General features: G+C 65.0%; 55 protein-coding genes. 44 read left to right on the top strand and 11 right to left on the bottom strand.

The genetic code is table 11. From position 1 onward, the window contains the following. Positions 1-42 precede the first annotated feature (42 nt). Together DTW89_RS19240 and DTW89_RS02585 are read right to left on the bottom strand one after the other, a co-directional pair. Positions 43-300 (bottom strand): hypothetical protein, encoded by a 258-nt coding sequence (locus DTW89_RS19240; protein WP_147277618.1) that lies wholly within the window; start codon positions 298-300, stop codon positions 43-45. Between the two features lie 129 nt (positions 301-429). After that, complete coding sequence (locus tag DTW89_RS02585; protein ID WP_147277617.1) at positions 430-1,674, bottom strand: amidohydrolase family protein; 1,245 nt, start codon at positions 1,672-1,674, stop codon at positions 430-432. 265 nt (positions 1,675-1,939) lie between these two features. Here DTW89_RS02585 and DTW89_RS02580 point away from each other — a divergent pair, with 265 nt between their 5' ends. From DTW89_RS02580 to DTW89_RS02520, 13 genes are all read left to right on the top strand, one after another. Continuing rightward, positions 1,940-3,109, top strand: a complete 1,170-nt coding sequence (locus DTW89_RS02580) for an FAS1-like dehydratase domain-containing protein (RefSeq protein ID WP_114654785.1) — start codon at positions 1,940-1,942, stop codon at positions 3,107-3,109. 52 nt (positions 3,110-3,161) lie between these two features. Next, positions 3,162-4,412, top strand: coding sequence for a CaiB/BaiF CoA transferase family protein (locus tag DTW89_RS02575; RefSeq protein ID WP_114654784.1), 1,251 nt, complete (start codon positions 3,162-3,164; stop codon positions 4,410-4,412). Positions 4,413-4,501: 89 nt separating this feature from the next. Next, on the top strand, positions 4,502-6,085 hold the full coding sequence (locus tag DTW89_RS02570; protein ID WP_114654783.1) for a class I adenylate-forming enzyme family protein: 1,584 nt from the start codon (positions 4,502-4,504) through the stop codon (positions 6,083-6,085). A gap of 1 nt (position 6,086) precedes the next feature. Further along, positions 6,087-7,259 (top strand): iron-containing alcohol dehydrogenase family protein, encoded by a 1,173-nt coding sequence (locus DTW89_RS02565; protein ID WP_114654782.1) that lies wholly within the window; start codon positions 6,087-6,089, stop codon positions 7,257-7,259. Positions 7,260-7,264: 5 nt separating this feature from the next. After that, entirely contained in the window at positions 7,265-8,680 is a 1,416-nt protein-coding gene (locus DTW89_RS02560) for an aldehyde dehydrogenase family protein (protein WP_114654821.1), read from the top strand. 38 nt (positions 8,681-8,718) lie between these two features. Next, a complete protein-coding gene (locus DTW89_RS02555) occupies positions 8,719-9,681 on the top strand; it encodes a Bug family tripartite tricarboxylate transporter substrate binding protein (protein WP_114654781.1) in 963 nt (320 codons plus the stop codon). 43 nt (positions 9,682-9,724) lie between these two features. Further along, entirely contained in the window at positions 9,725-10,768 is a 1,044-nt protein-coding gene (locus tag DTW89_RS02550) for an NAD(P)-dependent alcohol dehydrogenase (protein ID WP_114654780.1), read from the top strand. An 8-nt stretch (positions 10,769-10,776) separates the two neighbouring features. Continuing rightward, the gene (locus tag DTW89_RS02545; RefSeq protein ID WP_114654779.1) at positions 10,777-11,568 is read left to right on the top strand and encodes a crotonase/enoyl-CoA hydratase family protein; all 792 of its coding nucleotides are present in this window, start codon (positions 10,777-10,779) and stop codon (positions 11,566-11,568) included. 17 nt (positions 11,569-11,585) lie between these two features. Further along, positions 11,586-12,152, top strand: a complete 567-nt coding sequence (locus DTW89_RS02540; RefSeq protein WP_114654778.1) for a DUF2889 domain-containing protein — start codon at positions 11,586-11,588, stop codon at positions 12,150-12,152. A 36-nt stretch (positions 12,153-12,188) separates the two neighbouring features. Further along, positions 12,189-13,106 carry a LysR family transcriptional regulator gene (locus DTW89_RS02535; protein ID WP_114654777.1) on the top strand — a complete coding sequence of 306 codons (918 nt, stop codon included), beginning with the start codon at positions 12,189-12,191 and terminating at the stop codon, positions 13,104-13,106. A 58-nt stretch (positions 13,107-13,164) separates the two neighbouring features. Next, the gene (locus DTW89_RS02530; protein WP_161555619.1) at positions 13,165-14,124 is read left to right on the top strand and encodes a Bug family tripartite tricarboxylate transporter substrate binding protein; all 960 of its coding nucleotides are present in this window, start codon (positions 13,165-13,167) and stop codon (positions 14,122-14,124) included. Positions 14,125-14,134: 10 nt separating this feature from the next. Continuing rightward, on the top strand, positions 14,135-14,860 hold the full coding sequence (locus DTW89_RS02525) for an SDR family NAD(P)-dependent oxidoreductase (RefSeq protein ID WP_114654820.1): 726 nt from the start codon (positions 14,135-14,137) through the stop codon (positions 14,858-14,860). A gap of 16 nt (positions 14,861-14,876) precedes the next feature. Continuing rightward, complete coding sequence (locus DTW89_RS02520) at positions 14,877-15,497, top strand: glutathione S-transferase N-terminal domain-containing protein (protein WP_114654775.1); 621 nt, start codon at positions 14,877-14,879, stop codon at positions 15,495-15,497. A 38-nt stretch (positions 15,498-15,535) separates the two neighbouring features. Here the strand turns inward: DTW89_RS02520 and DTW89_RS02515 are convergent, their stop codons facing one another. Next, positions 15,536-17,308, bottom strand: coding sequence for an acyl-CoA dehydrogenase (locus DTW89_RS02515; RefSeq protein ID WP_114654774.1), 1,773 nt, complete (start codon positions 17,306-17,308; stop codon positions 15,536-15,538). A gap of 593 nt (positions 17,309-17,901) precedes the next feature. Between DTW89_RS02515 and DTW89_RS02510 the strand changes: the two genes are divergently transcribed. The 10 genes from DTW89_RS02510 (at position 17,902) to DTW89_RS02465 (ending at position 27,885) form a co-directional block, all read left to right on the top strand. Further along, positions 17,902-18,678 (top strand): 2,3-bisphosphoglycerate-dependent phosphoglycerate mutase, encoded by a 777-nt coding sequence (locus DTW89_RS02510; protein WP_161555618.1) that lies wholly within the window; start codon positions 17,902-17,904, stop codon positions 18,676-18,678. A gap of 2 nt (positions 18,679-18,680) precedes the next feature. After that, positions 18,681-19,607 (top strand): NAD(P)-dependent oxidoreductase, encoded by a 927-nt coding sequence (locus DTW89_RS02505; protein ID WP_114654772.1) that lies wholly within the window; start codon positions 18,681-18,683, stop codon positions 19,605-19,607. Between the two features lie 42 nt (positions 19,608-19,649). Continuing rightward, positions 19,650-20,030: a carboxymuconolactone decarboxylase family protein gene (locus DTW89_RS02500; protein ID WP_330862045.1), complete on the top strand. Its 381-nt coding sequence runs from the start codon at positions 19,650-19,652 to the stop codon at positions 20,028-20,030. A gap of 88 nt (positions 20,031-20,118) precedes the next feature. Next, positions 20,119-21,558: an NAD-dependent succinate-semialdehyde dehydrogenase gene (locus tag DTW89_RS02495; protein ID WP_114654771.1), complete on the top strand. Its 1,440-nt coding sequence runs from the start codon at positions 20,119-20,121 to the stop codon at positions 21,556-21,558. Positions 21,559-21,621: 63 nt separating this feature from the next. Beyond that, complete coding sequence (locus DTW89_RS02490; RefSeq protein ID WP_114654770.1) at positions 21,622-22,008, top strand: (R)-mandelonitrile lyase; 387 nt, start codon at positions 21,622-21,624, stop codon at positions 22,006-22,008. 98 nt (positions 22,009-22,106) lie between these two features. Further along, entirely contained in the window at positions 22,107-22,937 is an 831-nt protein-coding gene (locus tag DTW89_RS02485) for an IclR family transcriptional regulator (RefSeq protein WP_201740928.1), read from the top strand. 488 nt (positions 22,938-23,425) lie between these two features. Next, positions 23,426-24,415 carry a Bug family tripartite tricarboxylate transporter substrate binding protein gene (locus DTW89_RS02480; RefSeq protein WP_114654769.1) on the top strand — a complete coding sequence of 330 codons (990 nt, stop codon included), beginning with the start codon at positions 23,426-23,428 and terminating at the stop codon, positions 24,413-24,415. A 16-nt stretch (positions 24,416-24,431) separates the two neighbouring features. Then, on the top strand, positions 24,432-25,643 hold the full coding sequence (locus DTW89_RS02475; protein WP_114654768.1) for a CaiB/BaiF CoA transferase family protein: 1,212 nt from the start codon (positions 24,432-24,434) through the stop codon (positions 25,641-25,643). 55 nt (positions 25,644-25,698) lie between these two features. Further along, positions 25,699-26,805 carry a hypothetical protein gene (locus DTW89_RS02470; RefSeq protein WP_114654767.1) on the top strand — a complete coding sequence of 369 codons (1,107 nt, stop codon included), beginning with the start codon at positions 25,699-25,701 and terminating at the stop codon, positions 26,803-26,805. A 207-nt stretch (positions 26,806-27,012) separates the two neighbouring features. Further along, a complete protein-coding gene (locus DTW89_RS02465) occupies positions 27,013-27,885 on the top strand; it encodes an SMP-30/gluconolactonase/LRE family protein (protein WP_236637006.1) in 873 nt (290 codons plus the stop codon). A gap of 266 nt (positions 27,886-28,151) precedes the next feature. On the opposite strand, the gene DTW89_RS02460 is transcribed toward DTW89_RS02465, so the two are convergent. The 8 genes from DTW89_RS02460 to DTW89_RS02425 form a co-directional block, all read right to left on the bottom strand. Further along, entirely contained in the window at positions 28,152-28,604 is a 453-nt protein-coding gene (locus DTW89_RS02460) for a MaoC family dehydratase (RefSeq protein ID WP_236637005.1), read from the bottom strand. A gap of 131 nt (positions 28,605-28,735) precedes the next feature. After that, on the bottom strand, positions 28,736-29,776 hold the full coding sequence (locus DTW89_RS02455) for a porin (protein WP_114654765.1): 1,041 nt from the start codon (positions 29,774-29,776) through the stop codon (positions 28,736-28,738). A 424-nt stretch (positions 29,777-30,200) separates the two neighbouring features. Then, the gene (locus DTW89_RS02450) at positions 30,201-31,334 is read right to left on the bottom strand and encodes an MBL fold metallo-hydrolase (RefSeq protein ID WP_114654764.1); all 1,134 of its coding nucleotides are present in this window, start codon (positions 31,332-31,334) and stop codon (positions 30,201-30,203) included. A gap of 58 nt (positions 31,335-31,392) precedes the next feature. Next, positions 31,393-32,418, bottom strand: a complete 1,026-nt coding sequence (locus DTW89_RS02445) for an alpha/beta hydrolase (protein WP_442858087.1) — start codon at positions 32,416-32,418, stop codon at positions 31,393-31,395. 148 nt (positions 32,419-32,566) lie between these two features. Continuing rightward, complete coding sequence (locus tag DTW89_RS02440; protein WP_201740927.1) at positions 32,567-33,646, bottom strand: alpha/beta hydrolase; 1,080 nt, start codon at positions 33,644-33,646, stop codon at positions 32,567-32,569. Between the two features lie 2 nt (positions 33,647-33,648). Continuing rightward, a complete protein-coding gene (locus tag DTW89_RS02435; RefSeq protein ID WP_114654762.1) occupies positions 33,649-34,437 on the bottom strand; it encodes a carboxymuconolactone decarboxylase family protein in 789 nt (262 codons plus the stop codon). A gap of 332 nt (positions 34,438-34,769) precedes the next feature. Beyond that, entirely contained in the window at positions 34,770-35,663 is an 894-nt protein-coding gene (locus tag DTW89_RS02430) for a LysR family transcriptional regulator (RefSeq protein ID WP_114654761.1), read from the bottom strand. A 16-nt stretch (positions 35,664-35,679) separates the two neighbouring features. Beyond that, a complete protein-coding gene (locus tag DTW89_RS02425) occupies positions 35,680-36,582 on the bottom strand; it encodes a LysR family transcriptional regulator (RefSeq protein ID WP_114654760.1) in 903 nt (300 codons plus the stop codon). Between the two features lie 251 nt (positions 36,583-36,833). Between DTW89_RS02425 and DTW89_RS02420 the strand changes: the two genes are divergently transcribed. The 21 genes from DTW89_RS02420 to trbL form a co-directional block, all read left to right on the top strand. Then, complete coding sequence (locus tag DTW89_RS02420; RefSeq protein WP_114654759.1) at positions 36,834-37,823, top strand: aldo/keto reductase; 990 nt, start codon at positions 36,834-36,836, stop codon at positions 37,821-37,823. A gap of 13 nt (positions 37,824-37,836) precedes the next feature. Then, positions 37,837-38,433: a flavodoxin gene (locus DTW89_RS02415; protein ID WP_236637004.1), complete on the top strand. Its 597-nt coding sequence runs from the start codon at positions 37,837-37,839 to the stop codon at positions 38,431-38,433. 21 nt (positions 38,434-38,454) lie between these two features. After that, positions 38,455-39,447: an aldo/keto reductase gene (locus tag DTW89_RS02410; RefSeq protein ID WP_114654758.1), complete on the top strand. Its 993-nt coding sequence runs from the start codon at positions 38,455-38,457 to the stop codon at positions 39,445-39,447. 81 nt (positions 39,448-39,528) lie between these two features. Next, positions 39,529-40,584: an alpha/beta hydrolase gene (locus DTW89_RS02405; RefSeq protein WP_114654757.1), complete on the top strand. Its 1,056-nt coding sequence runs from the start codon at positions 39,529-39,531 to the stop codon at positions 40,582-40,584. Next, positions 40,581-41,075: a cytochrome P460 family protein gene (locus DTW89_RS02400; protein WP_114654756.1), complete on the top strand. Its 495-nt coding sequence runs from the start codon at positions 40,581-40,583 to the stop codon at positions 41,073-41,075. The genes DTW89_RS02405 and DTW89_RS02400 overlap by 4 nt, the downstream gene beginning before the upstream one ends. Positions 41,076-41,099: 24 nt before the next feature. Then, positions 41,100-41,816 carry a DUF4405 domain-containing protein gene (locus DTW89_RS02395; protein WP_114654755.1) on the top strand — a complete coding sequence of 239 codons (717 nt, stop codon included), beginning with the start codon at positions 41,100-41,102 and terminating at the stop codon, positions 41,814-41,816. A gap of 140 nt (positions 41,817-41,956) precedes the next feature. After that, entirely contained in the window at positions 41,957-42,427 is a 471-nt protein-coding gene (locus tag DTW89_RS02390; RefSeq protein ID WP_114654814.1) for a (R)-mandelonitrile lyase, read from the top strand. Between the two features lie 380 nt (positions 42,428-42,807). Beyond that, positions 42,808-43,173 (top strand): carboxylesterase family protein, encoded by a 366-nt coding sequence (locus DTW89_RS02385; protein ID WP_114654754.1) that lies wholly within the window; start codon positions 42,808-42,810, stop codon positions 43,171-43,173. After that, positions 43,170-43,646: a (2Fe-2S)-binding protein gene (locus DTW89_RS02380; RefSeq protein ID WP_114654753.1), complete on the top strand. Its 477-nt coding sequence runs from the start codon at positions 43,170-43,172 to the stop codon at positions 43,644-43,646. Before DTW89_RS02385 ends, DTW89_RS02380 begins: the two co-directional genes overlap by 4 nt. Position 43,647: 1 nt before the next feature. Continuing rightward, on the top strand, positions 43,648-45,837 hold the full coding sequence (locus tag DTW89_RS02375) for a xanthine dehydrogenase family protein molybdopterin-binding subunit (RefSeq protein WP_114654752.1): 2,190 nt from the start codon (positions 43,648-43,650) through the stop codon (positions 45,835-45,837). Positions 45,838-45,923: 86 nt separating this feature from the next. Continuing rightward, positions 45,924-47,111 (top strand): beta-ketothiolase BktB, encoded by a 1,188-nt coding sequence (bktB, locus tag DTW89_RS02370; protein ID WP_114654751.1) that lies wholly within the window; start codon positions 45,924-45,926, stop codon positions 47,109-47,111. Positions 47,112-47,138: 27 nt separating this feature from the next. Then, entirely contained in the window at positions 47,139-48,023 is an 885-nt protein-coding gene (locus DTW89_RS02365) for a LysR family transcriptional regulator (protein ID WP_442858086.1), read from the top strand. Between the two features lie 268 nt (positions 48,024-48,291). Beyond that, positions 48,292-50,292, top strand: a complete 2,001-nt coding sequence (locus DTW89_RS02360; protein WP_114654813.1) for a conjugal transfer protein TraG — start codon at positions 48,292-48,294, stop codon at positions 50,290-50,292. Then, positions 50,289-50,771 (top strand): CopG family transcriptional regulator, encoded by a 483-nt coding sequence (locus DTW89_RS02355; RefSeq protein WP_236637003.1) that lies wholly within the window; start codon positions 50,289-50,291, stop codon positions 50,769-50,771. Before DTW89_RS02360 ends, DTW89_RS02355 begins: the two co-directional genes overlap by 4 nt. Next, complete coding sequence (gene trbB / locus DTW89_RS02350; protein ID WP_442858085.1) at positions 50,755-51,777, top strand: P-type conjugative transfer ATPase TrbB; 1,023 nt, start codon at positions 50,755-50,757, stop codon at positions 51,775-51,777. Before DTW89_RS02355 ends, trbB begins: the two co-directional genes overlap by 17 nt. After that, a complete protein-coding gene (locus DTW89_RS02345) occupies positions 51,774-52,106 on the top strand; it encodes a TrbC/VirB2 family protein (protein ID WP_114654748.1) in 333 nt (110 codons plus the stop codon). The genes trbB and DTW89_RS02345 overlap by 4 nt, the downstream gene beginning before the upstream one ends. Next, entirely contained in the window at positions 52,103-52,384 is a 282-nt protein-coding gene (locus tag DTW89_RS02340; RefSeq protein ID WP_114654747.1) for a VirB3 family type IV secretion system protein, read from the top strand. Before DTW89_RS02345 ends, DTW89_RS02340 begins: the two co-directional genes overlap by 4 nt. 10 nt (positions 52,385-52,394) lie before the next feature. Next, positions 52,395-54,830, top strand: a complete 2,436-nt coding sequence (trbE, locus tag DTW89_RS02335; RefSeq protein ID WP_114654746.1) for a conjugal transfer protein TrbE — start codon at positions 52,395-52,397, stop codon at positions 54,828-54,830. A 12-nt stretch (positions 54,831-54,842) separates the two neighbouring features. Continuing rightward, positions 54,843-55,613, top strand: a complete 771-nt coding sequence (trbJ, locus tag DTW89_RS02330) for a P-type conjugative transfer protein TrbJ (protein ID WP_114654745.1) — start codon at positions 54,843-54,845, stop codon at positions 55,611-55,613. A 7-nt stretch (positions 55,614-55,620) separates the two neighbouring features. Continuing rightward, complete coding sequence (locus DTW89_RS19235; protein WP_147277616.1) at positions 55,621-55,917, top strand: EexN family lipoprotein; 297 nt, start codon at positions 55,621-55,623, stop codon at positions 55,915-55,917. Beyond that, the coding region (trbL, locus tag DTW89_RS02325) for a P-type conjugative transfer protein TrbL (RefSeq protein WP_114654812.1) at positions 55,914-56,762 on the top strand (849 nt) is incomplete at its 3' end. The genes DTW89_RS19235 and trbL, both read left to right, overlap by 4 nt.

The raw sequence follows: 56,762 nt of genomic DNA, 5'->3' as shown, positions 1-56,762 counted from the left end.
GCTGACCTGTGGGTCGGGCTGGCAAAAGACATAACCCTCCGTTCAGCGCCGACCACAATGCCCAACCGGTGGTTGCGCACGACTTGGCTGCGTAGACCGAAGGCCAAGCAGATCGACGCCGCGTTTACGCAGCAACTCGGAGTCACTCTTCAGCGCGCGCTGCAGGCACTCGTCGATGTAAACCCTGTCGCTCTGCAGGCGCGACAGATCGACCCACCATCCCACACCGGCCATGAGCCATTTGAAATACACCAGATTGAGGAAGGGGTCGTCCAGGTCGTTGGTGTGTATCGCATTCACGATGCAGTCCCCTTCGAGCTCAACCTTGCCGAACTGCCGCTGGTCCGGTGTGCCCGAGCACCCGCCGCCACGAGAACAGACGCGCTTGCCTCGAGAAGAACAAGTTCATCAACTTTGAGTGCCCCACCATCAGGAGGCCCTGGGCCTTTGCGTGGTCTGGGGGTCGCCTGAGTCATTCCGTACCCACGCCTCGTCGCAAGCCCGCTCCAGTTCTGGCAGGCGGTACGTCTGGCAAGCGGTACGGTAGAACAGGGCCTGGCGTTCGGACGGCGACAGTGCGCTGGTGGCAAGCTTGAAGGCGTTCCATAGCTGCCCGTAGCCGCAAGATTGCTTGTCCACTGGGAAGTTGCTTTCCAGCATGCACCGACCCGGCCCGAATGCGTCGATACACACGTCCATCAGGGGCTTCCACGCCTGCACCAGAGCCTGGGTTTCGGCGGGTCTATCGCCCGATTCGAACTCGAACCCGAAGATCGGCATGCCCATGCCGCCCACCTTGACGCGCACGTTGGGCCTGGCAGCCAGCGCACGCAGATCGCGCTCCCACTCCTGTCGAACAGCCGCCTTTTGTGATTGGAACCCCAGCACACCGACGGGCATACCTACATGGTTCAAGACGATGGGTGTGCGAGGAAACGCATCTGCCAGTGAAGCCAGTTCCCGCAGCTGCGTGTGGTAGATCAACGCGTCGAAACTGAGGCCATACCGATCAAGCAAGGCAAAACCGCGGCGGAAGCTCGCGTCTCCCATGGCGTTCGGCTGGGCGTTGGGAATGAACTTCTTGAGGTCGCTGTCGTGGTAAGTCGCGTAGTAGCGCACACCGTGCAATCTGCCTTTGCCTGCCTCCACATGCGCCCGCAGCACTGCGTCCACCGAGTCGCCGAGCGCCAGGTCCACGTCCGAGACGATCCCCGCGGCAAGGCGGCAAGGGCCCTGCGGCGTGCTGAGCGGAGCGGCGCTCAGGGCAACGATGCGCTCGACTTCCCCGACTGATCGCATTTCCGGGGGACCGTCGGTGCGCCAGCCGGCTCCATAGGCCGCGATGTACATGGTGCCCACGATCTTGTGACCCGATGCCAGGTCGCTCTCCATGTCCTCGCGGCGGTAGTAGAGCTTGTCGGAACTGGTGCCGAACAGGTGGTGGTGGGCATCCACGATAGGCAAACCCGGTTCGCGCGCGGGTTCGCCTGAGCCTCGGCCATGCCATTCCAGCAGATCCCGGGTGGGGCGGTGCTGGTTGCCGCGATAGGTCGGTGGATTGGGCCCAGGCTTGCTCTCGGCCAGCGATGGATTGCAAAGGGCGGCATCGCTCAAGGCGAGTGCCGCTGCGGAGAGAAACATTCGCCGGCTAGGGTGGCTGAAGGAATTGCGCACGGAAAGTCTCCTTTCGTTGTAGGGGCGACATGGCCAGTGAAGGTGAGCGGCACTGGCGCCCGTCTACGGAGCAGTCTGGAGGGGGCTTTGCCGCCCGTCCATGGCGATATTCGGGAGCCGACGTTCATGTTTTCCGAATGAGGCGGGCTTGCCGGCTATCTGTGACCGGCTTTCGCGCACGCGGGCTGCACAAATCCCGCATTGACACCCTGGCACCCAGAAATCTACATTTCACTATCGCAAATACGACCAAGAGTTCGCATATATGAACACTCAAGAGACAACAGACGCCGGCATCACCAAGGAACTGGCCCTGGGCAAGTTCACCGACAAGATGCTCGCCGACATGCGCGCGTTGATCGGCACCGAACTGCGTACCGAGTCGTGCCTGAACAATGAATACGCCACGCGCCTGGCGGTCATGCGCTTCTGCGAGGGCATCGGCGACGACAACCCGCTGTGGACGAATGCCGACTATGCAAAGGACGGCCCGCATGGCACGCTGGTCGCGCCGCCCAGCTTCATCTTTGCCTGCCTGGGCTCGGTGCAGGTCGGCTGGCCCGGCTTGGGCGGCTTCCACGCCGAAACCAAGATGACCTTCGGCGAGCCGATCCGCGTGGGTGAGAAGATCACGGCCAAGGTCACCTTCGACGGCTTCGATGGCCCGATCGCCGACAGCAACTTCGGCGGGCGCCGCATCAAGGACTATCTGCGCCAGGAATACCGCAACGAAGAGGGCGACCTGAAAGCCACCTTCATCTGCTCGCGCATGCGCTTCGAGCGCGGCGAGATGCAGGCGCGCCGCGAGAGCCGCGCGATCGAGGTGCCCCATCCGTGGAAGGAAGACGAGATCGCGGCCATCGAGGAGCAGATCCTGGCCGAGCGCCCGCGCGGCGCCACGCCCCGCTATTGGGACGACGTGCAGGTCGGCGACGAGATGGACGTCATCACCAAGGGCCCGCTGGGCCTGACGGACTTCATCGCCTTCATCGCTGCCGGCGCCGCGCCGATCCCGCGTGTGGCCGCGCATTCCGTGGCGCTCAAGCGCTACCACAAGCACCCCAAGTGGGCTTTCCGCGATCCGCGCACGCATGCGCTGGAGCCGGTCTACTCGGTGCACTACAACGACTACGCGGCCCAGCTGCAGGGCGCGCAGATCGCCTACGACGTCGGCATCCAGCGCACCTGCTGGCAGATCCATTCGCTGACCAACTGGATGGGCGACGCCGGCCGGCTGCTCGCGCTGACCGGCCAGTACCGTTCGCACGTGTACCTGGGCGACGTGGTGCGCCTGGGCGGCCGCGTCGACGCCAAGGAGGTCGATGCCGAAGGCCGCCACATCGTGCGCCTGACGACCTGGGCCACCAACCAGCGCGGCCAGCAGTGCATGCCCGGCACCGCGGTGGTCGCCCTGCCCAAGCGCCCGGCCGTTTGAGCGAGAGCCCTCCCTGGAACGACGCAAGAACGAAGCAAGGACGGAGACGACCATGACCACATCCAGCGACACCTCGATGGCGGAAGCGAAGAGTGAGAAGCGTCATTCGACGGCGCCCGCCGAATCGGCGCGCGACGACCGCGGTGGAGCGCGAGAGGACGCGTCGCTGCCGCTCAGCGGGGTGCGCGTCCTCGACTTGACGCGCTACCTCTCCGGGCCCTACGCGACGCTGCTGCTCGCGGAGATGGGCGCGGAGGTCATCAAGGTCGAAGTGCCCGAGGCCGGTGACGATACGCGCCACATCGCGCCCCTCCAGGGCGACGTGAGCTTCTATCACTCCACCATCAACCGGAGCAAGGCCTCGGTGGAGCTCGACCTGAAGTCCGAGGAGGGGCGGAGACTGGTTCACGCGATGGTTGCGGATTGCGACGTCTTCATCCAGAACTTCCGAACCGGCGTCGCCGAGCGGCTCGGATTCGGATACGACGTCCTCTCCAAGATCAACCCGGGGCTGGTCTATTGCTCGATCTCCGGTTTCGGGGGCACGGGGCCCGAGAGTCGGCGGGCCGCCTTCGATCTGATCGTGCAGGCGGAATCCGGCGTGATGAGCCTGAACGGAGAAGGTGACAGCCCGCCCAGCAAGCTGGGTCTTCCGGTGGCCGATCTGACGTCCGGGATGTTCGGAGTGCACGGAATCCTCGCCGCACTGCTGCGGCGATCAAGGACCGGGAAGGGCGGGCTCGTCGAAGTCAGCATGATGAGCTCCCTGCTTTCGCTCTCCGTCTACAACGCCACCCGGTATTTCGTGACCGGCGAAACACCCAAGCGGATGGGATCGCGCCATCCGGGTGTGGTGCCGTACGGCCAGTACGCGGGTTCGGATGGAAACATCCTGCTTTCCACCTTCAGCGACGGATCGTGGAAGAAGATCGTCGACGCCATGGACCGCCCCGAACTTGCGGAAGATCCGCGATTCATGACCGCGGCTTCGCGGGTCGTTAATCGGGACGCATGCGATGCATTGCTCGGCGAGGTGTTCTCCGGCTTCACCTCCGAGGAGATCGTCAAGCGGCTGCACGAGGCAGGCATTCCCTGTGGCGTGGTGCGCAGTCTCGGCGAGGCGCTGGAGATGGAGGCTGCGAGCGGTTCCGGTGCGATCGCCGACGTCGAGTATCCGGGCAAGGTCGGCACGATCCGCAGCGTGCGGATACCGATCAAGTTCGACGGCGAGTGGTGTCCCGCCCAACCGGCTCCGGCGCTCGGCCAGGACAACGCGATCCTCGATCGCTACAAGAAATCCTAACTATGCAGTGAGACGGTGCGCGCATTCCGGGGCCGGGTCGTGGCCACCAGTCCAGAGCGCGCACCAGTCGCACCCACACGGAGACATCGATGTCATCAGCAGCAACGCCTTGGGGCAAGGAAATCGCGACGGAAATAATCGGCGGGGTTCCGTTCCGGATCTACACGGATCGGCCGCGCCGGGTCGAGCGGCTGCTCTACTTCGCTGGCCGCTGGGGCGCACGGCCCCACATCATCCAGGGCGAGCGTGTCGTCACGTTCCAGGACCTGCACCAGGGTGCGCTTGCCAAGGCCCGCCAACTCGCCGGCCTGGGTATTCGCCCGGGTGACCGCATCTTCATCCTCGGCTGGAACAGCCCGGAGTGGGTGATCAACTTCTGGGCCTGCCTTCTCGCGGGCGCCGTGCCGGTGCTCGCGAACGCCTGGTGGAGCGAGGTAGAGGTCGGCAACGGCCTGGCGGCCCTGCAACCTGCCATGACGCTGGCCGACGACCGTTGCGCGGCGCGTGTGCCCGCAGGCGCGCGGCGGGGGCCCTGGGGTATCGACACGACGGGGTCGCAGGGTGGCGATGCCGTCGCGGATGCCGAAGGTGCGCGCGGCGAGGAAGAGACCGCGCTCATCATCTTCACCTCGGGCACTTCGGGCCAGCCCAAGGCGGTGGTGCTGTCGCATCGTGCGCTGCTGGCACGCCTGCAGATGACCTTGCACATCACGCGCAAGTTGCCGCACCAGATCGATGAGGCGGCGCGCGACGTGACGCTGATCACGGGCCCGCTGTTCCATGTGGGCGGCATGCAGACCCTCATGCGGGCGGTCGTCGTGGGCGATACGCTGGTACTTTCTCAAGGCAGGTACGACCCCGCCGAGGTGCTCGCGTCCATCGAACGCAACAAGGTCAAGCGCTGGAATGCCGTGCCGACCATGGTGACGCGGCTGCTGGACCATCCGGACGTGCCGCGCAGGGATCTGAGCAGCCTGAAGTCCATCAGCATTGGCGGCGCTCCTGTGCATGCGGAACTGATGCAGCGCATCCGCACCCAGCTGCCCAGCGTCAGCCCGAGGATTCCAACCGGCTACGGCCTGACGGAGAACGGCGGACAGGCCACTGCCGCCGCGGGCTCGGAAGACCTCGAGGAGCTGGGCTCCGCCGGCAAGCCGCTGCCATGCGTCGAGATCCGCTTTCTTTCCCATCTTGGCCTGCCTGACGGGGAGATCCTGCTGCGCTCCCCTACGCAGATGTCCGGCTTCTTCGGGCTCGATGAATCGCCCATCGATGAAGCGGGCTGGCTCCACACCGGCGATCTGGGCCGGCTCGACGAGAAGGGCAACCTCTGGATCACCGGCCGCTGCAAGGACATGATCATCCGCGGCGGCGAGAACATCGCGCCCGCGGCGATCGAGCGGGCTCTCATGAGCATTCCCGGCGTCGCCGAGACCGTGGTGTTCGGTGTGCCACACCGCGACCTGGGCGAGGAGGTCATGGCGGTCGTCGTGACGGACGCGGAGCTCACGCAGCAGCAGTTGCAGGAGCAACTGCGCGGCCAGATCGCCTCGTTCGCGGTGCCCAGCCGCTGGCGCATCCAGCGCGAGCCGCTGGCGACCAACGACACCGGGAAGGTGGACAAGAAGGCGATCAGCGCTCAAGTTCGCGCCGAACTCCAGAACGAGGATTGACATGAGCATGTATAACTTCCAACACATCACGCCGCCGCTGCGCCTGTTCCACGGCCCTGACAGCCTGGCGCACCTCGGCCGCGAGCTCGACCGCATCAAAAGCCAGCGCGCAGTTGTCGTCTGCGGCGACTGGCTGGCCAAAGGCCCTCTGTTCGAGCGCGTCCGTGTGGCGCTGGGCGAGCGCTGCGCCGGCGTCTACGGCGAGGTGCTGGGCCACAGCCCGGTGGCCTCGGTCGAGGACGCCGCGGGGCTGCTGCGCCGCCTCGAAGCCGATGCCGTGATCGCCGTGGGCGGTGGCTCGGCCATCGTGACGGCCCGCGCGGCCAGCATCCTGGCGGCTGAGGACAAGCCGGTGTCCGAACTGTGCACCGTGACCGAGGCCGACGGCAGCCTGCGCAGCCCCAAGCTGTCGGCGACGAAGCTGCCGCAGTTCATCGTGCCGACCACGCCGACCACGGCCACCGTGAAGGCCGGCAGCGCGGTGTTCGATCCGGCCAGTGGACAGCGGCTGGCGATGTTCGATCCCAAGACGCGCGCGCAGTCGGTCTTCATCGACCCCGAGATGATCCTCTCGGCGCCGCGCGGCCTGGTGGCCAGCGCCAGCATCAACACCTTGTCGATGGCGATCGAGGGGTTGACTTCGCGCTCGCAGGACGCGCTCGCGCACGGCGCGTTGATGCAGGCGCTGCGATTGCTGGGGCGGCATCTGCCGCAGGCCGCACATGCGGACGACGCGGCCGTGCGCGGCCAACTGGTACTGGCTGCCATCCTGTGCGGCCAGGGCACGGACCACACGGCCGCCGGCATCACCACGGTGCTGGGCCACGCGATCGGTGCGCGCCACGAGATCGAGAACGGCACCGTCAACGCCATCGTGCTGCCGCACGTGCTGCGTTTCAACGCCGAGGCCGCAGCGGCCGGCATGGCCGACGTGGCTGCGGCACTCGACCTGCAGCGCTCCGGGGCGCAGGCAGACCTGGAGCGGGTCATCGAGAAGGTCACGTCGCTCTTTGACGACCTCGGCGTGCCACGGCGTTTGCGCGACGTGAAGGTGCCGCGCGAGGCCTTGCCCGACATCGCCGCACATGCGATGGGCGACTGGTTCCTGCGTGGCAATCCTCGGCCCGTGCGCAGCGCGGCCGAACTACAACAAATTATGGAAGAGGCATGGTGAAAAAGATGATCGAACGCAACAAGATCTATATCGACGGCGAGTGGGTTCCTTCGTCGGGCCGCGAAGTCCTGACCGTCATCAATCCGGCGACGGAAGAGGTGATTGCCACCGTGCCGCGTGGCACCGCGGAAGACGTCGATCGCGCCGTGCAGGCTGCGGTTCGCGCATTTCCGGGCTGGTCCCAAAGTCTGGTATCTCACCGTACCGAGATCTTCAGCAAGCTGGCGCGCCTGACGGAGGCGCGAGCCGAGGAGATCACGCAGACCTTGGTGAGCGAGCTGGGCTATCCCATCACGGCATTGCGCAGATCACAGACGCTCGGAGCCGTGGAAGAACTCGACATCATTGCCGAGTCCCTGGCGCAGATTGAATGGGTGGTGCCCGTGGGCAACACGCAGGTTCGCCGCGAGCCCTCTGGCGTGGTGGGCGCCATCACGGCGTGGAACGCACCCCTGCGTTCCGTCATCTCCAAGGCAGGCGCCGCCATCGCCGCCGGTTGCACCGTGGTGCTCAAGCCCTCCGAGGTGGCGCCGCTGACGGCCTTCATGTTCGCAGAGCTGTGCGAACAGGCCGGCCTGCCGCACGGCGTATTCAACCTGGTGTGCGGCACCGGCCCGGAGGTGGGCGAGGCGATTGCGGCGCACCCGCTGGTGGATATGGCATCGATCACCGGATCGGTGCGCGCAGGGCGCCGGGTGATGGAGGTGGCGTCGGAGTCGATCAAGCGCGTGCACCTGGAACTCGGCGGCAAGTCGCCCAACATCATCCTGGCGGATTCCGACTTCGAACGCGCGGTGGCCGATGGCATCGCGGATGCCTTGCGCAACAGCGGCCAGGTGTGTGGCGGCCTCACGCGCATGCTGGTGCCGCGCGAGCGCCTGCAGGAAGCGGAAGAGTTGGCCGTGCGCAAGGCCAACAGCTACGTGCTCGGGGACCCGCTGGACGAGTCGACCACGCTCGGTCCCGTGTCCACGTCCGCAGCGCGCGACCGCGTGCGCGGCTACATCCGCTCGGCGCAGGAAGAGGGCGTGCGCATGCTGACCGGTGGAGCCGAGGCCCCAGAGGGCCTGGAACGTGGCTGGTACGTGCGGCCGACCATCTTTTCGGGCGACAACCACAGCCGCATCGCGCGCGAGGAAATCTTCGGCCCGGTCGTGGTGATCATTCCCTTCGACGATGAAGAAGATGCGATCCGCATCGCCAACGATTCGCAGTACGGCCTGGCAGGCGGTGTGTGGTGCAACGACGCCGAGCGCGCACGCAGCATCGCCGCCCGCCTGCGCGTTGGACGCGTTCGCATCAATGGCGCGCCGCTGGACAAGCGCGGCACCCACGGTGGATTCAAGCTCTCGGGCGTGGGCCGCGAGTGGGGCCGCTTCGGCATCGAGGAATTCATGGAATACAAGTCCGTCCTCGGGTAGGCCGATGGACGGGTTGGCAATAACAAGGAGACAAGACAATGGACAAACGCAGTTTCATCAAGGCGCTCGGCGCAGCACTGGCATTGCCCAGTGGCATGGCCTGGTCCCAGGCCACAAAAGGGCGCGCAGTCCGGGTCATCGTGCCGCTGCCGGCTGGCAGCTCGAACGACTACGTGACGCGCGTCCTTCTGCCCTCGGTCGGCGCCATCAATGGGCAGAACTACTTCATCGACAACAAGCCGGGTGGCAATGGCACCATTGCCACGCTGGAGGTGGTGCGCGCGGCCCCGGATGGCAACACGCTTCTGTGCGGGTCGAATTCGCCATTGGCAGCCAACGTGGCCTTCTTCAAGAACCTGGGCTATGACCCGCGCAAGAATCTGACGCCCATTGCCGCCGTCAGCCTGACGAACCATGTGCTGATGGTCAAGGCGGACTCGCCGATTCGCAGCTTCGCGGACTTCATCGCCCATGCCAAGGCGAATCCCGGGAAAGTCAGTGTCGGTTATTCGACCACCTCGGTGCAAACGCAGATCGCAACGATGGGCCATCTCGCGGGCATCGAGTTGCTGCCGATCCCCTACAAGGGAAGTCCGGCCACGATCACCGATGTGATCGGCGGTAACTTGGTCGCCACGCTGACCGACCAGGGCAATGCCCAGGCCCAGGCCAAGGCGGGTCAACTGCGGCCGCTCGCCGTCTCCTCCCTCAAGCGCAACCCGGTCATGCCCGATTGGCCCGCGATCTCGGAGACCCTGCCGGGATTCGATTTCCCGTCCTGGAATGCGCTGATGGGGCCGGCAGGCTTGCCGCGCGAGATGGTTGCGCACCTCAGCGATGCGGTCATCAAGGCGCAGAAGCAGCGGGACCTGATCGAAAAATACGCCAGCCAGGGCGCCACGCCACTGGTGATGGGCCCCGACGAACTCAAGGCCTTCATCGAGTCCGAGACGACGCGATGGGTGCGGCTGGCACGTGATGCCAAGATTCAGCCCGAGTGATGTGTAGTCACCGGACCAACCGGTTTCCGGCGAGGAGTTTGTCATGATTGTTTCGAGGGCACGCTGTACCAATGGCCCTGACCAGCCCTTCATCCCAACTACGGTTGAGCGGCGCGACCCTGGGCCTCGCGACGTCTTGATCGACATCGCCTATGCAGGCATCTGCCACTCGGACGTGGAGCACGCGCGTTGCTTGCGAGGCGGGAAAACCATTTACCCCATCGTGCCCGGCCATGAGATCGCGGGCATCGTCGCAGCCGTGGGTGCTGACGTCAGGCAATTTCGGGTGGGTGATCGCGTCGGGGTCGGGAACATGGTCGATGCCTGCGGGGTATGCGAAAACTGCCAGGCAGGTCTTGAGCAGTACTGCAGTGGTGGCCGCACCATGACCTACAACTCGACCGGCCGCGATGGCAAGCCCACCTATGGTGGATACAGCCAGAACGTGGTGGTTGACGAAGGCTTCGTCGTCCGTATTCCAACGGGTATTGCGCTGCATAATGCCGCGCCGCTGCTGTGTGCCGGCATCACCATGTACTCCCCCTTGCGGCACTGGCGCGCCGGGCCCGGCAGCAAGGTGGCCGTCATCGGCTTTGGCGGCCTGGGCCATGTGGGAGTGCAGATGGTTCGTGCGCTGGGCGCGCGCGCCACGGTGCTGGACCTGACGCCGGACAAGCGCGACGACGCGCTGCGCCTCGGTGCGCATGACTACCGGCTCAGCACAGACCCCGACACTTTCGTGGCCCTGGCCAACGTGTTCGACCTCATCATCTCGACGGTTCCTATCCACGCCGATCTGGATCGCTACCTGGGTCTGCTGGCGCGCGATGGCGTGTATGTCAACTTGGCTGTGCCGACCCAGCCTTTGAATGTCTCCGCCACGGCCTTGCTGACCAATCGCCGATCCATCGCAGGAACGCGCAGCGGCGGCATCGCCGAGACACAGGAGATGCTCGATTTCTGCGCTGAGCACGGGATCGGTGCCGAGGTGGAACTGATCCATGCGGATGGCATCGATGACGCCTATCGGCGCCTGCTCGCAGGCAACGTGCGGTTCCGCTTCGTGATCGACAACAGCACCCTTTGAGAACCACCATGACCGACTTCCTGCTCTACGAACAAGATGGCCCTGTCGTCACGCTGACGATGAACCAGCCCGAGCAGCGCAACCCGCTGACCGGCAACACCGCGATACCGGAGTTCCTGGCGGCGATCGACCGCATCCACGACGACCGCAGCGTGCGCTGCGTCATCCTCGCCGCCAATGGCCCGTCCTTCTGCGCGGGCGGCAACATCCACGAGATGAAGCGCCAAGCCTCGCCCGAGGTCAGCGAGATGGACATCCGCCAGGACTACCGGCGCGGCATCCAGCGGCTCACGCTGGCCCTGTTCAACCTTGAAGTGCCGGTGATCGCCGCCGTCAACGGACACGCGATTGGCGCCGGGCTGGACCTGGCGTGCATGTGCGACATCCGCATTGCATCGGAGAAGGCGAAATTCGCCGAGAGCTTCATCAAGCTGGGGATCATTCCGGGCGATGGCGGCGCCTGGCTGCTGCCGCGTATCGTCGGCATGTCGCGCGCGGCCGAGCTCGCCTACACCGGCGACATGATCGACGCGCGGCAGGCGTTGGACTGGAACCTGGTGTCGCGCGTGGTCGAGGCCGAGCAACTGCTGCCAGCGGCGCGCGACATGGCAGGGCGCATCGCGCAGAACGCAGCCCACGGCGTGCGCCTGACCAAGCGCCTGATGCGCGAGGCCATCCATTCGCGCCTGGACACGGTGCTCGAGCTCTCGGCCGTATTCCAGGCGATCTGCCACAAGACGCCGGACCATACCGAGGCTGTGGATGCGTTTCTGGAGAAGCGGGCACCACGGTTCAGCTGACGTGGAGTAACCAAGCCATGACCGATCCGCACCCGACCCGAGAGGAAGAGCTTCACTTCCGGCGCATCGACATGCGCGCCTGGCGGCGCAGCGACGGGCTGTTCGAGCTGGAAGGGCGGGTGACCGATCGCAAGCCGCAGGACTTCGAGCCTTGGCGCGGCGGCAAGCGCGTGCCCGCGGGCGAGCCTGTTCACGACATGGGTGTGCGGCTGGTGTACGACGCGGAGCTGCAGATCCACGCGGTGGAGACCTTCACCGAGGCAGCGCCCTATGGCGAGTGCCCGGACGGCGGCCAGGCACTGCAATCGCTCATAGGCCTGCGCATGGCCAGCGGCTGGAGCCGGGAGGTGCGCAGCCGGCTCGGCGGCGCGCGCAGCTGCACCCATCTGATGGAACTGCTGATCCCGATGGCGACCACCGCCTTCCAGTCGCTGAGCCAGGTCCATCGGGGGCGGGCCGAACGTGTGGACGCCACGGGCAAGCCGCTCAAGATCGACAGCTGCTATGCCTACGGCCAGGAGCGCGAACTGGTGCGCGTGCATTGGCCGCAGTTCCATCGACCGAAGCCATCCGACACGGGGTAGGCATCGGAGGCATCCAACACAAGCAGGAGACAAAAAATGATGATCGACCTTGTACAGCTGCGCACCTTCGTCGCCGTGGCGGAGGAGCAGCATCTCACGCGCGCGGCCGAACGGCTCCACGTCAGCCAGTCTGCTGCGAGCGCACACGTGCGCGCGATCGAGGAAAGCCTGGACATCCAGTTGTTCGCGCGCACCAATCGCAGCCTGGAACTCACGCGCGCCGGAAAGATGCTGCTGCGCCAGGCCAAGCTTCTCCTCAACGGAGCGGCGGAATTCACCTCCTTCGCCCGGGACATTCGGGGCAAGACGGAGGGCAACTTGATCGTCGGCGCCAGCAGCGATCCGTTGTCCAGCCGCATCGGACTCGTGGTCGCGGGCCTGCGCGCACAGCACCCTCTGGTCACCGTCGACGTGTGCGCGCGGGCTTCCGCGGGCACGCGCCAGGCGCTCAAGACCGGCGAGTTCGACATTGGCATGCTGCTCGGCCGTCCCGTGGATGCGGACTTCACCTACTACCAATTGACCACGATCAACTTCCGGGTCGCCGGACCTGTCGCCTGGAAGGACAAGATCGAGAACGCCGACTGGGCGGCTTTGGCAGAGTTGCCCTGGATCACGCCGAACGGTACCAATCTGGCCTATGCGTTCATGCTGGATCGGTTGTTCGGCGAGCGAGGGCTGGAACTCAACAGCGTGGTCCGCTTCGACAACGCCGCGCTCGGCCGTGCGCTGGTGCATGCGGGGGTCGGTATGTTGCTGATGCGCGAAGAGTATGCCCTGGAGGGCGTACGTGCCGGGGATCTCGCGCTGTCGCCGATCGCGCGGACCGAGTGCCCGCAGTTCATCGCGCACGTGTCCAGCCGAGGCAATGACCCGCTCATACGTGCGTTCATCGACGCGGCCAGTGAAGCCTGGCCAGACATGAAGCGCATGGCGCCACTCGCCCACGACTGAGCCCGCGGGCGCGGACACACGCGCTTGCCCCTGACATATGAACAACGGAGACAAACCGATGCGCAATCCATTGCGTCGAATGCTCGCTGCGCTGTTGCTTGGCGTACTTCCCTTGTGCACCCTCGCGCAGGTCTATCCCGACCGGCCGATCAAGCTGATTCTTCCGTTCCCGGCAGGCAGTGCCACCGATGGCATCGCACGCGTCATCGCCGAGGACCTGCGCAAGGGACTCGGCCAGCCCGTGGTCATCGAGAACCAGGCCGGAGCCGACGGCAACATCGCAGCGCAGAACGTCAAGCGCGCGGCGCCCGATGGATACACGCTCTTCATGAGCACCAACTCGGCCCACGGCGTCAATAAGTCGCTCTATGCGAATCTGCCTTACGACCCGGAGCGCGATTTCGAGCCGGTTGCGGGGCTGATCCGCATCCCGCTGATGCTTCTGGTCCGCAAGAACTTTCCGGCCGATGACGTCGCTGCATTCGTACGGCAGGCCAAGCAGACGCCGCTCAGCTTCGGCACCGGAAACACATCGAGCCAAGTGGCTGCGGCATTGCTGCGATCTGCGGCGGGAATCGACATCACGGTGGTGCCGTATCGCGGCACACCGCAGGCATTGGCCGATCTTGTCGGCGGCCAGATCGATGCCGCGGTGGTGGACCCTTATTCGTCGATGGGCTTCATCACCAATGGCCAATTGAAGGCGCTGGCCGTGACGGACTCCGTGCGGCATCCCTTGCAGCCCCAGGTGCCGACCATGGCGCAGGCCGGCTACAAGGAGGTGGAACTGGCGAGCTGGGCCGCCTTGTTCGCTCCTGCCAAGACAAGCCCGGCCGTCATCGAGCGCCTGCAGCAGGAAGTGGCGCGCAGTCTCGCGAAGCCCGAGGTCAAGGATGCGGTGCAGAGGATGGCCATGACGACGATGGTCATGACGCCCGAACAGCTTCGCACCTTCGTGCACTCGGAGATCGAGCGTTGGAGCCGGCTCGCGAAACTGGCCAATGTCCCGAAGAAGTAAGAGCATGACCATGGGTGACATTCAACGCCTGCGCAATCGCCGCATCGTCATCACGGGAGCCGCTTCGGGAATCGGCATGGCGACCGCGCGGCTGTTTGCCGCAGAGGGGGCCGCGCTGACCTTGCTGGACCGCAATGCGCAGGGCCTGCACGCTGTAGCGCGGGAGATGCAGGCCCATGTTTTTGAGGCCGACGTCTGCGACGAGGGCTCCATCGCGGGCGCTGTCGCGCAAGGCGCTGCGGCCATGGGCGGGATCGACGGCGTGGTGAATGCGGCGGGCGTGATGCTGCGCGGCTCGGTGCTGGAGGTCGACGTGGCGCAGTGGCGGCGCGTGCTGGAGATCAACCTCACGGGCACTTACATCGTGGTGCGCTGCTGCCTGCCCTGGCTCAAGCAGGCGGCGCAAGCCTCCATCGTCAACCTCGGGTCGGGCCAGTCGCTGCTGCCCAACACACCGGACCGCAGTGCCTACTCCGCGTCGAAAGGCGGTGTCCTGAATCTGACACGGGCGCTGGCCGCGGAACTGGCTCCGTCCATCCGAGCCAACACCGTGTGCCCCGGACTGGTGGACACGCCCATGGCGGAAGGCGTGCAAGGCAATGTAGGCAACTATGCGCTTCGGCGGCTTGCGCAACCCGAGGAGATTGCGCGGGCCATCCTCTTTCTGACGAGCGACGAGTCTTCCTACGTCACGGGCGCTGCCCTTGCGGTGGATGGCGGCCGTTCGTTCCATTGACAGACCGTATTGCTCGATGCCTGCTGAAACCTTCATCCTGCGCTCCTCGCTGACGTCACCCTTCGTGCGCAAGGTGCGCATGGCGGCGGACGTGCTCGGTCTGGCCGACCGCGTCCGGCTGGTGCCGACGGATGCGGTGGACCCCAGTGACACGTTGCGCCGGCAGAACCCGCTGGGCAAGTACCCGTGCCTGGTGTGCGAGGACGGCACCGCCGTCTACGACAGCAGCGTGATCCTTGAGTTCCTGCAGGAGATCGCGGGCACCGACCGCCTGCTGCCGCGCGCCGGGCGCATGCGCATTGCCATGCTCACGCGCACGCGGCTCGCCGACGGCATCATCGATGCGGGGGCCATGGTCATCTACGAAGAGCGCTACCACGCGCCGGCCATGCGGTCATCGCACTGGCTGGACTACCAGCGCGACAAGATCATCCGCGCGCTGGCAGCCTTCGCAGCACTGCCGCCGGATCCCCACCGGACTGACGCGGTATCGATCGGCCTGGCCTGTGCGCTGGGCTTTCTCGACCGGCGCCAGCCCGTGGCATGGCGCACGCCGTACCCTGGTCTCGCACAATGGCTTGCGGCCTTCGAGCAGAGCGAGCCGGCCTTCGGCCGCACCCGCCCGCCCGCACCCTGAACGCGCGTCCTGCGCCATGTGCGCGCAGGGCGCTCGCATCACAGCATCTCGGTGCTGACGCGTTCGACCGTTCCACCCGCGCCGAGCAGCGCCGCCGCGAGCGCCTGTGCCTGAGGCAGCAGCGTTTCAGCGTAGAAGCGGGCGGTGGCGACCTTCGCGGCGTGGAAGGCCGGATCCTCGGCCTCATGGGCCAGTGCCGCCAGCATGGCGCGCGCCATCTGCCAGCCGCACAGCACGATGCCGGCCAGCCGCAGGTAATGCACGGCGCCGGCATACACCATCGCGGGTTGGGTGCCGCCGTTGCTCACGACGAATTCAATCGCCGATTCGAAGGCCCGACGGCCCGCCTGCAAGGCCAGGCGCATGCTGCGGCAATCGTCGCTCGGGTGGTCCGTCAGTTCGCGCTCTGTGGCCGCGATACGCGTGCACACGGCCATCGCCACGACACCCCCATCGCGCAAGGTCTTGCGGCCCACGAAGTCGTTGGCCTGGATCGCCGTCGTACCTTCATAGATCGGCAGGATGCGCGCATCGCGGTAGTGCTGGGCCGCTCCCGTCTCCTCGATGAAACCCATGCCGCCATGAACCTGCACGCCCAGGCTGGCGATTTCCACGGACATCTCCGTGCAGTGGCCCTTCACCACAGGCACCAGGAACTCGTAGAACGATTGGCTGTCGCGCCGTTCCGTGTCGTCCGCGGCGTTGTGGGCGGTATCGCCGGCTGCGGCGGCGACGTAGGCCAGTGCACGGCCGCCTTCGGTCAGGGCTTTCATGGTCAGCAGCATGCGTTTGACGTCGGGATGCTGCACGATGGCCACCGGCTCTCCGGTGCCGGACAGGTCGCGCCCTTGCACGCGCTCCCGCGCGTAGGCCAGGGCCATCTGGTAGGCGCGATCGGACACGCCGATGCCCTGCAGCCCCACGGCGAACCGTGCCGCGTTCATCATGATGAACATGTACTTCAGGCCCTGATGGGCTTCGCCCACGAGTTCCCCCATCGCGCCCTCGAACTCCAGCACGGCGGTGGGGCTGGCCTTGATACCCAGCTTGTGCTCGATGCTGATGCATTGCACGTCATTGCGCTCCCCCAGGCTGCCGTCTTCCCGGACCAGGAACTTGGGCACCACGAACAGGCTGATGCCTTTCACGCCCGGTGGCGCATCGGGCAGGCGGGCCAGCACCAGGTGGACGATGTTGTCCGCCATGTCGTGCTCGCCCCAGGTGATGAATATCTTGGTGCCGAAGACTCGGTAGCTGCCATCCGGGTGCGGTTCGGCGCGGCTGCGCACCGCGGCCAGGTCGGAGCCGGCTTGTGGCTCGGTCAGGTTCATGGTGCCCGTCCATTCACCCGTGACCAGTTTCGTTGCGTACTTGTCGCGCAGCGCGGGGCTGGCGGCCGTGATCAGCGCTTCGATGGCGCCGTCGGTCAGCATGGGGCACAGCCCGAACGAGACGTTGGCGGCCTGCAGCATCTCCGAGCAGGCGGCCGCGATCAGTTTGGGCAGCCCTTGGCCGCCGCAGGACTGAGGGTGCCCAAGGCCTTGCCAGCCGCCTTGTGCAAAAAGCTTGAACGCTTGTTGGAAGCCTGGTGTGGCCTTGACGTTGCCGCTGTCCCACCGGGAGGGGTCACGGTCGCCGACGGCGTTCAGGGGGGCGATGACTTGCTCGCACAGTTTGGCGGACTCGTCCAGCACCGCTTCGGCGGTTTCCAGGCTGACATCTTCGAAGGCCGGCAGGGCACCCAGGCGGTGGAAGTCCGCGAGGTGCCGCATGACGAACAGCATGTCTTTGATGGGCGCGTGGTAGCTCATCGTTGCTCCCGCGTCTTCGGATCTTGCTTGCCCGGCAGGATGCCAGCGATTCTTTGGTGTTGATGCATATCTCTCCGTGGATGGCAATAGCCGTGCAGGTCATGTCTTCGTGCACAGCCGCAAAGTATCGAAGCCATGCATGGGGCACGTCCATGGCTTTTCCATGTACCCCACGTCCTCGATTTCCGAACGATGGGCAGCGCACCCGCGCACCTCGTGTCGCGCTGCCGCTGCTCCCTTTGAAGCCATCCGTGCCAAAGGTCTCCTGTTGAAGGGCAACGTCCATTCCCTCTGCGTCTTCCAGCCGGACCAGCATCCACGGAAATCGCGGAGACCAGTTGCGTGAAAACCGGATTGACCTCGAATGGCGACCGGCCTAAAGTTCGTGGTCGTATATAGGACTAAGAGTTCGCAAATATGAACAACCAAAAGAAGAGAGACAAAGCGTTCGTGACCTTGCCAACTGGGCGCGGGCTTGCTTGCATGGCGAGGGGGGCCAACTTGTATGACAGCTCCGCGATACCGGTGGCGCGTTGTTCGAAGGGCGCGTGACGCCAGTGAATCCTTCAGCCTCGATGGCCAACCGCTGCGCAATGCTGGTATTGCTCCGGCACGGCAGTTCCCTCGCGAACGAAGGGCAGCGCTTCGGCGGTTGGGACGATGTCGCGCTCTCGGACCGGGGGGTCGCCCAGGCGCGCGCAGCAGGCATGCTGCTGCAATGCATGGACCTGCGGTTCGACATCAGCTTCACCAGCGTGCTGCGACGGGCAGTCGGCACCCTGTGGCATTGTCTCGACGCATTGAATCAGACCTGGATTCCCACTGTCTGCGACTGGCGCCTCAACGAACGCCACTTTGGCAGCTTGCAGGGGATGACGAAGAGCGACGCAGTCGCCCGATACGGCGACTCGCAGGTCCAACGCTGGCGCCGAGGCTTCAATGAGCGACCGCCGCCACTCTCGCCAGGCGAACTGCGCGACAGCTTCGGAGCCCCACCGTACGAAAGCCTGAATCGAAGCCAGGTGCCCTTGTGTGAAAGTCTGCAGGACACGCACGAGAGAGTCCTCGCATGCTGGGATGCGCGGATATTGCCAGCGCTGATGCGGGGAGAAAACGTTCTTCTGGTGGCCCATGGCAACTCCATCCGGGCCTTGCTGATGGTGCTCGAAACCATCGGTGAAGACGAGATCGGCGCCGTTGAGGTCCCCAACGGGATCCCGCTCGCCTACGAGTTCCGCACCGATGAGCGCCGCTTCGTGCGCCGCGAGATCGACGGATCGCCCCCGTGCAACTCAAACCTCGGGCGCCGCTTGACTGCTGGCGTCGACGGTGCCAACACATTTCCCATTACACATTCTCAAAGGACATAAACATGAAAGTAGGCTTCATCGGTCTCGGCACCATGGGTGCCGGCATGGCGAGCAACCTCCAGAAGGCTGGCTACGCGATGGTCGTTCACGATCTCCGCAAGGAAAGCGCCGAGCCCTTCATCGCGGCCGGCGCGACCTGGGCTGCTACCGTCGCGGAACTGGCCCGGGCCTCGGACGTGGTCTTCACATCGCTGCCCGGCCCCAAGGAAATGGAGGCGACTGCGTTCGGCGAGCAAGGCCTGCTCGCGTCGATGCGTCCGGGCAGCACGTGGTTCGATCTGAGCACCAACTCGCCCACGGTGGTTCGCGAGGTCGCCCGGCGCGGCCTTGAAAAAGGGATCACGGTGCTCGACGCCCCTGTCAGCGGCGGCCCGAGCGGCGCCAGCTCCGGCAAATTGGCGCTCTATGTCGGCGGCGAGCGCGAGGTCTTTGACCGGCATCAGAAGTTGCTTGACGCCATGGGTGACCGGGTGATCTATGTCGGCGCCATTGGCGCGGGCAGCACCGCGAAGATCGTCCACAACCTGATCAGCCTGGTCAGCCGCATGGCGATCGCAGAGGGCATCAGCCTTGGCGTCAAGGCGGGGCTCGACCCGCTGGAACTGTGGAACGCAGTGCGGCAGGGTGCAATCGGCCGTGCGCGCACCCTTGACCTGGTGGCCGAGCAGTATCTGCAGTCCTCCTATGACCCGCCCAGTTTCGCGCTGCGCCTTGCATTGAAGGACTTCAATCTGGCGCTCGACCTGGCAAAGGAGTTCAACGTTCCGATGAAGCAGGCCGACGCCGCCTACGAGGACTACATCGCCGCGCTCGATCGCGGCTGGGCCGATCGCGACTCGCGTTCGCCGATGGAACTGCAGAACGAGCGTGCCGGCGTGACGATCAAGGCGTCGAAGGAAGACGTCCAACGGACGCTGGCACGAAGCTGAGCCAACGCTATTGCCAAGCAAGCGCAATCGAACTGGAGCTCCATGATGGAAACCAAGGAAATCGGCCGGCAGGTCATTCGCGAACTCATGGGCGATGCCTTCCTCGAAGCGAAGGACAAGACCCGCAATGAGTTCAATGCGCCGATACAGGAGTACGCCGAGGACGTGTGCTTCGGTCGGGTCTGGGCGCGCGAGGGCATCGACCGCAAGCAGCGCAGCATCCTCAACGTGGCTATGCTGACCGCGCTCAACCGTCCGGCGCAACTGCGTAGCCACGTCGAGGGTGCGCTGACCAATGGATGCACCGTCGACGAGTTGCGCGAGATCCTGCTGCAGGCCGCGGTGTACTGCGGCCTGCCGGCGGCGCTTGACGCCTTCCGTGTGGCCGAAGAAGTGCTCAAGGCACGCAAACTGCTGGATTGACGATGAACTCCAAAGACATCTCCCATGGCAAGCCGCTGCCGACGCACGGTACAAGGTCGAATAAACCCTATGAAGAGGAGCAGTGAGCATGAATACTGCGTACAAGAAGCCGCTGCTGTTCATCGCGGGTGAATGGCGCGAGGGCGGTGAGGGCACGTGCATCACCGTGCGCAACCCGGCCACCGGCGAGGTGCTGGCCGAGGTGCCGCGCGCCAGCCGTCAAGATCTCGACGACGCGCTGGCGGCGAGTGCGGCAGCATTCGAAATATGGCGGCGCAAATCAGCGATCGATCGCGCCGCCGTGCTGCGGCGTGCCGCGGAGCTGCTGCGCGAACGCGCTGCGTTGCTGGCGCCACTGATGACCCTGGAGCAGGGGAAGACTCTCGCGGAGTCCGAGTTCGAGTTCCTGCATGCTGCGGAAACCTTCGACTGGTATGCCGCCGAGGCGCTGCGTGCGAACGGGCGTGTGATGCCAGCCCGATTGCCTGGCGCTCGGCAAATGGTGTTGATGGAGCCGCTCGGTCCTGTCGCGGCGTTCACTCCCTGGAACTTCCCCGCGGCGCTGCCGGCCCGCAAGATCGGAGGCGCGCTCGCGGCTGGCTGCACGGTGGTGATCAAGCCGTCGGAGGAAACGCCGGCGTCGGCGATCGCGTTGGCGCAAGCGCTGGTCGATGCCGGGTTGCCCGCGGGGGCGCTGAACGTCGTTTTCGGCGTACCCGCCGAAGTGTCGACACACCTGATTCGCTCGAACATCATCCGCAAGGTAACTTTCACTGGCTCCACCCCTGTGGGCAGGCAACTCGCGCTGCTGGCCGCGGAAGGCGTCAAGCCCTGCACGCTGGAACTTGGAGGGCATGCGCCGGTGCTCGTGTTCGACGACGCGGATCTCGACAAGGCCATTGCGACGAGCATTCAGGGAAAAACCCGCAACGCCGGGCAGGTCTGCACGTCGCCAACACGTTTCATCGTGCAGGACGGCATCTACGACGCATTCGTTCGCGGCTATGCCGAGGCGATGGACCAGGTCGTGATCGGCCCCGGGTTGGACCCGAAGAGCCAGATGGGTGCCCTGGCCAATGAGCGCCGCATGGATGCGATGGAGGAACTGGTGGCCGACGCGGTGGCCCAGGGCGGACGGCTGTTGGCTGGCGGCCGGCGGGCGCAGCCGAAGGGGAACTTCTGGCGCCTGAGCCTGGTGGCGGATGTGCCCGACAGCGCCAATGCGATGCGCGTGGAGCCTTTCGGTCCGCTCGTGCTGGCCAAGCGCTTCTCAACCCTCGAAGACGGCCTCGCCGAGGCCAACCGCCTTCCCTACGGACTCGCAGCCTATGCGTTCACCCGGTCCGCTGCCACGGCGGTGGCCGTTGGAGACGAGGTGCAGGCGGGTGGCATCGGCATCAACACCTTCGCCGTCTCCCAGATCGAGGCGCCTTTCGGCGGCCTGAAAGACAGCGGTTACGGGAAAGAAGGCGGGCATGAAGGGCTCGAGGCCTACATGCACCCCAAGTACGTGCATCACGTCACCTGACAGCCCGAGCAGACCTGTTGACTGCGTCCCGCATCAACAAAGTACGAACAAGGAGTATCTGACATGGAAATCAAACGCAACGGATCGCAGGCTTCAGTCGCGGCGTCCGCCGAGAACTTCACGGGACAGGCGCGCGTCGATCCGCTGTTCAGCGCCCCCGCACCGGCGCGTGTACGGGGTGCGAGCGTCACCTTCGAGCCCGGAGCACGCACGGCGTGGCACAAGCACCCCTACGGCCAGACCCTGATCGTGACCGCCGGTTGCGGCTGGGTGCAACTCGATGGTCACCCCGTCGAGGAGATCCGGCCCGGTGACGTGGTCTGGATCGCTCCTGGCGAGCGGCACTGGCACGGCGCGACGATGACCACCGCCATGACCCACATCGCCATCCAGGAGCACGCAGAGGGCAAGACGGTGGATTGGATGGAGAAGGTCGCCGATCCTCAGTGACGCGCGGAGCAAACGCCCTCTGCGCGGCCGGCTTTCGACCTTCGTGATTGGCGCGCGAGGTGCCTTAAACTTCAGACCGTCAATCACCTGACGCTGATATGGCGCCGATGGCTAAAAACAATCTCATGCAACCAGCAGTGAAGCCGCAGGCCGGACTCAAAGCTGTGAAGTCTCCGGCTGGACCAAAGGCGGGGACTCAGAACCACCGCACGGTCGACCGGGTGACGCAGATCCTCGAAGAGGTGGTCTATCACCCGGGGATGACCTTCGCCGAACTCGTTCGCGCCCTGGGCGCGGCCAAGAGTTCGGTCCATGGTTTCATCCGGGGCCTGGTCGCCAAGGGATGGCTCTACGAGGACCAGCACCGTTTCTACCTGGGCCCGGCCGTGTACGGGCTGACGCTGGCGAGCGGACACATCCGGGCCGGGCTGGTGACGGATTCCGACCTGTCATCGCTGCATGACGAAAGCCGGCTTGCCGTCTTCCTGGGCGTGCAGGCTGGCGACCACCTGATCTATATCGCGGAAGCCGGCAGCGACTATGCCGCGGGCTTCGAAGCGCGGTCGAATATCAGGCGCACACTGCTCTCGACGGCGGGAGGCAAGGCGCTGCTTGCGGCACGGCCGCAGTTTGAACGCGAGGCCTACCTGCGCCGGCGCAGCCGCGATGAGGCGGAATGGGTCGATCGCTTCATTGGCGAGTTCGAGGGCATCAACAAGACCCGCATCGCCACCAACCAGAATCAGACAGGCACGCGATTCGGGCTTGCGACCACAGTGCGCAACCGCCTGGGCGACGCGGTTGCATCCATCACACTGGTTGGCCCCACGGCGGAGGTGCAGCCTCGCCTGGCCAAGCTGTCCAAGATGCTGATCAAGCATGTGGACGCATGGTCGCAAAGGTCGGTGGCACCGCGCGAAGCCATTTAGTATCCCGGCCGGCCCCAAGCCTGCCTGACCGGCCGCGCTCCTGCGTACCCGGATCGAAAGTCTGGCACTGGACGTCCCCCCAGATTTGAGACGCGCTTGCGGCACAACGCCGCGAAGGTGCCAGGTCGGTTGCAACGATCCGCGAGTCGGCTGGTCTCTCCGCGCCCTTTGGTCGAGAAGAATTGCGCGGGCTCGTCAGGTCGGCCACTGCACAAGGCGCTGCTTCAAGACGAGCGCGTAACCCACGGCACCGGCGCTGTTCCTGCACATCCACGCCTGCGTGGCTCGCCGCATTCGCAAAACGTGGTCGCGGCCTTCAGAGAATCGCCATGGACGTTTCGCGCCGGCTCATGGAACATGCGCGCAGCCGGATTGGCTGTATGGAAGTGCATCGGCGCCATCGCAGAGCAAGAGCAGTGGTTGCGATCTGAGAACGAGCCACGCCAGACATCGCCGATCCACTTAGCTGGAAGGATAAAGGAGACATCATGAACAATGAAAAACACTCGCTCAGGCGCCGCGACGCCCTTCAACTGTTGGGCGCTCTGGCATTGAGTCCGGCGGCGGTCGTGGCCGCACCAGGTTTTCCTGAGAAGCCCATTCGCTTGATCTTGCCATTCTCTGCCGGGTCCAGCACCGACTTCCTTTCGCGGCTGGTCGCCGAGCAACTCGGCAGGCAGCTGAAGCAGCCTGTCATCGTCGACAACAAGCCCGGCGCGGCCGGCGTCATTGGCACGCAGATGCTGGCGCGGTCCAGCCCCGACGGCTACACCATTGGGCTCGTGTCCCTGGCCACCCTCGCGATGGTTCCGCCTACGCTGAAGGATCCACCGTACGACGCATTGCGTGACTTTGCACCCCTGTCGTCCATTGCCAGCACTGACCTCGTTCTGGTGGCGGGCCCACGTGCGCACGGCAAGACGCTTGCCGAGTTCATTGACTGGGCCAGGACCCAGAAGGAACCCCTCTTTCTCGGAACTTTGGGCGCAGGCACCACGGGGCATCTCACCGGCTTCTTGTTCGGCCAGGCGGCAAAGGTCAAGTTCGAGCCCGTGCACTTCAAGTCGTTCAGCGATCTGATGCCGGCGATGATCTCCGGGTCTGTCGACGTGACGGTCGTCGCTCCGTCGCAGATCCTGCCTTTCGTCAGGGAAGGCAAGTTGCGTGGACTCGCCATCACGGGCCCCTCGCGATTTGCAGCCTTACCCGACGTCCCGACCTTCAAGGAAGCAGGCTTTCCTGACATGCAGTTCACGACCTGGCTCGGTTTGGCGGCTCCGGCAAGGACGCCGACGGACATCGTCCAGACCTTGAGTGCCGAGATCATCAAGGTAGCAAATTCGCCCGCCGTACGCGCCAAGCTGGAGGAGGGCGGCTTCCGGATGATTGCCAGCACGCGGGAGGAGTTCACTGCGACCATCCGGAAGGACGTTGCTACCTGGAGTGAATTGGTGAAGACCTCCGGATTCAAGGTCTAGCGACGCGCGCCACGTCATGGCCACATCTGCACTGCCGCGCGATCCGCTCGCAGGTCTTACCGTCGTTGACCTCTCGCACGTCTACAACGGACCCTATGCCACTTTTCTGATGGCGATGGCTGGGGCGAAAGTCATCAAGGTCGAGCCGCTCGATGGCGAGCACCTGCGCAGCCGCGGCGATATTGGTGGTGCGGCCTTGCCATTCGCAATGCTCAATTCGAACAAGCATCCCGTGGCCGTGAACCTCAAGACCGAGCAGGGGCGCGAACTGTTGCGCGAGATGGTCGCACGCGCCGACGTGGTGGTCGAGAACTTTGCTCCGGGTGTCATGGACAGACTCGGTCTGGGTGCGGCCGAGTTGCACAAGATCAATCCGCGGCTCATCTTTGCCTCGAGCTCGGGCTACGGCAAGGACGGCCCTTACCGCGACTATCCGGCGATGGACCTGGTGATGCAGGCGATGTGCGGAGTCATGGATTCGACCGGCTACGTGGATCAGCCTCCGGTCAAGTCCGGCGCGGCATTGTGCGATTTCCTCGCCGGCATCCATCTGTACGCGGCGATCGCCACCGCACTCTATGAACGGGAGCAGACCGGCGTTGGCTGGGTCGTCGAGGTGTCGATGCAGGATGCGACCTACATGTCATTGGCTTCAAGCCTCGGCATGCTGCACTCACGCGGCGCGGAAGCGCCGAGACGCACTGGCAATCATCACGGTGCAATGGGCGTTTCGCCCTACAACGTCTATCGAGCGTCCGATGGCTACATCGTACTCAACGCGCCGGGCGACCAACACTTCAGAGCGATTCTTGACGTCATCGGTGCGTCGGACCTCGAAGACCACCCAAGCTTCGCGACGCGCGCCGCGCGAGTCGAACACTTCGTGGTAGTCGATGAACTGATAGACGGTTGGACCCGCCAACGCCCGAAGGACGAAGTGGTACGCATGATGCTTGCCGCCAAGGTTCCCTGCGCGCCCGTTCGCCAACTGTCCGAGGTGATGCTCGACACCAACATGCACGTTCGTGGAAGCCTGCAGTGGATCGACCATCCCGAACTGGGGCGCATCGTGCTGCCGCACTCTCCGTTGGTATTCGAAGGCACGTCGCGGCGGCCAATCGAGCCCAGCCTGCCGCTGGGCGCATGCAACGACCAGATCTTTGGCGAGTGGCTGGGTCATTCGGAGGAGCAGCTTGCCATCTATCGGTCTGAGGGCGTGATCTCTTAGACGGCCTCCAAAACTCCTTTCCTGCCGTTCACGCGGTCTATCTGTGAGGGTCTCAATGAAAAGCATTCAACGATTGCCCAGGCGACTTCAATCGCTCGTTCTGGCGGGTGCCACGCTTGCCGGTGCTCTTGGAACGGTGGCCAGTGCGTCTGCCCAGGACTTCAAGAAACTCGAAACGCCTAAATCGCCATTGATACTCAAGGCCAGGGGCAGTTTCTTCATTGGCGGCGAGAAGGTCCAGCAGACCGTGACAGAGCTGGGGAGTCTGGGCCCCGACGATGAAATAACCGTCAACCAGATGTACGTCGAGTACATGGTGCCGCAGGGCGCCAAGAAGGTGCCGGTGGTCATGCTCCATGGCGGAACCCTGAGTGGCAAGACGTACGACACGACACCGGATGGCCGGATGGGATGGTATGAATATTTCGTGCGGCAGGGGCATCCCGTCTACATTCCTGATCAGGTGGGACGAGCGCGTTCCGGCTTCAATCAGGCGGTCTTCAACAATGTCCGTGCTGGAAGCACTCTGCCTCAGGCGCAGCCTAGCGTGCTGCGCCTGGGCGACAAGTTCGGAGCGTGGACGAACTTCCGATTCGGCCCAGTACCTGGTGTTCCGTTTCCCGATACGCAGTTTCCTGTCGAGGCGGCGGACCAGTTTTCAAAGCAAGGCGTCCCGGACTTGAACGCCGGCCTGTCTTCGCCCAATCCGACTTTCAAGGCCCTGTCCGATCTTTCGCTTCAGCTGAACGGTGCTGTACTCATGGGGCATTCCCAAGGTGCTCGGCAGCCGACACCGGCGGCATTGATCGACCCCAAGCGATTCAAGGGCTTGATCCTGATAGAGCCGGGCAACTGTACGCGCCCAACAGGGTCCGTCCTGACAGACGAAGAGATCTCGAAGCTCGCGACCCTGCCGATCCTGGTCATCTTTGGGGATCATCTTGATCCACCCACCGGATTGCCAACGCCCACCTGGCGGGTCAACTACAACGATTGCCAAAACTTCATCACGCGCATCAAAAATGCGGGCGGCAACATTCACATGTTGCACCCCCCGAACCTGGGAATTTTTGGTAACACGCACATGATCATGCAAGACAAGAACAATCTTCAGATTGCTGACTTGATCATGGAGTGGATCGACAGGAACGTGAGGGACTGAACCTTGCATAGGACCTCTGGAGACGTCGGCACCGCCGGCCATCGATCACCCCTGTTTCGTTATCTTTCTGGCGCTTGCTGCGCCGCTGCGTTGTGCGCTTGTTCGAGCGGGCCGACGCCGGCATCGGACCCGGGACGGGGCCTTGCCTACACGGCCGACACGACGGGGCTCGCGCCCATTCCCTTTTCGGAACGCGGAATCCCGACCGTGGTGGCGGAACCGTATTTCAAGGTGTCCGACGGTCCGGCGGCGCTGGAGTCGCCGGCATTCGACCGCCAAGGCAATCTGTTCTTCGTCGATGTGTATGAGGGCAAAGTTTTCCGCCTGACACCGGACCTGAAAATTTCCACGATCTTTGTTGACAAGACACTGCGTCCAGCCGGACTCGCCATTCACAAGAATGGGCGCATCTACCTGGCCGGTCTCGGCGATTTTGCGGCGGGCAGCATCATCTCGCTCGACGCGGACGGCAAGAACGTGCAGGCGGTGGTCCCTCCGAGCGCCGGCTACGTCCCGGACGATCTTGTATTCGACAAGAAGGGCGGCATCTACTTCACCGACTTCAAGGGGACACCTTCGAAGCCGAACGGCGGCGTCTACTACGTGGCGCCCGAAGGCAACGCCATCACGCCAGTGATCGGCAACATGGCGATCGCCAACGGTGTGGCACTCAGCCCCGACGGGAAGGTGCTCTGGTCCTCCGAGTTCAGCGGCGGTCGCCTGCATCGCGTGGACCTGAACGAGCGTGGGCTGGCCACGCCAACTGGAGCGTCCATTCCCTACCATTTCACCGGGCGTTCGCCGGACTCGATGCGCACCGATGCCGACGGCAATGTCTATGTTGCGATGTGGAGCCAGGCGCGCGTCCTGGTGTTCAATCCGAACGGCGTGCCGATCGGCCAGATCACGCTGCCGGGGCGCGAGGCCAACCAGTTTCTGAAGGTCACGAGTCTGGCTTTCATGCCGGGAACCAGAAATGTGTTCATCGTCGCACGGGACGAGTTCGCCGGCCGTGGGGCGATGATTTTCAAATCGCAGGGCTTCGCCACCGGCACGACGATGTTTTCACATCAACCCTGACGAAGCTCCGCGGCACGATTGGCGCTGCCATTCGTGCCGCGAGGGATCTCGGAAAATCTATAAGCGGATATCAGACATAGGCTTGAGTGAACGCATCGCGAAGACATTCCAGGAGTGCATTGAAAAAACTCCTGGGTCCGCCGTTCACTGCCTCATGCGCGCGAGCGGCCACATCCGCGCAGGTTTAGTGTGGCACGCGAAGATCTCATGGCCATGCACGAAGAGGATTCACCTGGCCTATTCCTCGGCGTACAAGCCACCGATTCTCAGCGCACCGCCATCCAGAGCGTTTTCGCAATCAGCGCTGGCTTGCCTTCGCCTTCGACCTCGAGTGCGTTCTCCGTGGTGATCAGGGTGCGGCCGCTGCCCTTGTCTTCGACGGCGATCAGCTTGATGCGGTTGCGCACGCGCGAACCCGCCTTCACGGGAGCGATGAAACGCACGCGATCGATGCCGTAGTTGAGCGTCGTCGTCGAGATGAGGGCTGGTTTGAACAATAGGTCCAGCGTGGTCGGAGCCAGCAGCGACAGCAGCAGGTATCCGTGCGCGATGGTGGTGCCGTACGGACTTTCGCGCGTGGCGCGCTCGGGGTCGACGTGGATCCACTGGCAATCGCCGGTATTGTCGGCGAAGGCGTCGATCCGCCGTTGGTCGATGCCCTCACAATCCGAAACGCCGACTTCCTCGCCGAGGAAGGTTCCGATGTTCTCGAGGGTCAAGCCTGAAGATGGTGTGAACAACATGTCGTGAATCTTTCACAGGTTCGAGGGGCTGGGGCCATCACTGCCCTCTGGCATCGGTCATTGCGACGCGCAGTACCAGCAGTTCTGGCACCAAGCCCCCAGGCACATCAGAAGTTGTGACGGAACCCCAGGTCGAAGCCGCTGGAAGATCGGTTGGGCGCCGTTGTCGCGCCAGTGATTGCGTATCGTGCACCGCCGCTGTTGCGGATCGCTGCAAGCGTGGAATACACGGCCGTTCGCTTCGAGAGGTTGTAGACCGCCCCGATCGCCAGTTTCTTGCCCTCGGGATCTCCCGGCCGGTCCACGCCAAGCGTCGAATAGGACGCCTTGAGCAGTGTCGCCCCAACCGGCACGGTCACACCCACCAGCCAGCCGCTTTCCTTCAGTGTGCCTTGCTGATTCTTGGTTCCAATGAAGGACAGTCTTGCCGGGCCGAAGTCATAGGCGCCCGCAACGGTTCGGTAGATGGCGTCGCCCGCAGCATACTTGGTACGAACCAACGCCACCGCCGCATTGAGTGGGCCGTTGTCGTAGCTCAGTCGCGCTCCGCTGCCAGTCCCGTCGCTCGACGTCTGCGACCCACTGGGGTTCTCACCGAGCCAGTGTTGGACGTTGACGCTGAATCCCCCAAGAACCTTCGGGGAGACGTAGACGATGTCGTTCGAGGCCCGAATCTGGTTTGGAGTGATGCTACCAATGTAGTTCAATGCCACTCCCGCCGACAAGCCGAACGGATCGAACTTGCCGGTGTACGGCTCGTAGTTGGGTGACCAATCCCGACCGAGGTGGATTTCGCCCCAGGGCCCTCCGATCCCGACAATCGAGCGCCGGTTGAAGGTCATGCCTCCAGGGGTCGTTGTGCCACTCGGCTGGTTGTTCGTGTTCGTCGCATGAAAGGTACCGTTGTCGGCGTTGAATCCGGACTCCAGCCAGAACATGGCATACAGGCCTCCCCCGAGGTCTTCGGTGCCCCGGAAGATCAGCTTGCTGGTGGTGTTGCCACCACTGATCAGTTGTGTGCGACTCGTTTCCGAGCCCTTGGCGTAGCCCACTCCCAGGTCAACGGTTCCCTGTAGAGTGACAGATGATTGCGCGTGCGTGGCAGTTGCCGCTCCCACCAGGGCGAGCAACAGCAGTGTCTTTTTCATGGGTTCTTGTCTCCGGTTTTCTAGGCTGGAATGAGCAGCACTCGCGACGGTGCTGCATTCGAGATCGCCTTCCTGGCGATCTCCGCGTCTTCTTCAGCTTCCGGTTGTCGTTAGCCGGCTTACCCTGAGCGGCTTACGTTCTGATCGAACCCATAGACCCAGTGCGGTTAGTACGAAGCTGGTGCCTTCATACGTAAGACGAAGTCTAGAAATGAGGAAACCCGCGGTCCATCGGCATTTTCTGGACACGAGTTGCTGATTTCGTGGTCGATGGATGAACAGCGGCTGCAGACCGGGTGAGGTGGACGCGAGGTGCCAGGGAAGACTCACGGAGCCGCATCCGAAGCGCGAGCTTCTTCACGCGCGCAGGCCTTGCGCAAGTCATCGAGGGCTGCGCAACTAGTGAGACGCTGGCGCCGAGGCGCTAGTGCTCTCGGCGCTGAACACGTTCCCACCAGGCGTCAAGACGCTGCGTCTGGCCGGCGAGAGGAACGGCTTCGCCGATTCTCGGTATGTGCAGGCGATAGGGCTTCCCCCGGCTCGCCTTTTCCAACTGTTTGAATGGCTCATCCCAATCATGGGCAGCGATACTGAATCGGCCGATGTGCGCCGGCAGCACGGCCTTGGCGCGCAGATCGTCGGCGGCCTGCGCAGCCTGTTCGGGAAACATGTGAATATGGGCCCAGCGTTTGTCGTACTGCCCCATGTCCAGTGCCACGAGGTCGAACCCGCCGAAGCGCTCGCCGATCTCGCGGAAGTGCGGACCGTAGCCGCTGTCGCCGCTGAAGAAGAGCCGGCGTTGCGAAGCCTCCAGCGCAAACGCGACCCACAAGGTCTTGTTGCGCGTGAGCATGCGGCCCGAGTAGTGCCGCGCGGGAAGGACGTGGATGCGCAGGCCCGGCACAAGTTCCAGCACGTCGTTCCAGTCCGCCTCGTGAATGCGATCGGCCGGATAGCCCCATCGATCGAAGAACGCCCCGACGCCCAGCCCGGCGACCACCTGTTCCACCTTCGGCAGCAGAGCCCTGGCGCTGGGATAGTCCAGATGATCCCAATGGTCGTGCGTGACAAGCAGCACGTCGATGGATGGCATGTCCTCGGCCGTGTACGGCGACGTGCCGGAGAACGCCACGTTGCTTCCAGGGAAGGGCCCGGCGTTGGTGCTGAAGACCGGATCAATCAAGAGGCGCTTGCCGCCCAGTTGCACGAAATACGACGAATGGCCCAGCCACACCACCACGTCCTCGTCCGACGGCAGGGCCTTGAGGTCGACACGCATGGATGGGAGTGTCGTGGAGGGTTTGAGGTTGGGGTTGCGGTCGAGCAGCATCGACATCACGTTGGATGCGAAGCTCGTGTCCTGTGTGCGCATCGGCGTGTCGATGAGGTTCTGGAATGCCCCATCTACATAGTGGGGTGAACGCTCGATGGCCTGAAGGCGTGCACCTTTGGGCATCGCACCGAACTTGGGGTGCTGCAGGTAGGCGTACCCGCCTAGGACTGCGGTGCCCGTCAGGAGCAAGAAGGCAATGCCTGCGCGAGGCAGCCATTTGCTCATGGATGAGCGCCTCCACGCGGCAGCGGCCGAGCGGGCCGCTGCGAGACGCCCACTTGGATCACAGCGTTTTCGCGTAGAACGTTGTCAGCTTGCCCATGGCGGCGTCCACGTACTTGGGCACCCAGTAGGTCTCGATATGCGTGGCGCCGTCGATCTTGAAGAACTCCTTGTCCTTCGTGCCGGTGGCCTTGGCGAATGCATCCTCGCTCATGTACAGGCTGTCGGCCTTGCTGCCCGCGATCATCAGCAGCGGCTTGTTGATCAGTTCGATCTGGTGGGTGGCGTCAAAGCGCATCAGGTCGAGCAAGCTGCTGGTGGTGTACTTGAAGGTCGAGTTGGGATGCGCGTGCGTCTTCCAGTAGTACTCGTAGCCCTGGCGGTACATCTCGAACGGCAATGCGGCGATCTGCGCGTCCGTCATGTCGGCATCCCCCGAATAGAGCACGGTCCCGCCGGCCGCTTCCTGCGCACGCGCAGCCGACGCCTGCTGCAGCCGCTCCTGGACAGTGTTGAGCTGCGAGTCCTCGAAGCCGTTGCGGCGAACGCGGCCGGAGTTGAACATGCTCAGCGTCGCGATCGACTTGAAGCGCTTGTCGGTCTGTGCCGCCGCCAGCGAGTACCCGCCGCCACCGCAGATGCCGAGCAGCCCCAGGCGAGCGACATCGACGCCTGCGTAGCGGGAAATGAAGTCCGCCATGCCATGGATGTCCTCGATGCGGAATGCGGGCTTGTCCACGTTGCGCGGCTGGCCACCGCTTCCGCCCTGGTACGCGGCATCCGCAGTGATCGTGATGTAGCCCTTTTCGGCCAGGCGCTGGGCGTACAGGCCTGCGACCTGCTCCTTCACTCCGCCGTTCGGGTGCGCCACCACGATGGTGGGATATTTCTTCTTCGCGTCGAAGTTCGCCGGGGTGTAGACGTTGGCGGCAATGTCCAGGCCGTTGAGCTTGTACTTGACCGGGTGGATGTTGACCTTGCCCGGCTCGTTCTTCGTGATCGCGCCTTCGTAGGTCAAGGTGAACGGGTTCTTCTTGTAGTCCGCCGCCAAGGCCTCGCCACCCGAGGCCCCAACCATGGCGGCCATGAGGGTGGCCTTCAATACTGTGCGTTTCATATGAATGCTCCTTGAGGTTAAGAAACTGCGCCCCAGAAGGATGTTCGGGGACCGTCACGACGGTTGCCGTTGACTCCGGTACTCCTCGCTTCTTCGCCGCAGTAGGTGCGCTGTCTCGTCAGTCCAGCTTTTTCTCGGCCAGAAACTTGGAAACCAAGTCGGCGATCTGGACGTTGTTCAGGTCCGACATCAGAAAGTGGGTGTTGCCCTTGATGCCGATCTCCGGCAGATGCACCAGGCGGGCGTCGCCGCCACGTTTGTTGATGGCGTCCACCCAGAGCCGGGCCATGGCGAGCCGCACGCGCCAGTTGTCTTGCCCGCGCTCCGTGGTGGGTTCGACCGGAAAGTTGTCGCCGTAGTAGATGACGATCGGGATGCGGGTGAGCTTCTGGAAGTCCGACAGGGGCACCGCCTCGGGCGACAAGGTGCCGGCGGCGCTGGGCATCGCCGGGGGCAATTCGCCCTGCGGGAAGATGAAGCCACTGCCCGGCTCGAAAGCGAGGATCGCTTTGACGTTGGGGTTCTTGATTGCTGTCAGCCAACCCGGACCGCCACCCTGGGAGTGAGTGAACAGGATTGCCGGCCCGATCTTGGTGAACAGCGCCGACATGGCATTCGAGATCACGCCTGCGTCGTAAGGGCCGGTGTTGGGCGTGACCGAGCGGAAGAATTGACCCAGGGTCTGCGGCTTGCGATCAAACTGCACGCTCTCGAAGTAGTTCGGCCATTTGCCGATCCGGAACTGGTCGAAGAAAAGCTGGTCATTGGGTGCGGCTTCGATCGACGCAGCGACGGTGCTGTTGCCCGCGCGGCCACGGCGCGGCTGGTCAACGAGATAGACCGGAAAACCCCGGCGCAAGAATATGGTCTGAAAGCCCTCGCGTCCGTCAGAGGTAGTCTCCCAACTGCGTGCCGACTGGAAGGCGCCGTGCAGCATGACGATGGGCAGCGCTTTCGGGTTCTGCGGAACCTGATAGAAGGCGTAGAGGTGGTCCCCGTGAAAACTCTGTCCTGCGGCAGCCGGCGCATTGTTGTTGTAGGTGCCCGGCGTGGTGATGACCGTGCCGCCGACTGCGAAGCTGGCCTGTTCTTGAATCACCAAGGGGCCACCCGCATTGGCGGGGCCACTGGGACGGGTGGCGCAGGCGGCGAGCAAAGCCACCATGGCGATGGTCAGCAGAGTCTTGGTGGCGCTCATGTTCAGCGTCCCGATGCGGCAGCCAGCGCCTGTGTCAGTGCTGCGCCTGCACGCTTGGCGGCCTGCTCATCGCCACGCTCGGCCAGTATCTGGGTCAGCTGGCGCAACTGCGCAGCGCTCAGGCCTACCCGCATGCTGGCCCGCATGTGCGAGCGCAACTGCGCCTCCACACCGGGCGTTGCCGCCAGCGCACCCAAGGTGGCCAGTTCGCGGCTCTGCCAGTCGAGGTTGTCGCGTTCGAAGATGTCGCCGAACAAATGGGCCTGCAGGTACTGGTTGATGACGGGCGCGAAGTCGAACACCGGGCCCTTGACCGGCGCGCCGGAGATCTTGGTCTGGTTTGCCGTGCCTGCCGCGAGCAAGGCTTCGCCGGTGGGAATCGCGCGGCTGGGTTCGCGGCCGGGCGCATCCTGGACGCCGCGTTGCTTGCGCGCCTCCACCACCTTCATCAACTCGCCCAGCGCGTTGAGGCTTTTCGGAAAACCGACGTAGGCGTAGAGCTGCATCAGGATTTCCTTGGCCTCGCTGACTGTCAGGCCCGCGTCCAACCCTTGGTTCAAGACGGCGGTGAGCTTGGGCATGTCGCTCGTGGCCATGAAGGCCGCGATCAGGGGAATGGCCTGCTGCTTGGCGGAGAGCGTGTCGGATGCGGGTGGTGTGCTGGTCATGGCTTGCGGTGCCGCGGTGTCCTGGGCGGCGTGACCGGGCGCAGTTGCCAGTCCCAGGGTCAGGGCCAACACGGTGGCCAGCACACCGGTCTCGAGATACTTATCGGGCGTTCTATTGGTCATGGGTCACTTGCTCCATCCATTGCGCGCCCTTGCGAACACGCACATAAGCCACGGCCAAGTGGCATGTTGTTGATGAGAGCAAATGAGAGCCGGATGACGGCTGGCCTTTGCCCTTCCTTTTTGGGAGATGAAATCGTAGGGAATGCGGCCCGTTTGAGTAAGCCCATAATTCCGCATGCACTGCTGAGCTCAACTCATAAGTGAATCGGGCATTGGCGTGCCGCGGTGGCACGAGGGCCAAGGAAGGATCAAGGCCGCATGGAATTGAATGCGCGAGCGCGGACCCCGCCGATGAGGTCCGGGCGTGACCTTATCGCGGCGAGTCTTGTGGACTACTCTCGATGTCGCAGGGCCTCAACGATGACGGCCAGGGCACGGGACGATTGGCGTCGGCTCGGATAGTAGAGGTGGTAGCCCGGATAGGGGGCGCACCAGTCGTCGAGCACCCGGACCAGTCGTTTTGCGGCGATGTGTTCCAGCACCATGTCCTCGGGAACGAAGGCCAGGCCATAACTGGCCAGGGCTGCCCGCACGATGGGCGAACTGCTGTTGAACACCCATTGCCCGGTGACCTGGAGCTTGGTTTCTTGCCCGTCCTTGGCAAAGTCCCACGGCAGAAGCCTCCCGTGGGTCGGGAGGCGGAGGTTGATGCAGTCATGCTGAACCAGATCACGGGGCGTCTTGGGCTTTGTCCGTTTGGCAAAGTACGTCGGCGAACCGACGACGGCGATGCGCAGGTCCGGGCTGATGCGCACGGCGATCATGTCCTTGGCCACCTGGTCGCCCAGGCGGACGCCTGCGTCATACCGCTGGGCCACAATGTCCGACAGCGTGTAGTCGACGGTGACCTCGACGTTGATGTCGGGATACTCATGCAGCACCTTGGACAGCTTGGGCCACAGGATGCTGTTGGCCGCGTGCTCGGCCGACGTGATGCGGATCGTCCCGACAGGTTTGTCGCGCAGTTCCTTCACCGCAGCCAACTCGGCATCGATGTCCTCAAACCGCGGCGCCACACTGCTGAACAGACGCTCGCCCGCCTCGGTAGGGGAAACGCTGCGGGTGGTGCGCGTCAGCAGCCGGACACCCAGCCGCGTTTCGAGTCCCCGGATGGAATGGCTCAACGCGGAAGGCGACACCCCGACGAGCGCGGCCGCCCGCGTGAAGCTGCCTTCGCGCACGACATGGACGAAGGCGAGGACGTCGTTGAAAGTCTCTATGGCCATGTGTGGACTCGCCAGTTCATTTCTCTTTGGCCGGATGGCGCAGCGCTTCGATCAGCACCGCCATGGCGCGAGTCAACTGCCGGCGATTCGGGTAGTAGAGGTGGTACCCAGGGAACGTCGGGCACCAGTCATCGAGGACCTGTTTGAGCAGCCTCTTGGCGATGTAAGGCCGCGCCACCTCGTACGGCACGTACCCGAGGCCGAAGCCAGCCAGTGCCGCATGGAGGATCGGTCTTGTCCCGTTGAAGACGAGTTGCCCCTCGACGCGCACGTTGACTTTCTGCCGACCCTTCTTGAGTTCCCACGCGTAAAGGTCTCCGTGGCTCATCAAGCGCAGATTGATGCACGCGTGATCGGCCAGGTCCTGCGGCTTCGTGGGGGCAGGGTGCTTCGCCAGATAGGCTGGTGAACCGACGATCGCAAAGCGCACGTCAGGACTGATGCGAACGGCGGTCATGTCCTTGGCCACTTCGTCGCCAAGCCGGACGCCCATGTCGTACCGCTCCGCAACGATGTCGGTGAAGCGGGGCTGCGTGGTGACCTCGACTTTGATTTGAGGGTACTTTGGGAGCAGCTTGGCGAGCCTGGGCCAGAGTGCCGTTTCTGCCGCATTCTCCGACGCCGTGATGCGGATGGTGCCCGCAGGCTTGTCACGCAACTCTCCCACCGCCGCGAGCTCCGCCTCGATCTCCTCAAAGCGAGGGGCGACGTTCAGCAGCAATCGCTCTCCCGCCTCTGTGGGAGAAACACTGCGCGTCGTCCGGGTCAGCAACCGGACCCCCATCTTGGCCTCGAGGGCGCGGATCGTGTGGCTCAGCGCGGATTGAGACACACCGAGTTGCGCCGCTGCGCGCGTAAAGCTCTGCGCGCGCGCTACGGCAATAAAGGCCAGCAGGTCGTTGTAGCTCTCTTTCGGCATTCATGAGCCCACTTCACAAGTATTTGCCGATTTTGCCATCTAGTCGCGTGGGGGCGCGATCACTACATTGCTTGTTGAGCAGAAGTAACCCCGCAACGGACCCAGCAAGGTCGCCAAGGTCCTTCTTTTTTTGTACGTCGTCCATCGCGGCGATGGATCAGAAGTCGACCCTTGATTCCTCCTGCGTCGACCCGTTGCCATGCGCCCCAAGCCGATGCAGTTCCGGCTCGGCGCCACAGGAGAAACCACTTATGCAAAAGCGCAAACTTGGAAAGAGCAGTCTTGAGGTCTCGGCCCTCGGCCTGGGCTGCATGGGCCTGAGCCACGGCTACGGTCCGGCCACGAACACCGGGCAGGCCGTCTCTCTGATCCGGGCTGCGGTCGATCGCGGTGTGACCTTCTTCGATACGGCCGAGGTCTACGGCCCGTACCTCAACGAGGAAGTTGTTGGCGAGGCGCTCGCTCCGGTACGCGACCAGGTGGTGATCGCCACCAAGTTCGGCTTCACCTTCGGCGACGACAACAAGCAGCAGATTCTCAACAGCCGGCCTGAGCACATCAGGTGGGCGGTGGAAGGTTCGCTCAAGCGCCTGAAGACCGATGTGATCGATTTGCTCTACCAGCATCGCGTGGATCCGGACGTGCCGATCGAGGACGTGGCCGGCACGGTCAAGGACTTGATCGCCGAGGGCAAGGTCAAACATTTCGGACTCTCCGAGGCCGGTGCCCAGACCATTCGCCGTGCCCATGCGGTGCAGCCCGTCACCGCACTGCAAAGCGAATACTCGCTGTGGTGGCGGGAGCCCGAGACCGAGATCCTGCCGACGCTGGAAGAACTCGGGATCGGCTTCGTGCCCTTCAGCCCCTTGGGCAAAGGCTTCCTGACTGGCGCCATCAAGGAAGGTGCGACCTTCGGCAGCGACGACTTCCGCAGCAAGGTGCCGCGCTTCTCGCCGGAGGCGATCAAGGCGAACCAGGCCTTGGTGGACCTGCTCGGCCAGATGGCCAAGGACAGGGGCGTGACGGCCGCGCAAATCGCGCTCGCCTGGCTGCTGGCCCAGAAGCCGTGGATCGTGCCGATCCCGGGCACCACCAAGCTGCACCGGCTGGAGGAGAACCTGGGCGCCGCTTCCGTGCCCTTGTCCGAACTCGACCTTCAAAGCATCGCTCGCGCCCTGCACGAAGTGAAGGTTCAGGGCGATCGCTATCCCGCCGCGTTGCAGGCGCGCGTGGGGCGCTGACTCGGGGGGCACCATGGTGACATCGTTTCACGATCCAGCCCGCCGGGCGGTGATGGCGGCGTTCGCGACGCTTTCCTTGAGCAGTGCCGAGGCGGCGTCTGGACAAGGCGATGCGGCGGAGCGGCGAACAGGCGCACGGACGCTCGTGGCCTACTTTTCCCGCTCCGGGAACACGCGCGTCGTCGCCGGTTTGATCCAGCGCGGAAGTGGCGCCGACCTGTTCGAGATCCGGCCCGCAACGCCCTATCCTGAAGACTATCTTGAGACGGTCGAGCAAGCCCGTAAAGAGCGCGACAGCGGCCATGAACCCGCCCTGCAGGCCAAGGTGCCCAGCATGGCGGACTACGACACGGTGTTCCTGGGCTTTCCCATCTGGGGAGAAACCACGCCGCCGGTGATCCGCGCCTTCCTGTCCGCGCACGACCTCTCTGGCAAGACCCTGATCCCCTTCGTCACCCATGGCGGCTACGGGCTCGGCAGCAGCCAGACCGTTCTGGCCAGCCATGCCCCGAAGGCGCGATTGTTCAAGGGTTTCGTCATGGAGATGGACCAGGAGCGGCGAACGATGGAGCGCGTGACGAGCTGGTTGAAGGGCGTCGCCGTCAAGTGAAACAGAAATGAGGCACAAACCATGAAGCATCGCCAACTTGGAAACAACCTGAAAGTCTCGGCCTTGGGCCTGGGCTGCATGGGCATGAGTTCCGCCTACGGTCCGGCCGCGGACAGGCGGGACATGATCGCCCTGATCCGCACCGCCCACGAACGCGGCATCACCTTCTTCGATACCGCCGAGGCCTATGGCCCGTTCGTCAATGAGGAACTGGTTGGTGAAGCGCTGGCGCCGATCCGCGACGAGGTGGTGATCGCGACCAAGTTCGGCTTCGACATCGACCCAGTCACCGGCGAGCGCGGCAGTGGTACCAACAGCCGCCCAGCGCACATCAGAGAGGCCGTCGAGCACTGCCTCAAACGCTTGCGCACCGACCGCATCGATCTGCTGTTCCAGCATCGCGTGGATCCGAGCGTACCGATTGAAGATGTGGCCGGCACGGTCAAGGACTTGATCGCCGAGGGCAAGGTCCAACATTTCGGACTGTCGGAAGCCGGCGTGCAAACGATCCGCCGCGCCCATGCCGTGCAAGCCGTGACGGCGGTGCAGAGCGAATATTCGCTGTTCTGGCGTGGGCCGGAACTGGAGCTCCTGCCGGTGCTGGAGGAACTCGGCATCGGCTTCGTGCCGTTCAGCCCACTGGGCGCCGGGTTCCTGACCGGCAAGATCGACGAGAACACTCAGTTCGATCCGACGGACTTCCGAAACAGCGTGCCTCGCTTCTCGCCCGAAGCGCGCCAGGCCAACTTGGCCCTGGTCGATGTCGTCAAAGGCGTTGCCGCGCGCAAGGGCGCCACGCCGGCGCAACTGGCACTCGCCTGGCTGCTCGCGCAAGCGCCCTGGATCGTCCCCATTCCTGGCACGACGAAGCTGCATCGCCTGGAGGAGAACCTGGGCGCGGTGGAGCTCGACTTGAGCACGGACGATCTCGACCAGATCAACGAGGAGGTGTCGAAGATCCAGGTCCAGGGTGAGCGCCTGCCCGAGGCTGCGCTGAAGATGACTGGGCGATGAAGAGGTCGAGCAGTCCATGACGACGCATCGTGCAGTCTTGCAGCCCCTCGCGCGACGCGTCGACGCCAGGACGGTAACGCCATGAAGAAGGCACGATGGCTTTTCCACGCTCGGAAGCTGGCTGGAGGGATGCTGCCCGTGCTCATCGCATCGCCATGCAGCGATGCCAGTGAAGTGAGCCCCGCGTCAGCCGACAAGGCTGCGGTTCATGCCACTCAGAAGGGTCGCGCGGCATTCCGGTATCCCCATCTGCGCGCGGATGACCGCCTTGGTGACCTGCTGAACCACCCCGCCTTTGAGGGCTTCAGCCACCGGATGTTGCCTTGGGATGGTCGGGCCTACGACGAGGCGATGCCGCTGAAGGACATCGATCGGCTCTTGCCGTACCACACGCACGTGGAGCCGGCCGTCGTGGTTGCGGCGCTCAACCGCATGGTGGACGACGCGAATGCCGGGCGCACCGTCTTCTACGACTTCCATACCGAGGAAGAGAAACGAGTGAACCCGGCATGGAGGCATACCGGCCTGTTCTTCTTTCGGGGCCAGCCCGGCGCGCCTTTCGCCGTCATCGCCCCAGGCGGTGGCTTCTCCTACGTGGGCTCCGTGCATGAAGGCTTTCCCTACGCGGAGGAAATCAGCAAGCAGGGATTCAATGCCTTTGTGCTGAAGTACCGGGCCGGTCAGGGCGGCAGGGTGGCCACCGAGGATCTGGCCACGGCGGTGTCGTACATCTTCCAGAACGCCCGCTCGCTGCAGGTTGGCACGGGCGGCTACTCGCTGTGGGGCAGTTCCGCGGGTGCGCGGATGGCCGCGGCGATCGGTTCGCGCGGCATCGCCTCCTTCGGCGGTTCCCCTCTGCCGAAACCTTCTCTCGTGGTGATGGCCTACACCGGCCATTCGGAAGTCACCGCCTCCGAGCCGCCCACCTTCGTCGTCGTAGGCGACCGCGACGGCATTGCACCACCCGCCGCGATGGAAACGCGGGTGGCTGCGCTTCGGCGCATCGGAACGCCGGTCGAGTACCACAGGTATCCGGGCGTGGGTCACGGATTCGGAACGGGCCAAGGCACCAGTGCGCAGAGCTGGATTGCCCAGGCTGTCCGGTTCTGGGAGAAGGAAATCAAGAAATCACCATGAACCCACCCAAGAAAAAGATCGCTCGTTTGAGTGCACAGATCGCGTTGGCCGCCTGCGCAGTCCTCATGCCTGCATGGCAGGTACATGCGGAAGCCAACCGCGTCACGTTTCCCAAGCTCGAGGATCTGGTGCACTACACGACGGTCCGGCGCGGCAACGTGACCGAGCACATCTCGACCACGCGCCAAGCCATCGAGGCGATCCAGAAGGGGCAGCCCGTGCCGAACGGCACGCATTTCGTGCTGGCGGACCATCGGGACGAGAAGCTCTACCGCTACTTCGTCATGGAGAAAGGTCCTGGCTGGGGCGCGGATTTCGAGGAGCGCCGCCGCACCGGCGATTGGCAGTTCCAGTGGTTTTGGCCCGATCGGAGGATCAACCTGCAGGAGAACACCGCACGCTGCATGTCCTGCCATTCGTCGCAGAAGGACCGGGACTACCTGTTCACGGCCCGGCGCCTGCCGGAGTTTCGGGGCAAGCCCGTTGAGTAGCCACGGTTGCAGAGGAGCCTTGCCTTGAATCGCGTCTTTCTGCTGCGACTGGTGCTTGACTGCATCGCTGCCGGGCTGCTGTTGTTCGCCTTTGCCTACTTCTGGCAAGGCAACGCGTCGCATGAATGGGCTGGAATCAGCATGTTCCTGCTGCTCGTCGTTCACAACATGTTCCATCGCCGGTGGTTCGCCGCGCTCCCGAAGCAGGGGCAGGGCGAGCAGCGCGGGAAGTTCAACATCGCCCTGACTTTCATGCTCCTGGCCGGAATGCTGGCGCTGCTGGGCACCAGCCTCGTGATATCCGAGACGCTGTTCGCCGACCTGCGGCTGGACGACGATTTCACGGCGCGGCAAATCCATGCCGGCATCGCCTACTGGCTGCTGGTCGTCGTGGCCATCCATCTTGGCTTGCGCTGGCCGCTGCTCATGGGGGTCGCCCGCAGACTGTTCGGCATCGTGGAGGCGAACGCTGCCCGGACGGCCCTGCTGCGCTTGATCGCCATCGGCATCGCGGGCCAGGGTGTGTGCAGTGTGCTCGCCTTGAACTTGCGTTCCAGGCTCCTGTTCCAGATGTCGCTGGACTGGTGGAACTTCGAGGAATCGGTCGCGGGCTTCTTTGGCCACTGCATGGCCATCATGGGCCTGTGCATGTTCCTCACCTACTACACGATGCAATGGCTGAAGCGCCGCAAACGCATGGATGCAGCGACAAATCTGGCAGCAAGAGGGATGGGCAGATGAAGAACCCCACATCGAAAGTCATCGCCTCGGCGGCAGACGGCGACCAGCCAGAAGCAGCCCAGGCTCAACCCCATCTCGAGTCGGCTCAAGAAGTCGACGACCACAACGGGCTTCCCCCTGAAACCGCAGAAAGGATCACCATGAAAATCCACACGGCCGCCGCCATTGCCCTGTCTCTTGGGCTGTCTACCGCTTCCGCTGCAGAGCCGGCGCCGATCAAAGTCACGCGGGTCGGCGCCCAGCCCTCCAGCACTGGCGGCGAGCAGAACTTCACCGGCTCGGTCCGGGTGGACTCCCGCTTCCAGGCCACCGCCCCCGCGCGCGTGGGTGGCGGCATCGTGACCTTCGAGCCTGGCGCGCACACAGCCTGGCATACGCATCCACTGGGGCAGACCCTCATCGTCACGTCAGGAGTGGGGCGGGTGCAGAAATGGGGCGATGCCGCGCAGGAGATCCGCCCTGGTGACGTCGTCTGGATTCCGCCGGGCGTCAAGCACTGGCACGGCGCCAGCCCCACCGTGGGCATGAGCCACGTCGCGATCTCCGAATCCCTGGATGGCAAATCGGTGGAGTGGTTGGAGAAGGTCGGCAAGGAACAGTACGGGCAGTGATCGCTGTCCAGCATCGCGCGGCCCACGGGTATCAATGAACTCGCGAGTTGCTGCGATGTTCCATTCCAGCGCTTTCCTTCAAGAGCCTCGAAGAATTCCTGCGCAGTGAGGATCGGTCGACTCCCATGCTTGGTCATGGTCTGCAACCGAATGCGGAGCGAGCGTTGCCGCGTTCATCAAACGCGCACGTGGATTCCCGAAAACAAGCATGGACCGCATCGGTTTGGACGCGAACAATCCCACGAGCAAGGAGACAACATGAGCTACCAGGGGCCCGCATGAGTCCGGGCGGCATCATCTTCGCCGCAGGCTTGGCTTCGCTGCTGATTGCGGGCTGCGTATCCGTGCCCTCCACCTGATCGTTCACGAGCGAGGACACCGTGGCCGTCACCATTCGCTCGGGCGCGCTGCGCGGCAGGTTTGTTGCCGAAGGCGCCGTCAACGCCTTCAAGGGAATGATTGTCGCCGCGCCACGCGTCGGGGAGCTTCGTTGGAAGGCTCCGCAGCCTTCACGGTCGTGGAGTGGCGTGCGTGGTCCGTTCGAGCCTGGCAGCCAGTGCCCGCAGTCGGGCCGACTGGCCAGCGCCATTGAAGACTGCCTGTACCTCAACGCGTGGGCGCCGCACACCAAGCCGAGCTTGACTGCAAGTAGATCAAAAAGGTCAGCAAGAAACAGTACGGGCAGTGATCGCGGTCCAGCATCACACGGCCCACGGGCATCAACGTATTCAGAGGAAACAACATGAGCTACAAACTCAACATCAACGGCAAACAGCACGTCGCCGACGTGGACAGCGACACCCCCTTGCTGTGGGTGCTGCGCGACGTGCTCGGCATGACGGGCACCAAGTACGGCTGCGGCATGGCCCTGTGCGGTGCCTGCACGGTCCACCTGGACGGCGCGGCGATCCGTTCCTGCATCACCCCCGTGGAGGCCGCCGCCGGCAAGGCCATCACGACCATCGAGGCGGTGAACACCACGGACATCGGCCGTGCCGTGCAGCAGGCTTGGCTGGAGCTGGACGTGGTGCAGTGCGGCTACTGCCAGTCCGGCCAGATCATGTCCGCCACGGCCTTGCTGGCGCAGACGCCCAAGCCCAGCGATGAAGATATCCGTGGTGGCATGGCCGGCAACATCTGCCGCTGCGGCACCTACGAGCGCATCCATGCAGCCGTCAAGCAAGTGGCGCGCCAGATTCCCATCCGAAAGGCGGCTTGAGATGCAAGACAGCAACCAATTTCTCCCCACGCCCCATCCCACGCGCCGTACCTTGCTCAAGGCCGCCGGAGCGGGCGGAGCGCTGCTGATGAGCGTGCAACTGCCGCTGTTGGCCACCAAGGCGTTGGCGGCGCCGGAGGGCGCGGCACGCGCCACCTTCAACGCCGTGGTGCGCATCGGCTCGGACGACGTGGTGACCCTGGTGATGCCTCGCGTCGAGATGGGGCAGGGTGTCTACACCGCGCTGTCGATGATGATCGCCGAGGAGCTGGAAGTCGATCTCGCGCGCGTCCGGCTGGAGCACGCACCGGCCGACGACAAGCTCTATGGGCGGCCGGACGTCGGCGTGCAGGTGACCGGCGGCTCCGGCTCCGTGCGTACTGCGTGGCTGCCCATGCGCCAGGCGGGCGCAACCGCGCGCACGATGCTGGTGGCCGCCGCGGCGCAGACCTGGGGCGTGGATGCGGCCGCCTGCACCGCCAAGGACGGCAGCGTGCTTCACACTGGCAGCGGCCGGCGCTTGCGCTACGGCGAACTCGCGGCCCGCGCCGCGCAGCTGCCCGTGCCCACGCAGGTCCCGCTCAAGGAGCGCACCCAGTTCCAGAAGATCGGCGGCGGCCAGAAGCGGCTCGATGGCCCCGAAAAGGTCAACGGCACGGCGCGCTTCGGCATCGACGTGCAGCTGCCCGGTATGCGCATTGCCACCGTGGCCGCCAGCCCCGTGCCCGGCGGGAAGGTAAAGACCGTGAACACCGAGGCGGCGCTGCGCGTGCGCGGTGTGCGGCAGGTGGTGCGGCTCGACGACGTGGTGGCCATCGTGGCCGACCACATGGGCGCGGCCCGCAAGGGGCTCGCGGCCGCCCAGGTGCAGTGGGATGAAGGGCCCGCGGCGCGCTACTCGACCCAGGCCATGATCGACGAACTGGCCAAGGCGTCGCTGCAGGATGGCGCCACCGCCCGCAAGGAAGGCGACGTGGCAGCCGCGCGCGCAGGCGCGGCGGCCCAGGGCCACCGCAACATCGAGGCCATCTACCAGCAGCCCTTGCTGGCCCAGGCGCCAATGGAGCCCATGAACTGCACGGTGCACCTGCGTCCCGAGGGCTGCGAGATCTGGCTCGGCACCCAGGTGCCGACCCGCGCCCAGGCCGCAGCGGCGAGGGCTGCGGACCTCCCCGTGGAGAAGGTCCAGGTGCACAACCACCTGCTGGGCGGAGGTTTCGGCCGCCGCCTCGACGTGGACTACGTCACCCAGGCCGTGCGTGTTGCCCGTGAAGTCAAGGGCCCGGTCAAGGTCGTCTGGACTCGTGAGGAGGACATGCAGCACAGTACCTTCCGCCCCTACCACTACAACCGGCTGAGCGCCACGCTCGATGCCCAAGGCCGCCCCATCGCGTGGCACCACCGCGTGACCGGCTCGTCCATCATCGCGCGCTATGCGACGGCGGGCTTCAAGAATGGCCTAGACACCGACGCCATCCGCGACGCGGCCGGGCCGTATGACTTCCCGAACCTGCTGGTGCAGTACGTGCGCCAGGAACCGCCCGAGGGGCTGCTCACCGGCTGGTGGCGCGGCGTGGGCCACATGCAGAACGCCATTCCGGTGGAGAGCTTCATCGACGAGTTGGCGCGCGCCGCAGGGCAGGACGCCATCGCTTTCCGCAAGCCGCTGCTGCCCAAGCACCCGCGCGCGCTGCGGGTGCTGGAGGTGGCCGCCGAGAAGTCCGGCTGGGGTAAGCCCCTTCCCAAGGGTAGGGGGCGCGGCATCGCCCTCACGTTCTCCTTCCGCACCTATGCGGCCCAGGTCGTGGAGGTCAGCGTCGATGCCGAGGGCAACGTGAAGCCCGAGCGCGTGGTGACCGTGGTGGACTGCGGCCAGGTGGTGTCGCCCCCCACGGTGGAGGCGCAGGTGCAGGGCGGCACGGTCTTCGGCCTGTCGGGCGCGCTGTTCGGCAACATCTCGATCAAGGATGGGCGCGTGGAGCAGTCCAACTTCCATGACTACCGCGTGCTGCGCATGAACGAGATGCCGGTGATGGAAACCCACATCATCCCGAGCACCGAGGACCCCACGGGCATCGGCGAGATCTCGACGGTGCTCATCACGCCGGCCGTGCTCAACGCCATTCACGATGCCACGGGCAAGCGCATCCGGCGGCTGCCCATGGAGGCGGCGGATCTCAAGGTGGCGTGAGATCGCTGCTCCAGCGGTCTTCCATCACAGGGTGTCGATGTCGCACATCAACCGTTGTCCTCTCGTTTCGATAGAAAGAACCCCCTATGAACTCTCGTGAAGTCGTCGTCGTTTCCGCAGTGCGCACCGCCATCGGCACCTTTGGCGGCAGCCTCAAGGACGTGCCCCCCACCGAGCTGGGCGCGCTGGTGGTGCGCGAATCGCTCGCGCGCGCCAACGTGGAAGGCAAGGACGTGGGCCACGTGGTGTTCGGCCACGTGGTCAACACCGAGCCCAAGGACATGTACCTCTCGCGCGTGGCCGCCATCCACGGCGGTTGCGGCGAAGGCACGCCCGCCTACAACGTCAACCGCCTGTGCGGCTCGGGCCTGCAGGCCATCGTCAACGCCAGCCAGTCCATTTTGCTGGGGGACACCGACGTGGCCATTGGCGCCGGTGCCGAGAACATGAGCCGCGTGCCCTTTGCCAGCCTGAACATGCGCTGGGGTGCGCGCATGGGCGACACCAAGATGGTGGACATGATGATCGGCGCGCTGCACGACCCCTTCCACAACATCCACATGGGCGTGACGGCCGAGAACATCGCCGCCAAATGGGGCATCAGCCGCGAAGACCAGGACAAGCTGGCGGTAGAGAGCCACAACAGGGCCGAACGCGCCACGCAGGCCGGGGTGTTCAAGGACCAGATCGTGCCCGTCACCCTTAGAGCCAAGAAGGGCGACGTGTTGTACGCCACCGACGAGCACTTCCGCCCCGGCGCCACGATGGAGGACCTGGCCAGGCTCAAGCCCGTGTTCCAGAAGGAAAACGGCACCGTGACAGCCGGAAACGCCTCGGGCATCAACGACGCCGCCGCCGCCGTGGTGCTGATGGAAGCCGGCGCCGCCAAGGCCCGTGGCGCCAAGCCGCTGGCACGCCTGGTGGCCTACGCCCACGCGGGCGTGGACCCCAAATACATGGGCATCGGCCCCGTGCCGGCCACGCAGCTGGCGCTGAAGAAGGCAGGCCTTACCGTCAACGACCTCGACGTGATCGAAGCCAACGAGGCCTTTGCCGCCCAGGCCTGCGCGGTGACCAGGGACCTGGGCCTGGACCCGGCCAAGGTCAACCCCAACGGCTCGGGCATCTCGCTGGGCCACCCGATCGGCGCGACCGGCGCGCTCATCACCGTGAAGGCGCTGCATGAACTGCAGCGCGTGCAGGGCCGCTACGCGCTGGTGACCATGTGCATCGGCGGCGGCCAGGGCATCGCCGCGATCTTCGAGCGCATCTGATTCTGAGCTTTCGGCACGGCGTAAATGATCGAACTGCGGCATCTGCGCTATTTCATCGCCGTCGCCGAAGAGCTCAACTTCCGCCGCGCGGCTGAGCGTATCCACATCGACCAGACCCCGCTGTCGCGCACCATACGCGATCTGGAGGAGCGGTTGGGCGTGACGCTCTTCGTCCGGACGCCGCGCAAGCTGCAACTCACCCCCGCCGGCGCCAAGCTGCTCGACCAAGCGCGCGGACTCTTCATCCGCCTGGAGCGCACCAAGCGCGTCGTGCGAGAAACCGATGCCCGTCACCGTGAGCCCCTGCGCATCGGCGTGGACGACAGCACCGCTCAACCGAAGCTGGCCGAATGCCTCGCCCGATGGCAGACGGTGTCTGCTGGCATCCCCATCGAACTCGCGGAAATGCGCACGACGGAACTGCTCGCCGCCCTGCGCAGCGAGGAGGTGGACGCGGGCTTCTCCTTTGGCCTGCCGGACGACGAAGCCATTGCCCAGCAGCCGGCCTGGACGAGTCCGATCGTTGCGCTGTTGCCGCTGGTCCATGAACTCGCTGCGCGCGAGGTGATTTCCCTGGCCGAGCTGTTGTCTTTCCCCGCTATCGCCTGCAATGCCGCCTACCACCCAGGACTTTGTCAGCAGATGGAGGCAATATTTCGGCGGTATTCCGTGGCTCCGACGATCGCCGGCGAGGCGCGCTCGTTGACCGGCTACCTCACCCGCGTGGCCGCTGGGCATGGCGTCGGTGTGGCAGATGCCGATCACATGCAAGCACTGCGGCGAACGGACGTCGTGGTCGTGCCGCTCGCCGAGCCGATCCACTTCACGACCTACGTGCTGCACAAGCACCAGCCCAACGGCCTGCCCGAAGCGCTGCAACGATTCCTTACCCACGCCACCACTTTGCATTGATCGTTACGAGTGTTCGGCGCTGGCGCATGCCGCGCCGCGCCAACGGCCGTGGACGATCGGGGATACCGCTGAGATGCTCCCCTCCGTGACAGCCTGAAGGCTCGCGCCTTCAGAAGCAAAAAGGAGTCGCGAGCCAGCCAACCCCGCCAGCGTACGCCGTGCCACGCCCCAACGGGTGTGCCCCGCGAGCGTTCGATTCCAGACTCGATGCCTGCGTGCCGCAGTGGCACGCGTGTGCTGGAACCCATACGCCAAGGAGGTGGCCCCTATGCCGACGGCAGCGACCGGCATCCTGTTCGGACAGATTTTCGTGGTGCTCGGCGTGGCCCTGGGTGGTGTGTGGACGGCCACGCAATGGACGGCGCATGCGCTGGGCTACCAGCAAAGGCTCGGCCCCGCGTGGTTCGACCTCTCCGGCATGCCGGTCTATGAGCCCTGGAAGCTGTTCGAGTGGTGGTACTTCTACGATGCCTATGCGCCCAAGGTGTTCGAGCGCGGAGGAATCATCGCCGCGTCGAGCGGGATGTTGGCGACGGGCGCGGCCATCTCCATGGCCGTCTGGCGCGCGCGCCTGGCCAAGCGTGTCACGACCTATGGCTCCGCCCGGTGGGCCGAGCCTGAGGAGATCGCCAAGGCCGGGCTGACGAATCCGGCCGGCGTGTTTCTCGGGAAGACCTCCAACAAGGAAGGCGCCTATCTGCGCCACGACGGCCCGGAGCACGTGATGGCCTTCGCGCCCACGCGCTCGGGCAAGGGTGTCGGGCTCGTGGTGCCCACGCTGCTGTCCTGGCCTGGCTCCGCCGTGATCCACGACATCAAGGGCGAGAACTGGTCGCTCACGGCCGGCTGGCGCAGCCGCTTCAGCCACTGCCTGCTGTTCAACCCGACCGATGCAAAGTCCGCCGCGTACAACCCGCTGTTGGAGGTACGTCGCGGCGCCCACGAGGTGCGCGACGTGCAGAACATCGCCGACATCCTGGTCGACCCCGAAGGGGCGCTCGAGCGCCGCAACCACTGGGAGAAGACGTCGCACGCGCTGCTGGTCGGCGCCATCCTGCATGTGCTCTACGCTGGCGAAGACAAGACGCTGCGTGGCGTGGCCAACTTCCTTTCGGACCCGGCCTGTCCGTTCGAGCTGACGCTGCATCGGATGATGACGACGAAGCATCTTGGCGATGCCCCGCATCCCGTCGTTGCCTCGGCCGCCCGCGAGGTGCTCAACAAGAGCGAGAACGAACGCTCGGGCGTGCTCTCCACCGCCATGAGCTTCCTGGGCCTGTATCGCGACCCCACGGTGGCGGAAGTCACCTCGCGCTGCGACTGGCGCATCGCGGACTTGATCTCGGCCGAGCACCCCCTGTCGCTGTACCTGGTGGTGCCGCCCTCGGACATCAGCCGCACCAAGCCGCTGATCCGCCTGATCCTCAACCAGATCGGCCGGCGCCTCACCGAATCGCTCGACGGCTCCGACGGCATCGCGCGCCTCCACAAGCTGCTGATGATGCTCGATGAGTTCCCGGCGCTGGGCCGGCTGGACTTCTTCGAGTCGGCGTTGGCCTTCATGGCAGGGTACGAGCTTCGCGCCTTCCTGATCGCGCAGTCTCTCAATCAGGTCGACAAGGCCTATGGCCCGAATCACTCGATTCTCGACAACTGCCATGTGCGCATCGCGTTCGCCACCAACGACGAGCGCACGGCCAAGCGCATCTCGGAGGCGCTGGGGACGGCCACCGAACTGCGCGCGCAGCGCAACTACGCAGGGCACCGGCTGGCACCCTGGCTTGGCCACCTGATGGTGTCGCGGCAGGAGACGGCGCGGCCGCTACTCACGCCGGGCGAGGTCATGCAACTGCCACCCCAGGACGCTGTGGTGATGGTCTCTGGGCATCCCCCGATCCGGGCCAAGAAGCTGCGTTATTACCTCGACCGCAACTTCACGAGCAGGATTCTGAAGGCACCGGTGCTGGCTGCTGGGGCGTATGCCGATCGCCCTGCGGTGCGACCAGACGATTGGAGTCGGCTGGCGCCCTTGGCGGCTCCGGAAGCCAAGGCAGCAGGCGATGCAGGCGGCTTTGCCGATGAAGGCGGACACCAGCTCAAGCCCGAGCTGGAGATCGCGCCGGTGCAACTGGAGCCTTCGGATGCGGGCGACCTGCTGGTGCTCGACGGCGAGGACGATGTGCCGCTGCGGCCGCAGGACGTGGACCGCCAGCTCATGCGCACCGCGCGGCTGGCCGCGCTGGATCCGGACGACGGGATCGCACTATGAGCCGCACCCGTCTCAACATCTTCGTCGAGCCGGAGCACGCCAAGCGCCTGGACCAGCTGGCGGTGCACAAGGGGGTGTCGAAGTCGGCCGTGATCGCGGCGGCGCTGGCATCGTTCCTCTCTCCCGACGGGGGCGACCAGCGCGAGGCGGCCCTTGCCAAACGCCTGGACCGACTCTCGCGCCAGTTCGAGCGGCTGGAGCGCGACCAGAACGTGCTGATCGAAACGGTGGCGCTGTACGTCCGCTACTTCCTCACGGTCTCGATCCCGGTGCCCGAGGGGCAGCAGGACACGGCCCGGGCGCAGGGCCGGGCCCGCTACGTCCAGTTCATCGAACAGCTCGCGCGCCATCTCCAGCGCGGGCGCAGCCTGGTGCGCGAAGTCCATGAGGACCTTGCGCCCGAGGCCTCCAACCCATCTGCCGCGCCCACCGCGCCTGTCACCGAACCGGAGGAGGCCGACCTTGAGCCCAAAGCCTGAACCCACGTCCACGGACGCATCGCTGGCGCGGCGCATCCGCATGCTGCGCACGGCCATGGGGCCGGAGATCGCGGCTGCACTGGAAGACCCCGAGGTGGTCGAGGTGCTGCTCAATCCGGACGGGTCGCTCTGGGTCGACCGGCTCGGCGCGGGCCGCTTGCCCACGGGCCACCACTTGGCCGCGCCCGTGGCCGAACGCATCATCCGGCTGATGGCGGCCCACGTGCGCGCGGAAGTGCATGCCGGCCTGCCCATCCTCTCGGCCGAACTGCCCGAGACCGGCGAACGCTTTCTGGGCGTCTTGCCACCCGTGGTGCGCGCGCCTTCGTTCGCGATCCGCAAGCGGGCACTGCGCATCATGGCGCTGGCCCAGTACGTGGCCGACGGCATCTTGACCGAGGCCCAGGCTGCATTCCTGCGCCAGGCCGTGCGCGAGCGCCTGAACATCGTGGTGGCGGGCGGCACCAGCACGGGCAAGACCACGCTGGCCAACGCCCTGCTCGACGAGATCGCGGACACCGGAGACCGGGTTCTGATCCTCGAAGACACGGTGGAGCTGCAGTGTCGCAGCGACGACCACGTGGGCATGCGCAGCGAACCGGGCGTGACCACCATGGCCGACCTGGTGCGCGCCACTCTGCGCCTGCGGCCCGACCGCATCGTGGTTGGCGAAGTGCGCGGCGCCGAGGCGCTGGACCTGCTCAAGGCTTGGGGGACCGGGCATCCGGGCGGCATCGCGACCGTGCATGCGGGCTCGGCCGCCAGCGCGCTCACGCGCCTCGAACAGCTGGTGCAGGAGGTCTCCGTGACCGTGCCGCGCGCCCTCATCGCGGAAGCCGTCAACGTCATCGTCTTCATCGCCGGCCGGGGCCGTGCCCGGCGCGTGCGCGAGATCGCGCGCGTCATCGGTTGCGACAGCCAGGGCTACCAGCTCGATACCTCGCTCGGGCCTGCATTCCCTTTGATTTCCCCATCGCCTTCACCCACCTCAGGAGAACCGTCATGACGCATCCACGTCTTTCCGTAAAACCGTACTTGCACGCCGCTGCTGCGGCGGCGCTGCTGCTGGCCATTGCTCTGCCCGCGCAGGCCGCTGGCTCCAACATGCCGTGGGAAGCACCACTGCAGTCCATCCTGGAGTCGATCCAGGGACCGGTCGCGCGCATTGTCGCGGTGATCATCATCATCGCCACGGGGCTGACGCTGGCCTTTGGCGACACCTCGGGCGGTTTCCGCAAGCTGGTGCAGATCGTGTTTGGCCTGTCGATTGCCTTCGCGGCCTCCAGCTTCTTTCTGTCGTTCTTCTCGTTCTCGGGCGGGGCGGTGCTGGCATGACGGCCGCCATTCATGCCTCATCTACAGCCAGTGGCTTCGAGGTCCCGCTGCACCGGTCCCTGACCGAGCCCATCCTGCTGGGCGGCGCGCCGCGCACCGTGGCGATTGCCAATGGCACGCTGGCCGCCGCCGTCGGGCTCGGGCTGCAGCTGTGGATTCCGGGCCTGGTGCTGTGGATCGCCGGGCATTCGCTCGCAGTCTGGGGCGCGCGCATGGACCCGCAGTTCATGCAGGTCTTCGCGCGGCACATCAAGCAGCGGCAGCTGCTGGACGTTTGAGGGCCGCGCCGTGATGTCCCTCACTGAATACCGCCAGCGCCCGGCCTTGCTGGCCGACTGGCTGCCCTGGGCGGGGCTGGTCGCCCCCGGCGTTGTGCTGAACAAGGATGGTTCGTTCCAGCGCACGGCGCGGTTCCGGGGGCCGGACCTGGACAGCGCCACGCGGGGCGAACTGGTCGCCACTTCGGCACGGCTCAACAACGCGCTGCGGCGCCTGCATTCGGGCTGGGCGCTGTTCGTGGAGGCCGAGCGGCGCGAGGCGGCGGACTATCCCGAGTCGGTGTTTCCTGAACCGCTGTCCTGGCTGGTCGATGAAGAACGCCGCGCCGCATTTGAAGAAGACGCGAGCCACTTCGAGAGCAGCTACCACCTGACACTGGTCTACCTGCCGCCGGAGGAGACCCGGGCCAAAGCCTCCCGGCTCCTGTACGAGAACAACCGCGCGGAGGGCATGGACTGGCGCGAACGGCTGGAGGCGTTCGTGGCCGAGACGGAGCGCTTCCTCGGGCTGCTCGAAGGGGTGATGCCGGAGATCGGCTGGCTGGACGACGGCCAGACGTTGACCTATCTGCACGCCTGCGTGTCCACGCGCAGGCATCCGGTGGCGGTGCCCGAGGTGCCGATGCACCTGGACGCGCTGCTGGCCGACGAGCCGCTGACGGGTGGGCTGGTGCCGATGCTCGGGACGCGGCATTTGCGCGTGCTCACGGTGCGCGGCTTCCCGACGTCGACCTGGCCGGGTCTGCTCGATGATTTGAACCGGCTGGGCTTCGCCTACCGCTGGAGCACCCGCTTCCTCTGCCTGGACAAGGCCGAGGCGGAGAAGGAGCTGGTCCGCTTGCGGCGCCAGTGGTTCGCCAAGCGCAAGAACATCGTGGCTTTGCTGCGAGAGACCATCTTCCAGCATGAGAGCCCGCTGGTGGACTCGGATGCATCGAACAAGGCGGCGGATGCCGATGCGGCCCTGCAGGAACTGGGCAGCGATCAGGTGGCCTTCGGCTACGTCACTGCCACGGTGGCCGTATTCGACACCGATGCGACCGCAGCCGACGAGAAGCTGCGGGCGGTGGAGCGGACCATCCAGGGGCGGGGCTTTGTGACCATCCCCGAGACCCTGAACGCGATCGAGGCCTGGTTGTCCTCGATTCCTGGCCATGCCTACGCCAATGTGCGCCAGCCCATCGTCTCGACGCTGAACCTCGCGCACATGATGCCGGTGTCGGCCGTCTGGGCGGGGCAGGAGCGCAACGCCCACCTGGATGGCCCGCCCCTCATCGTGACGCGCACCGACGGTGCCACGCCATTTCGGCTGGTCACGCACATCGGCGACGTGGGCAATACGCTGGTGGTGGGGCCGATCGGCATGGGCAAGTCCGTACTGCTGGCGACCCTGGCGCTGCAATTCAGGCGCTACCCGGGCTCACGCATCCTGGCTTTCGACATGGGGCGCTCGGTCCGCGCCACCATTCTCGGACTGGGAGGCGAGCACTACGACCTGGGCCAGGGCGCGGAGGAGGGCGGGGAGATCGCCTTCCAGCCGCTGGCCCGGATTGACAACGAGGGCTACCGCGCCTGGGCGTCCGAATGGATCGAGGGCCGGCTCAGGCACGAGGGCGTGGCTGTCGGTCCGCCCGAGAAGGACGCGGTGTGGTCCGCGCTCAACAGCCTGGCCAGCGCGCCTGTGGAGCAGCGCACGATGACGGGCCTGTCGGTGCTGCTGCAGAGCAATGCGCTGCGCCAGGCGCTTCAGCCCTATGTGCTGGGCGGTGCCCACGGCCGCCTGCTCGATGCCGACCTCGACCGGCTGGGATCGGCCGAGGTGCAGGGGTTCGAGATGGAGGAACTGATGCACAGCAAGGCAGCCACCCAGGCCGTGCTGTCCTACCTGTTCGCGCGCTTCGATGAGCGATTCGATGGCGCACCGACGCTGCTGATCCTGGACGAAGCCTGGCTGTTCCTGGATGACCCGGTGTTCGCGGCGCGCATCCGCCAGTGGCTCAAGACGCTGCGCAAGAAGAACGTCTCGGTGATCTTTGCCACGCAGTCGCTCGCGGACATCAAGGATTCGAGCATCGCGCCGGCCATCGTGGAGAGCTGCGCGAGCCGCATCTTCCTGCCCAACCCGCAGGCCACCGAGCCGCAGATCCGCGTGATCTACGAGGGCTTCGGGCTCAACGGGCGGCAGATCGACATCGTGGCGCAGGCCCAGCCGAAGCGCGACTACTATTACCAGTCGCGGCTGGGCAACCGGGTCTTTGACCTCGGGCTGGGGCCGGTGGCGCTGGCCTTCGCGGGAGCTTCGTCGCCCGAGGACCAGCGGGCGATCGATGCCGTTTCCGCTGCCGTTCCATCGTCCGACTTCGCGGCCGCCTGGCTGCGCCACCGCGGCCTCGACTGGGCCGCCGACCTCATCCCTTCGTTTCCACCGTTTCCATCCACCACCTGAAGGAGCACTGCCATGAACCTCAAGTCTTCTTTCTTCAAGCCCAAGCTGGCCGCGCTGGTCGCCGCCGGCGCGATCGCGTTCGGTGTCGCCCCGCCAGCGCATGCGCTCTTCGGCATCGGCGACATCGTGTTCGATCCCTCGAACCTTGCGCAGAACATCATGACGGCTGCCAACACGCTGGAGCAGATCAACAACCAGATCCAGCAACTGCAGAACGAGGCGCAGATGCTCAGGAACCAGGCGCGGAACCTGACGGGGCTGGACTTCAGTGCGTTGTCGGAACTGAGGGCGGCGCTGTCGGCGACGAACCAGCTGATCCAGCAGGCGCAGGGGCTGGCCTTCAACGTGCAGCAGATGGAAGGTGAATTCAAGCGCCTCTACCCCGAGTCGTATACCGCCGCGATATCGGGCACACAGATGGCGACCGACGCCCGTGCGCGCTGGAAGCAGTCGCTGGAGGCACTGCGCACCGCCACGCAGGTGCAGTCGCAGGCGGTGCAGAACTTCGCGAGCGACGAGCGCACGCTGACCGACCTCGTGAACCGCAGCCAGTCAGCCGTGGGCGCACTGCAGGCGATGCAGGCCACGAACCAGCTGCTCGCGCTGCAGTCGCGCCAGGCGATGCAGGCGCAGCAGCTGCAGATCACCCAGGACCGGGCCACCGCGCTCGAGCAGGCGCGGCAGGTGGCGGTGCAGGAGCGGGCGCGCGAGGTGCGCCGGCGCTTCCAGGGCAGCGGCACGCCGTACACGCCCTATACCGTGAACTTCTATGGCAACCCGTGAGGCCGCCATGAACAAGATCCTCTTTGTCTTGGTCATGGGTTCTGCGCTGGTGCTGGCCGCCTGCGGCAAGCCCGCGCCCATCGAATCCGTGGAATCGCTGGTCGCGAACCCGGATCGGCTCAAGGAGCTGCGCGCGTTGTGCAAGGCCGACCACGCAAAGGTCGGCGACGCGCAGTGCAACGCGGTGGCCGAGGCCACGCGCCAGCGCTTCATGCGTGCTGCGCCTTCGCCGTATGCGAACGATCCGGTGCATCCCCCGCCGCCGCCCGCGTCGACACCCGCGGCGAAGGACGGGCCGCCATGAAAGACGTCGCGGTCATCGACCGCTTCCTCGATGTGTTCTCGCGCTACATCGACTCGGGCTTTGGCTTGCTCGGGGGCGAGGTGCGGTTTCTCACGGCCACGCTGGTCGTGATCGACATGACGCTGGCCGGTTTGTTCTGGGCCATGAGCCACGCCTCGGGCCAGGGCGATGACGTGATGGCCAAGCTCATCAAGAAGGTGCTCTACGTGGGCGCATTCGCCTACATCCTGGGCAACTTCAACCGGCTGGCGGGGATCGTCTTCAACTCCTTTGCCGGGCTGGGGTTGACGGCCTCGGGATCGGCCCTCTCGCAGGGCCAGCTGCTGCAGCCGGGCCGGCTCGCGCAGGTCGGCATCGAGGCGGGTCGGCCGATCATGGCGCAGATCAGCGACATGACGGGCTTCCCCGACGTGTTCGCCAACCTCGACACCATCGCCGTGCTGTTCCTCGCGTGGCTGGTGCTGATCGTGGCCTTCTTCGTGCTCGCGGTGCAGCTGTTCGTCACGCTGCTGGAGTTCAAGCTCACGACGCTGGCAGGCTTCGTGCTGGTGCCGTTCGCGCTCTGGAACAAGACCAGTTTTCTTGCAGAGAAGGTGCTGGGCAACGTGGTGTCGTCGGGCATCAAGGTGCTGGTGCTGGCGGTGATTGTGGGGATCGGCTCGGGGCTGTTCACTGAGTTCCGCACGCCGCCGGGTGCGGAGCCCTCGATCGACCATGCGCTGGTGGTCATGCTCGCGGCGCTCGCGATGCTGGGTCTGGGCATCTTCGGGCCGGGCATCGCGACGGGGCTGGTGTCGGGGGCGCCGCAGCTGGGGGCGGGTGCCGCCGCCGGCACGGCGCTGGGC

The organism is Acidovorax sp. BoFeN1 (genome assembly GCF_003345135.1).
In the GTDB taxonomy this organism is placed as follows: Bacteria; Pseudomonadota; Gammaproteobacteria; order Burkholderiales; family Burkholderiaceae_C; genus Acidovorax; species Acidovorax defluvii.
This window is presented reverse-complemented; position numbering and strand designations above follow the sequence as displayed.

What these genes read in the sequence shown, in the direction of transcription:
- DTW89_RS02420 (WP_114654759.1), top strand. Translation starts at nt 36,834, where the DNA reads ATGCAAAAGCGCAAACTTGGAAAGAGCAGTCTTGAGGTCTCGGCCCTC.
- trbJ (WP_114654745.1), top strand. Translation starts at nt 54,843, where the DNA reads ATGAACCTCAAGTCTTCTTTCTTCAAGCCCAAGCTGGCCGCGCTGGTC.
- DTW89_RS02500 (WP_330862045.1), top strand. Translation starts at nt 19,650, where the DNA reads ATGATGGAAACCAAGGAAATCGGCCGGCAGGTCATTCGCGAACTCATG.
- DTW89_RS02520 (WP_114654775.1), top strand. Translation starts at nt 14,877, where the DNA reads ATGCCTGCTGAAACCTTCATCCTGCGCTCCTCGCTGACGTCACCCTTC.
- DTW89_RS02430 (WP_114654761.1), bottom strand. Translation starts at nt 35,663, where the DNA reads ATGGCCATAGAGACTTTCAACGACGTCCTCGCCTTCGTCCATGTCGTG.
- DTW89_RS02415 (WP_236637004.1), top strand. Translation starts at nt 37,837, where the DNA reads ATGGTGACATCGTTTCACGATCCAGCCCGCCGGGCGGTGATGGCGGCG.
- DTW89_RS02495 (WP_114654771.1), top strand. Translation starts at nt 20,119, where the DNA reads ATGAATACTGCGTACAAGAAGCCGCTGCTGTTCATCGCGGGTGAATGG.
- DTW89_RS02485 (WP_201740928.1), top strand. Translation starts at nt 22,107, where the DNA reads ATGGCGCCGATGGCTAAAAACAATCTCATGCAACCAGCAGTGAAGCCG.
- DTW89_RS02390 (WP_114654814.1), top strand. Translation starts at nt 41,957, where the DNA reads ATGAAAATCCACACGGCCGCCGCCATTGCCCTGTCTCTTGGGCTGTCT.
- DTW89_RS02445 (WP_442858087.1), bottom strand. Translation starts at nt 32,418, where the DNA reads ATGGCCGCCATGGTTGGGGCCTCGGGTGGCGAGGCCTTGGCGGCGGAC.
- DTW89_RS02450 (WP_114654764.1), bottom strand. Translation starts at nt 31,334, where the DNA reads ATGAGCAAATGGCTGCCTCGCGCAGGCATTGCCTTCTTGCTCCTGACG.
- DTW89_RS02580 (WP_114654785.1), top strand. Translation starts at nt 1,940, where the DNA reads ATGAACACTCAAGAGACAACAGACGCCGGCATCACCAAGGAACTGGCC.
- DTW89_RS02440 (WP_201740927.1), bottom strand. Translation starts at nt 33,646, where the DNA reads ATGAGCGCCACCAAGACTCTGCTGACCATCGCCATGGTGGCTTTGCTC.
- DTW89_RS02560 (WP_114654821.1), top strand. Translation starts at nt 7,265, where the DNA reads ATGATCGAACGCAACAAGATCTATATCGACGGCGAGTGGGTTCCTTCG.
- DTW89_RS02535 (WP_114654777.1), top strand. Translation starts at nt 12,189, where the DNA reads ATGATGATCGACCTTGTACAGCTGCGCACCTTCGTCGCCGTGGCGGAG.
- DTW89_RS02515 (WP_114654774.1), bottom strand. Translation starts at nt 17,308, where the DNA reads ATGAGCTACCACGCGCCCATCAAAGACATGCTGTTCGTCATGCGGCAC.
- DTW89_RS02470 (WP_114654767.1), top strand. Translation starts at nt 25,699, where the DNA reads ATGAAAAGCATTCAACGATTGCCCAGGCGACTTCAATCGCTCGTTCTG.
- DTW89_RS02570 (WP_114654783.1), top strand. Translation starts at nt 4,502, where the DNA reads ATGTCATCAGCAGCAACGCCTTGGGGCAAGGAAATCGCGACGGAAATA.
- DTW89_RS02565 (WP_114654782.1), top strand. Translation starts at nt 6,087, where the DNA reads ATGAGCATGTATAACTTCCAACACATCACGCCGCCGCTGCGCCTGTTC.
- DTW89_RS02555 (WP_114654781.1), top strand. Translation starts at nt 8,719, where the DNA reads ATGGACAAACGCAGTTTCATCAAGGCGCTCGGCGCAGCACTGGCATTG.
- DTW89_RS02380 (WP_114654753.1), top strand. Translation starts at nt 43,170, where the DNA reads ATGAGCTACAAACTCAACATCAACGGCAAACAGCACGTCGCCGACGTG.
- DTW89_RS02480 (WP_114654769.1), top strand. Translation starts at nt 23,426, where the DNA reads ATGAACAATGAAAAACACTCGCTCAGGCGCCGCGACGCCCTTCAACTG.
- DTW89_RS02545 (WP_114654779.1), top strand. Translation starts at nt 10,777, where the DNA reads ATGACCGACTTCCTGCTCTACGAACAAGATGGCCCTGTCGTCACGCTG.
- DTW89_RS02490 (WP_114654770.1), top strand. Translation starts at nt 21,622, where the DNA reads ATGGAAATCAAACGCAACGGATCGCAGGCTTCAGTCGCGGCGTCCGCC.
- DTW89_RS02355 (WP_236637003.1), top strand. Translation starts at nt 50,289, where the DNA reads ATGAGCCGCACCCGTCTCAACATCTTCGTCGAGCCGGAGCACGCCAAG.
- DTW89_RS02540 (WP_114654778.1), top strand. Translation starts at nt 11,586, where the DNA reads ATGACCGATCCGCACCCGACCCGAGAGGAAGAGCTTCACTTCCGGCGC.
- DTW89_RS02375 (WP_114654752.1), top strand. Translation starts at nt 43,648, where the DNA reads ATGCAAGACAGCAACCAATTTCTCCCCACGCCCCATCCCACGCGCCGT.
- DTW89_RS02345 (WP_114654748.1), top strand. Translation starts at nt 51,774, where the DNA reads ATGACGCATCCACGTCTTTCCGTAAAACCGTACTTGCACGCCGCTGCT.
- DTW89_RS19235 (WP_147277616.1), top strand. Translation starts at nt 55,621, where the DNA reads ATGAACAAGATCCTCTTTGTCTTGGTCATGGGTTCTGCGCTGGTGCTG.
- DTW89_RS02505 (WP_114654772.1), top strand. Translation starts at nt 18,681, where the DNA reads ATGAAAGTAGGCTTCATCGGTCTCGGCACCATGGGTGCCGGCATGGCG.
- DTW89_RS02550 (WP_114654780.1), top strand. Translation starts at nt 9,725, where the DNA reads ATGATTGTTTCGAGGGCACGCTGTACCAATGGCCCTGACCAGCCCTTC.
- DTW89_RS02360 (WP_114654813.1), top strand. Translation starts at nt 48,292, where the DNA reads ATGCCGACGGCAGCGACCGGCATCCTGTTCGGACAGATTTTCGTGGTG.
- DTW89_RS02455 (WP_114654765.1), bottom strand. Translation starts at nt 29,776, where the DNA reads ATGAAAAAGACACTGCTGTTGCTCGCCCTGGTGGGAGCGGCAACTGCC.
- DTW89_RS02525 (WP_114654820.1), top strand. Translation starts at nt 14,135, where the DNA reads ATGGGTGACATTCAACGCCTGCGCAATCGCCGCATCGTCATCACGGGA.
- DTW89_RS02530 (WP_161555619.1), top strand. Translation starts at nt 13,165, where the DNA reads ATGCGCAATCCATTGCGTCGAATGCTCGCTGCGCTGTTGCTTGGCGTA.
- DTW89_RS02425 (WP_114654760.1), bottom strand. Translation starts at nt 36,582, where the DNA reads ATGCCGAAAGAGAGCTACAACGACCTGCTGGCCTTTATTGCCGTAGCG.
- bktB (WP_114654751.1), top strand. Translation starts at nt 45,924, where the DNA reads ATGAACTCTCGTGAAGTCGTCGTCGTTTCCGCAGTGCGCACCGCCATC.
- DTW89_RS02475 (WP_114654768.1), top strand. Translation starts at nt 24,432, where the DNA reads ATGGCCACATCTGCACTGCCGCGCGATCCGCTCGCAGGTCTTACCGTC.
- DTW89_RS02400 (WP_114654756.1), top strand. Translation starts at nt 40,581, where the DNA reads ATGAACCCACCCAAGAAAAAGATCGCTCGTTTGAGTGCACAGATCGCG.
- DTW89_RS02405 (WP_114654757.1), top strand. Translation starts at nt 39,529, where the DNA reads ATGAAGAAGGCACGATGGCTTTTCCACGCTCGGAAGCTGGCTGGAGGG.
- DTW89_RS02575 (WP_114654784.1), top strand. Translation starts at nt 3,162, where the DNA reads ATGACCACATCCAGCGACACCTCGATGGCGGAAGCGAAGAGTGAGAAG.
- DTW89_RS02435 (WP_114654762.1), bottom strand. Translation starts at nt 34,437, where the DNA reads ATGACCAATAGAACGCCCGATAAGTATCTCGAGACCGGTGTGCTGGCC.
- DTW89_RS02510 (WP_161555618.1), top strand. Translation starts at nt 17,902, where the DNA reads ATGCTGGTATTGCTCCGGCACGGCAGTTCCCTCGCGAACGAAGGGCAG.
- DTW89_RS02410 (WP_114654758.1), top strand. Translation starts at nt 38,455, where the DNA reads ATGAAGCATCGCCAACTTGGAAACAACCTGAAAGTCTCGGCCTTGGGC.
- DTW89_RS02340 (WP_114654747.1), top strand. Translation starts at nt 52,103, where the DNA reads ATGACGGCCGCCATTCATGCCTCATCTACAGCCAGTGGCTTCGAGGTC.